Source organism: Acinetobacter sp. V91_7 (assembly GCF_031799075.1).
Lineage (GTDB): Bacteria > Pseudomonadota > Gammaproteobacteria > Pseudomonadales > Moraxellaceae > Acinetobacter > Acinetobacter calcoaceticus.
In genome coordinates this window covers 1-57,671 of sequence record NZ_JAVQNT010000043.1, presented here as the reverse complement: position 1 = coordinate 57,671, position 57,671 = coordinate 1, and the positions used below count along the sequence as shown (strand labels likewise).

Sequence of the window (57,671 nt, the reverse complement as noted above, 5' to 3'; positions counted from 1 at the left end):
AAACATAATTTAAGAGGATTTAATCATGTCAACTTCATCCAACACTGTTGTTATTACTGATGATACTGGGCTATTAACCAATATCACATATATTGATGGTTCTGTTGTATATACAGACGGCGAAACCTGTGAACCACCACCCTCTATTACTAAAAAAGGAAATGTTTGGACTATCACTTTAGACTGTGACCGTAGCGGCTCTTCGCAGGTTGCTAATAGTTATGTTGAACTATTACAAAAAGGTAGTCACATGTTTGCTGATAGTCAAAGTAGTGGGGACACCCCTAGCAAGCTTAACTTCTACTTTGGCGTTAATTTGCAAACTTCGTCTGCTTCCATTCCCGTATATCTCGCTCAAGGTCACTATGTTGGACATAACAATTGGTGGTTTGGTAGCCTAGCCGTAACCAATATTGGTGGAAATAAACCTGTTCTATTAATCAATGGTACGAACGTCGCTTTAACTGGCGGTAATAGCTCATTCACTTTATCAAATATTTAAAGCTTATGAATTCACTTAAAAATGAGCAGTCTCATTTCGAGGCTGCTTTTTATATATGCCTAATTTGAGTGTTCAGTATAAACTTGTACTTAAGCGACCAAACTCACAAATTAGGCCGCGTCATATACTTTAAGTGATAAGAGCAAAAAATGACTCAAAATAAAGTTGAATTAGCAGAGAAATTGTCAAAAGAATCGCATCAAGGTCAAAAGTATAGACCTCATGATTACTTTGATTACCATATTAAAGGTGTGGTCAACTCATTAATTGAGCACCGATTTTCGGAAGTCTATATTATTACAGCCCTTCTCCACGATAGCGTTGAAGACACTCCTCTTACGCTAGACAAAATCGAAAGTTTATTCGGAAAAGAAGTCCGTGATGCCGTTGATGCATTAACTAAACGGGAAAGTGAAACACGCGAAGAATATTTAATTCGTTGTAGTTCAAATCCGATCGCTCGAGTCGTGAAACTTCACGATGCAGCCTTTAATGCGCATAACTCACATAAAGAAAATAATCAATCACGTGTAGATTATTATCTTCAAACCATGTTAATTGTTTCAACGGCGCAAGATAGGTTGGAATGAAAAGACAACGAAATGAATCCGTTGCCTTTTTATTTTTAAGATTGTGCAAATGCCCAAATGTCTTTTGATGCAACCGTGTCAGATACAAGTCTAAAACTCATAGGCTCTAAGTCTTCATCCACCACAACATAACCTTTCGAGTTATTTTTTAGCGCATCACACTTGTTATCGGTAAGTTGATAGCTTGCCGTATTCGCTAGTGCACTTTCAGTAATAACACCTGTAAACACACAATTTGGGTCTTTCGAGACAATCTTACCTTGTGCATTCACCTCGGCATTGACCGTTGTTCCATCTGGAAAAGATAAATCGTATGTGCCGGCTAATTGATTCAGCGTAATTTTCTGATCATCAATTTTTTCATAATGCGCTAATTCAACGGTCATCGCTTGATTAGACTGATTGCTCTGCCAAGCTTTGGTTTTTGCGTCATAGCTCATCACAATTTTGGCACGGTTTTCGTCATCATCTAAAACCAATAATTTAGAACCATCTGTACCAGAATAGTATTTACCCGCCATTGGTAACTCTTGATCAGTTTCGGTACTAATAATATAAGTACCGACATCTAAGCTCGGAGCTAAGGCAGGTTTTTCAGTCGAGACTTGGTCATCATGATCATTGTCATTACAAGCCGCCAAGCCCATTCCAAGAAGTAAAACCAACAAACAACGTTTCATGGTCTTTCTCCTTACTTGTTAAATAGGCTTTTTAAACGAATTTTGAGCCATTCTTGACCTGCTGGTCGCTGATCGTAAGCAACTTGCATTGCAGTCACAGCAATTTTGCTTTGCATGACGGCGCTTTCATCCGACATTTGAGCTGCGGTTGGCGCCGATGGTGCCGCATCAATCCCTAGACCAAATTGGTTGTTGCCTTTATTGTCTTTGGTTACTTGGAACTTCAATTTATATAAGTCATACGTCCCAATTTTTGAAAAAGCAAAAGGTGTGCTGGTTGTTAAATTTTTTGGGAAATTAACATTAAGCGTGATGCCTTTTGGCAACAATTGCCCCTTGCCTGCCTTAGCTTGTAATTCTTTTAATAACACTACGGTTTGTTTTGCCACAATCGCAGAGTTAGGGTTGTTTAACGTTTTGTCATCTACCGTATTTGTATCGGCGCTTAATGCAATAGACGGAATGCCACGTCCTGCCGAAAACTGAACATTACCAATCGTGCCAGAGTGTACAACGACTTTTCCAACATTTTGACCTTCATTCGGGCCAGATAAAACTAAGTCTGGCGCTTTACCCCAGCGTTTTGGCGCAACCACATCTAGTCCATAAATTGTTGCCATGACTGGTGTACCATGCGTGTAATTCCAGTCGCCATTTGTATAACCCGCTTTGGTAAAGGTTCCAGCCGCAGGTGCGCCAATTGGTGCTGCACCATTGTGACAACCATTTTCAGCCGCAATTTGCTTATCGTTATCCGCGGTAATCGTCGTTGAGCTGTACATCACGATTGCGCCACCACGGCCACTTTGTGGTGAACAAGGCACAGACACAAGCACGTTATGACCATTTGCTTTTAATTCATCATAGAGTGCTTTGACATTGCTGGTTAGACCGTCATCATTAACCAATAAAATATTTAACGCAAAAGCTTGAGTTGTACACAAAGACAGAATAAGGCCGCCCAATAAACTTTTTTTCATCACTTAACTACCATGTTCTTAAATTTCGATTTGTATAGTAGTTGCGCTATATGTACGTTTAGTGACTATGCATCAATAAAAATTAAAATACTTTTCCATTAAAAATTAAATAATTATATTATAAATTATTGCTATATTTTCTTTTATAAACTGATCATCTACCTCATCGCTCATATTCAAAATAACAAAACCCACTTTCGTGGGCTTAATTCAAAGTATCACTTCAAGCTTTAAATTAAATACGTCCAACTTCTAAATATGGAATCAGGTTTTTATCAAAATGTGGTCGTGGGTCACCTTCATAACTAATAAAACCATGCATTCCAGTTAAGCGTTCACCTTTATAAAACTGGTTTAATTGATAACGCGGGTCTTTATGTGAAAGCGTAAAACTCACCACACCAACGCCCTGCTGTTTTGACTTGTTATAGGCATCTTCGAGCATTTTATGATGCAAAGCCAAATCTTGTGGATGGCACATTAAGGTGTGTAACACGTGATACTTGATAGAATCACCCAATTTAGGCAAACGCATGCCCTTAGTAATTGGAGTCAATAAATTATAAACGGGTCTAAAAATTCCAATGACTGAGCTGTAATGCAAAATTTTGGTTTGCTTAATGCTGTGCTGATCCCACAAGCCAAACATGCCCACCAGTTTTTCACCTTTAAAATAAAGTGAAAAATCTGAGAGTTTCATTCCTGAAAAATACTGATGCCCTTGGGCAAGTTCTTCAAAGTTATAAGCTGGAATAAAGTTATAAAACTCGGCCATGTCGCTAATAAACTGATTCATTGCAGCCACATGTTTAGCTTCGGCTACACATGTACGAATCTCTTGAAGATCACTCTGATTAGCTTGCTTTAAGAAAGCCGTGATTTTTCTTTTTGCGCCCGTGTCGGTCAGACTTAATGTCTCAATGAGCCCTTCATCATAATAATCAGGCATTCCCGTTTTGCCCGTTTGAATGGCAGCGCGCGCGGCGTGGTTATCATCAAAAATAATCATTTGGCTATAATTCGGTTCATGCATAGTTTGTTTTACATGCTTTGCTAAAACCTTAACCAGTGATTTCCCACGATAGTTGTGGTCTACGCGTAAATCACCCGCGTATCGTAAGTTTTGTACGTTCCGATCGACATAACACGGACGGTAACCATTGCTATAACAAGCGACATGCTTCTGACTCTCAGTGTCTTCAATCACCACATGCAATTTATGTCGATAGACAATATCGGAAGCTTGAAAATAACTGGGTTCACGTTGAAAGCTAATTTGTATCCCTTTGGTGGTCATAGGTACTGCAATCAAGTCTCTTAAAGCCTGATCGTCTGCCAAAGTTGCTTCTCGGGTAATCAGGGTATTGTCAGCAAGTGGTGGATTTGTTTTCATTCATTATTCACCTGTTGTGCGGTCTGTGTAGGAACCAAGTTATTTAAACGCCCCATTTGATCGAGTATCTGATAGACAAACACGACTTCGTCTTGGTCATTCACAGTTTTTTGAGTTTGGACATCAAGTAACTTTTGCTCGGTATTGAGTAAATCAAACGTCGTTTTGGTGCCGACATCAAACTCTTTACGTGTGTAGACAAAGGCAATCGACGCAGCCTCTATGGCATTTGCCAATGCTTCTTTATTTTGTCGAATGGTTTGAAGCTGCGCATAGCTCGTGCGTGTACGCTTATTCAAATCCAGTTCAAGACTTCGCGTTTTTTGGTTCGCCAAATCTATATCGGCCTGTGCTTTTTTGACGTTGGCCCGATTTAAACCATCGTCATAGAGCGGTACATTAAGCTGTACCCCAACCATATAGTTATTACTTTCGGAGCCAATATAGCTTGCCTCATCTTGCTTTCCGGCACGGCTGGTGAGCATAACCGTAGGCCAAAGTTCACGTTTGGTTAAAGCGTATTGTTTCTCTGCAGCCTGTTTTTCGTATTTGCTACGCATTAAAGCTGGATGATTTTTGGTTTGAGCCAAAATTTCATCTAAGTTAGCGGGAATAGCGGGTAGTTGTTTAATCGCAACAAGGTTTTCAGGCGTTACCCCCGTAACTTGATAAAACTGTGCTTCGCTTACGGTCAGATTAGATTGAGCCTGTGTAATATCGGCTTGACCTTGCGCGACTTGTGCCAAAACCTGAGCCAAGTCTGCACGGGTAATCATCCCTACATCAAAACGGCGCTTCGATTCATATAAAGACCGTTGCAGATTTGCCATGGTCTTTTGTCTGAGTTCTAAAATCGCTTTCTTCTTTAATACGTCGGTATAAACCATCACAGTATTTAAAATGGTTTCCGATCTTTGGTCAGATAGCCCTTGGTTTTGTGCAGAGAGCTGGCTTTCAGCAACATCAATTCCTAAACGATGTCGTCCAGAGGTATAAATCGGATAATCCGCCTGCAATTGTAAACTTCGACCTTTACGGTTTCCTTCGGTTGGAAACAGGACTTGTGAAGGCGTATCTATTCTTTCATAGTCAAGTTGCCCGACTAAATTGACTTTAAGTCCATCACGCTGTTTAGCCTGTTCAAGCATAGCGGTTGACTGGTTCACACTTAAACGGCTGACTTCAAGCTGACTTTCATGTCTTAAGCTGGCAGACAAAGCCTCGTCTAAAGTCATGGCTTGTACATTCGACACAACCAACACGCCAAGATACAAGGCGTGTCGAAGTGTTAAAAACCGAGTATTAAATTGCTTCATCCCTTTCATAGTTGTTCCAAACTATTCAGGGTGACTTTTTTGAGTGGTTCAGGCTTGATATTGCCTTCGATAATGCCGTCAAACATGACCAGTTTTTTATAGGCATTCCAACCATTATTGGCTTGACGAATTTGAGGCTGGTCGAGCTGTCCTAAGTTTCGAGCAAGTTCATAATGGAAGTTTTGACGCAAAATACTGTCGATATATTCGTTGTTAATGCTGTGATGAATTTCGCCTTCAAAAAGCACGCAATAAAACGGCTTAACGTGTTGCTCGGTATCAATCGCCAGTAAAGAAATTGCTTTAGATTCCGTTTCATTTAACTGCGACAATAATTGCTGGGCAGTTTCAGGTGCGAGTTTTTCACCGACCAGATCGACCCCAAAACGGCGGCCTTGGAACTCAAAACACGGGATTTGCTCGATAAAGCCAGTCACGCGTAAGCAATCATCCATACAGTAACGAAGCAAGCCATTGCCTGAGGTAATGAGTGGGCTCACCACATCACCTTGTTTAAGCTGCCACGACGGAATGATTTGTCCTTGTTTTTCACCCTCTAAATATTCAAATTCATAGAAGTGACTTTGATACGCCAGCGGGTATTGATCGTTATAGGGAATGGTCACTACACCTTCAGTCGCCCATAGACCTTTTCCTTCAAACTGAACACTGGGTAATTTCTCTTGTAATTTTTCGGCCCAAGCTTTTGAACCTGCTGTATCCCAACTCGACACTAAACTTAACTTTGGCCATAGCTGTTTGAAGTCAATCTGTTCGCCGTTTGAACTGTCAATTAAGGCTTGAGCGCTTTCAGGACCATGCGGTGCAGTCACTTCTTTTAATGAAGCTTGACGATTGCCCCATGAACCACTTTGTAAAACTTCAATCACGTCTTGTTGTAGAAACTCCAAACGCTCAAGCAATTGCAGCGCAAAAGTTGGACTCCACACCGAGATCATGGCTAAGTTACGGTTTGCCACCAAATAGCAAATCGTGGCAAAGAGTGCATCGTCGGCATTGGCTGCAAAGGCAACATTACTTGGAACCGCTTGGGTAAACTTAGATAAAATTCGCTTACCTACACCCAGTAGCGCACTATCATCATTTAGGTTTTTATCTTTTAAAACTTCACGCTGGCTTTCAGGTAACCATGACACCGACCAGTAATGCGTTCCCGAACTAAGCGCCGGACATTTACGGTATAGACTTGCCATCCACGGTGCAATCGCATGATCTAGCTCATCTAAAAACAGTTTGGTATATGGAATAAACTTAATCTGTTCACTCGAGCCACTGGTTGGCTGGAAACGAACCAGCTTACTGCTAGATAGTGAAAGCTTTTGTTCACGGTAGCGTTGAATGTCTTCTCGCCACGCGCCGTAACGTGTCGCAGGAAATGATTTTACAAACTGCTCATAGTTTTGAACTTTTTTATCTTTAGCAAACGTAGAGGTCTGTAAAATCGAATGCAGGATTTGACGTTGTGTTGCTTCTAACGCATTAAACCGTTTTTGAAAATTACGATCGGATGCATCACACCATTTTTTTAAAATAAGATGCGAACCCAAAGTCAGCCATTCATTAGATTTCATTGGATGGCCTCTCTACGGTTTGTTTTCGACGTTTTACGTGCTTCGCATCTTCCCTTACTTGCAGGTTTAGTCATGAGCTTCACAGGGAAGCGGGCAATATCTTTCCAGCCTAATCGACCAATACACGGTAATTCCGTACCCGCACTCCATGTTGGATTCATCTGCTCAAAGAAATGAATATTTGGGTTCTTTTGTCTCATTTCGGCAGTAATCGGTGCGACTTCACCTTTTAATGGTTGATAGTCATCACCAAAATTTAATAAGCCAGCTTCACGGTCGTAGTATTCCCCAAAGAATTTCTCACAGTAGTGCTCAACCACTTCCGAGAGATGCTGGTTTTCATCTTTAATGTTTGGGTAGTACACATAATAGTTATTGGCAAGTAAGAGATAGGTTTTGTAGCCCTTAGAAATCAGCAGCCAATAGAGCTCGTTAAATGGATATTTGATTCGAAGCTTGATCATGAGTTTGAGCATGGTACTTTGCAGACTACGCGTACCCCAAAACTTCTTCAAAATGACCGTATCACCGCTAAATAACACGGTGTAGTCTTTACCGTTTAAATAAAAGTGCTGCACAACAACGGTTGAGAACCCCACAATCTCATCTGTCTCCGAGTCAAAAATTAAGATCGCACCACTTTTATTTTTAAAATCATCTACGAAAATAGAAAATCTCGTATTTTCATAATACTGTTCGTAAATGGAATACATCACTTTTAATCGCTCTGTATCAATTTGCTCTTTTTCAAAATATTGACCATAAGTCGTGTTTTTCAGGTTCAATTTTGAAATCAATTTATACGTTGTATTAATCATAATCCTTTAACCTTCCACCTCTAATTTGCGAGTTCCCCGATCTCATCTACCGATATTAGAAAACTCATAAAAATGTTCTTTTTCTATGAAGGGATACGTTTTGATATGCCCTATTGTTTTTCATTCTTTGAAAGCTGCCTTTTATTTCTAAATAGCTACATATTCATTTTCTTCCCCCGATCCATAAAGATGGTTAAAAAGGCCGTCACAAACATGATGATTGCGAGCATGCGTAATAAATCATTAAAACTAGATGTAAGCGCCTGAAAATGAATGTCACGATAGATCACGCTGAGCGCAATTTGCTGTGCATTTGAGCCGACTTCCTGATATTGCGCCGTGAGCTGATCGAGTCTTTCTGTAAAAATCCAGTTTTGCGGTGTCATCCCCTGATTAATCTGCGTGACATGTAGGGCAGTCAGCCAATCCAAGGATGAGTTAATCAGTGCAAGACCAACCGCTCCGCCAATATTGCGCATCAGGTTATAAATACCGCTGGCATCGGCCACTTTACTCAGTGGCAAGGTGCTCATGGCTAAATGTGAAACCACAATCAAGCAGATCATGAGGCCAATACCACGGTAGATTTGCGGCCAGAACATAAAGTCATAATCGCTTTGAATGCTGAGGTGAGAATTGAGCCATACACCAAAACCAGCCAGAATCATTCCGACAAATACAGTTTTGCGGGTATCAAAATTGGGAATGAGCCACGCAAGAAACGGCGCAAAGCAGAACATGACAATACCTGTCACCATCATGACGTGACCAATTTGGCTACTGTTCATTTCACGGACTTGCCCCAAAAACACTGGAATCATGTAACCCAAGCCATAAAGCGCCATACCAATCACAAAAGTCGTGATGGCACTTAAGGTAAAGTTTTTATTTTTAAATACGGATAAATCGAGCAAAGGCTTGGGCTGGGTAAAACTTCTAGAGAAGAAGATCATGCCGCCCACAACACAGACCATGAAAGCAATCCGAACGCCTGTGTCTGCAAGCCAGTCGTGCCGTGCACCTTCATCAAGGAAATATTCTAGCCCACCCAAAAACATCGCCATGCCAATGAGGCTAAACCAGTCCATACTTTTGATAAGTGAATGATTTGCACGATCAATATTTGGACCCGAGTAGATGACCGTAGCGATAATAATGCCCGGAATGATATTAATCAGGAACATCCAGTGCCATGAGAAGTTATTGGTTAACCAGCCGCCAATGGTTGGGCCGATGGCTGGGCCTAAGGTACTGATCATTCCAAACATAACCAAAGGCAATGAGCGTTTTGCTTCAGGGAAAAGTAAGTACAAGGCCGTCATGGAAGTCGGAATCATTCCGCCGCCCATAAAGCCTTGAATGCCACGGAAAACCAGTAAACTCTCTAAGTTCCATGCCAACGCACAAAGTAAAGAGCTGATGGTGAAGCCAATTGCACAGATGGTGTAATACACCCGTGTTGAAAGCACTCGCGAGACAATACTCGACATTGGAATCGCAATAATTTCGGCAATTAAGTAAACCGTTTGCACCCAAGTCACTTCATAACGACTTGCACTCATGCCGGCTTGAACTTCGTTTAAAGAACTCGCCACAATCTGAATATCAAGAATCGCCATAAAGTTGCCAAAAATCATGGCAGCAAAAATTGCCCAAGCCGTCTTTGCGGGAAACTTCCACTCAGCGTCAATATGCTTATTCATTTCTTATTACCTAAAAATTTTATTATTAAGTTCTTAGGTCAACCGTAGCGCTAACCGACATTCCGGGTTTTATAAGATCAATATGCGGGCTTGAATCTATGGCAATGCGTACAGGAATACGTTGAACAACCTTGTTAAAGTTGCCTGTGGCATTGTCTGGTGGCATAAGTGAGAAAGTTGCACCTGAAGCTGGAGAAAAGCTTTCAATTGTTCCGCTGTAAGTCAGGTTTGGGTAAGCATCAAGTTTTAATTTAACTTTCTGACCTATATGCATTTTTTCAATTTGGGTTTCTTTGAAGTTCGCTTGTACATACAAACTATTTTCAGGAATGATCGCCATTAAGCGGGTTTGCGGAGAAACACGCGAACCTTTCTGGATCGCAAGGCTTCCTATTTTTCCTGCGACTGGGCTCACCACTTTTGATGAAGCCAAATCAATTTGATAAAGATTTAAGTTTGCATTGGCACTTTGAATATCTGCCAAAAGTTGCGCTCTACTCGCTTGTAAGCTACCCAACTGAGCTTCTGCTGCATTTACGGCGGCTTGTGCCTTACTTAGCTGTGCTTGAGCCGTTAAATATTGAGATTGAACCCCTTCAAAGTTTTGACGCGTAATTACCCCATCTTTTAATAAATCTTGATAACGTTCAAAATCTTTTCTTAAGCGAGATAAGTCTGCTTGTGCCGCAACAACGCCACTATTTGCTTCTGTAATGGAAGACTTGGCAGACTTTTCATTTTGTTGTTGTACGCCTAGCGCTGCTTCTTTTAAGCTCACGACAGAGCTAGCTTGATCATAACGAGCTTGGTAATCACGATGATCTAAGACGGCTAAAGTTTCCCCTTTCTTTACAAACTGATTATCGTTAATTAATAACTCCATCACTTCGCCTGAAATCTTTGGCATTACCCAAGTAACATCTGCTTGCACATAAGCATTATCAGTAGATTGATAAAATCGGTATACAAAAAAATAATATATAATGCCCGCGACTAAAAATAACAGCAGGACACTAAAAACACCCCAAGTTATCTTTTTTCGACTTTGGAAATTAGTATCAGTTTCTAGCTGAGCTACGTTATCCATATTCATTCCGTTTATTTGTAATATTCGATTTTTTATTTACACCAATAAACTATTAGCGTCTTTTTTACGTAACTTTTCACTTGGTTTATTCAATGAATCGTGACAGCGTAAAATTTGGTGCAAATTATGATTCTTAAATCGATTAAATATCATTGACCGTTTTGACATATATTTTTTCTATTTACGCCAATCCACTGCATGCTATAAAAAATATGTTTAAAAATTATGTAATTTTATATTTTTTGAAATTTCTATTTATAACCCATTTTCTAAAAATTTAATTTATTAATTTAAATCAATAACTTAATTTAGTTATTTTTCTTATTAAAGTGATTAATTGACAGGAAAATTCATTGTACCAATATTAAAAATCAGTCTTCAATTTGTAGTACTTGTGTAGAATTAATTAAGGTAATGTGTAATTTTAAAAAGAGTTATAGATAAGTTTTATAATATTTATAGAAACATAAAATATAAATGTTCTTATTTATCAAAATAGTTAAACAAAACTTATTAAAGATGTATTTTAATAAATTTATGATTAACTATTTTAAGTGGAATAGCAGAGAAATTCTGAACCCAAGCCAACATATTTTTAAGAAACTAAGTATTATTAACAAATAAAATTAATCATAAAAAGAGTTACTTTTAACTCTTTTTTATTTAAAAAATAGAGAATTATCAGTTTATTTTTTTACTTATTTAAAACCTTAAAAATTTCTTCTAAAGTCTCTCCAATCGCAAGTATTTCACTATCCTGATGAGGTAAACCATCAATCTCCAACCCAATTGGTAGTTTCGATTTCGCTCCCTTTCCAATGGGTAAACTCAGTCCAGGTAATCCGATATTACTGCCAGGATCTGTATTTCGAATCAGTGTCTGGAAATTTTCAATTGAACTGACTTGCTCGTTTACTAGTGGTGCAACGATGGCTGATGTTGGGAACAATAAAGCATGTAAATTATGCGCTTTAAATGTGTTTTGATAGAGTTCTAGCAATTGTGGACGAGCTTCACTGATGGCTTTTTCATAGAAAGGTAAAGCAGGAACAAATTGACCAGTCTGATCTTGAATTAATTGGGGAAGGATATTCTGTTTAAAAAGTGCCTGTACATCTGGGCTTGAAATCTGATCGATCACCGACTCTAAGGTCAGGTCTATACAGTGATGTTTTAAATATTGAATAAGGTCATATTTGCCTTCATAGACAACCACTGGAAATGAAATAGCGTGATTAAGTTGTTCTAAATTCGTCATATCGACATTAATAATTTCGACTCCTGCCTCTTTTAAAAGCTCAAGTGCAATCTGGGCTTGTTGATGAACGTCTTCATCTAAATGATTCCAAAAATATGAATTGATACCGAGTCTAATTTGATGAGGTTGTAATGGTTTTTTTCTTGGCTCTTGAGTAATGAGCTGATCAATTAAGATAATGTCAGATACTGTATGTGCTATAGGGCCGGCAGTATCCCGCGTATGTGAAATTGGGGTAATACTCTCTTGTGAATATCTTCCTACCGTTGGGCGAAAGCCGACACAACCATTTAAAGCACTCGGTAATCTAACCGAAGCACCAGTATCTGTACCAATCGCAATCGGAACCATTCCCGCGGCAACAGCCACAGCACTACCAGAAGAAGACCCGCCAGCAATATGTAATGGGTTTACCGCATTTCGTGTACCCACAACACCTTCAATGTGCATGGCGGTATTATAGCCTGTTACGCCAAAGGCCAATTCGTGCATATTGGTTTTACCAACAATGATTGCGCTGTGGTCAATAAGTTTTTGAATAATCGGTGCGGAGCTTTGAGGCTTAAAATCAGCTAAAGCTGGTGTGCCTGCACTATTTGAGAAACCAGCAACATGAATATTATCTTTAACCGCAATTAAAATGCCCATTAAAGCTGGACATGGTTTTCCACTCAGTAGATATTTATCCCAATATTGAGCTTGTTGAATTGCTGAAGCTTTATCTATGCTAATAAATGCATTTAAAGACTCTTGTTTTTCAATTGTTTCGAAGTAATGATGCACGAGTTCTTCGCAAGACACTTTTCTGTCATGGATCAATTGAGTGATTACATCTACTGAAGCATTGGCTAAATCGAGTGTTTCACTCCAATTATTTTTTTCAACTGCATTTGACATGGTGACTTAAAATCCATTTAAGTTGTGATCTTAAGAACTTAGTACAAATTGCTCATTCATTCGTATCCTCAAAATTGAGGATTGCTTTGCTTTAATGTTGAATGAGTAAAGCCATTTCAGTGCGATTATTGCAGCCTATTTTTCTCATGGCATTATTTAGATGGGTTCTTAAAGTAGTAAAGCTAATACCAAGTAAATTCGCCACATGTTTATCACTTAAACCTTTAGAGACCAAACGAACCACTTCTTGTTCACGTGGAGTCAGGCCATATTGTGTTGATAAATCTGCTGGTAAGGCTTGAGTAAAATAAGGTTCAAGTAAATTTAATATTCTTTTTTCACGCTCACCAAACATGTCAGCGTCTTGTGCACGCCAAATGCGTAAATCGCCAATATCTATACCATTTCGGACAAAATAAATATTTATGCCGTGATACAAACCATACGCTTGTAAAAACTCATTGTAATAGCTGGTTTTTTTAAGATCAGCAAGAGGCATAACTTCATTGACGAAGGTCGATTTCTGAAGTTTACGAAGTTGTGAAGTAATGGGGTCATCAAATTGCCAAATATACTCATAGTCCTCTATGGCTTTTGGGTCGATTTTCCATATTACGCCTTCTCTCGATAAGTTATGCGTTGAATCCCAAATGTAAGATGCGGCGAAATCAGCCCGTAATAAGGTAGCAATATCTGCAATGATATTTTCACGTAAAGTGCATTGCCCTTTCCCTGAGCCAAGTTTCCATAATATTTCAGAAAACAATGTAAACTCAGATGGGCTGAAATCCTTTTCTAAAAGTGCGGTCATCGTCTACCTATTTAACGAAATCCATCGAATTTTAAGAAAAATGGAGCTTATGCTCTTCTATAACACACCTATAGAAAATTTAAAGAGTTTGTACAACAACAAATTTGAAAATATAGAAATAAAATCACTTGATGAAGAAAAACAGAACTTTTAATAAGATATGTAAATATAAAAAAGCACCCTAGGGTGCTTTTAAAAATTCTTTTTATTATCAATAAAATTGAGGATTTAAAAGTTTAGCTTTTACTAAATTTTATTTCTTACAGACAAAATGAGCTAGGTCACTTTTACTTGAGCCTTCTACTAAATCAAACCACTTAGTAGGATTAATTTTTATAGCTTTTATTGATCCCTCACCAGTTCCAATTTCACGCATTTTCATAGTCTTACAGTTTGTCTCCAATCGAGTGTAATCTATAGTTTCTACACCAATGCGTTTGTGAAGTGTAATAATAATATCGCCTTGTTTTTTCTTCTCTATTAAATAATATTTTCCTTTATCACCTTGAACACTTCTTGGAATAAGAGTATCTGCATTTGCAAAATTAGAAATTATCAAACCCAACACTGTAGTAAAAATAATCTTTTTCATAAATTAACTCATTATTAATAATTAGCTGTTTCAATCTGCCATAACAATCAATAAAACAAATACCATCCAAATAAAGCTTATCCACCGAGCTGAACTGGAATAGCCAGATCTTAAAGTAAACCATGCAAAGATGTACGGCATCCAAAAGATTCCAAAACCGAGCAGAAATGAAACACTTCTGTTTGGTGGCATTTGAGAAGTCGAAGTATCAATAAATGGTTGCTGTTGGTAGCTATTTAATTGAGGTGGTGCTTTTTTCTTATGGGAACTAAAACTACTATATGACAAGCCTGTTCTAGGAATCCCCACTGTAGTTCGTGTTCCTTTCTTACTAAGATTTACACGAGCACCCTTACCACCTATAGAAACGCTAGAGATTCCTTTTTTGCCAATATTGAGTCGTACACCAGGTGCGATTTTAAAACTCTTTCTAAAGTTAAAGCCCATAGCCAAACCTATCTAGTGCAAATTTTCTTGGAACCACTTATTGAGCCATCTTTACAGACGAATTTACTACCATCACAGTGACTAATCCCACCTTTACTACCAGAACAAGGTTGGCGGCCTTTACCAGCTTCTGTAATACTGATAGAACCTAGAACTAATAAAATACTCATAATAATTTTTTTCATATTCTTGCCCTTTATTTTATTATTTAACTATTAATATCTAATAATGAAAGCACCTAGAGGGTGCTTTTATTCACTTTACCAATCTGCATTAACTTTTTGCTGAGTTTTTATTTTTTCAGCCATGCTATCTGCTGATTGATTTAATTCATTCAAAATAATTTTTGCTGAAGGTGCTGTTTCTATAATAGGACGATTACTTTCCTGAATTCTTACTGTGCCACTCATGTGGGATGGTTGATAATGAGTTAAGTTATCGTAACTAACTCTCATTTTTCCATCTTTAGTATCTACACGTACTGTAAAATCAACCCGATCATTTGGAGTTGCAGTCATACAATCAGCAAATCCACCACAACGATAGGCCATATTACCCTTACCAATAATAGAGCCTGTTGATTTATCTTCATATTGGATTACTGCATTTGCTGAACGAAAAGCTGTTGCAAACCATTGACGCGCACCATCATATACTTGAGTTTGCTTCAAATTATCCATTGTATAAACTTTTTCAAATTTAATAGGTTCTGAAGGCTGTTGAGGCGTAGTTGCACAACCCGACATACCCAAAACTAAAAATGAGCTTATTAAAAGTTTTTTCATGTACTTTCCAACATTATTATTAAGTACACCTACTGTAACAAACTGGTTACTAATTGTCACATAGGAAAATAAGTAGTAACCTTAAGAAATATTTAATTTAAAAACTTGTTTATGGAATCAAAATTTCATGCTTACTACCTCTTTTAATAAAAAAATTTTAATAACAATTTGCAGTTTTTCAATTGTAGGGTGCGCTGCAAATTCAGGTATTGTTCCTATGGGAAATAATACTTATATGGTCTCACGACAAGCTGCTACTGGGTTTAGTGGAATGGGAACACTTAAAGCAGAAGCAATGAAGGAAGCATATCAAGAATGCCAAAAAACAAATAAATTCGTTAATGTCTTAGAAACTATTGATGCAAAACCACCCTATATTTTGGGTAACTTTCCTAAAACTGAAATCAGATTTAAATGTATAAATGAAGAATAAATTGAGCCATTAGGAAACAGTTTACTTTTTTGGACCTCAATTGTTTCACGGGAAGGTAAAGAGATTGCCAGAACCAAATTTGCAGCTTGTGGATGTAGAGCTTTAACTAAGATATACCACAGTAATTTCAGATACAGTGGATAGTCGGGCTTTTTAAACACTAAAACCCACTCATTGAGTGGGCTTTTTTATTACTAACCGTTTTGCCTGAGGTGGTCTTGGAACTCTTGGTCGTGTATTTTGTCGTAATTAACAGGGTCGTAAACGCATCCAGTTAAAACAACAATTACAGTAAGTACAGCAACCAACTTTTTCATTGAGACAGCCTTTCCTTTTAACGCAAAAGATTTGCTTTAAGTATACTCCTAGGTAATCATTTTGATTGGACATAATTAAGGCAAGTAATTGTTATTTTTAAATTATCGCAATCGTTTAGCATATCATTTGTTTTGCAACAAATTCAAACCAAGGGGTAATATAAAACTTAAACCTCAGTCGCTAAATACCAATTTTTCCAAGAACTGGTTCCTCTAGTTTCAAGAGGCACGGTTGGAATGAGTTTCTCTTTTAATACCTCAGTTTGTTCAACCGCTTTGGCAAGCCTTGCTTTAACAGAATGAATACACTCACGGTCACCAAATTCACAGCGGTCTAAAGTTGTTCCGCCACAAGGACCATTAGCTAAACCTTTTGGACACGTTTCAGGGCAAATATATAAAGTATCGCTTAAGCGACACTGACCACAGCTTTCACAGCCCACTAGGCTATGTTTACTCAGTACTTCGGTTTTAAGTAATGCTTTGGCAACCAAAGAGTTTTCCCAAAAAGATGCTTTAAAAATAAAGCGTCCAAGCCCTTTAGCAATTTTTGATTCAAACAGCGCCTCATGCATCACATGCAGTTGGCGATATTTAAGCATTTGTTTGGAAGTGGGCTGACGTGAAAAACGAGTAATTTCAGGCGAAAACTCTTTGCCTGTCGTGACTTGCCAAAGTGAATTCCAAAGCTCTTCTAAGGCTTCAAGTGTAAGATGGCGATATTGCTCGATGTAGCTTTCAAGCAGCATTTGCTCTTCAGGCTTATGGCAAGCAGATAAGTGAATTCCTGCAAACCCTAAATGTTTACATATCAAAATCTGTAAAGCACAGCGTAAATAAACACGGTCTGTATGCCCTGCCTGTTTTTCGTCTGCCAAAACTTTTAGCATGTGTGCAGTAATCACAATACCTGCCACTTTATGCTTCACCATAAAATTGGCACGACCTAAAGTCAGTGGCATGACGCAAGCCAGTATTTGCTGTGAATAAGCATGCTTCATTAAAAATGATTTGGCTTGCTTTAAGGCTTCAATGTCATAGCCCAATTGCGTAATGATAAAGTCAGCACCTGCTTTAATTTTCTTATGTAGTTTTAAGTACTGTGCATCCCGTTCAGCTTCGACATATTTAAATGGGTTAAAAGCAACCCCAATGCGAAACCCGCCGTATTGCTTGGCAGCCATTACGGCGTTTACCGACTCTAGGTATCGACTACGAGGCTGTCCATTTCGACCATTATGATGCTCTTTAAGTTTATCGCCTGTAAGCAATAACAAGTTTTGAATATTGGCTGCTTGGGCTTCTTCTAAAAAATGCTCAAAGTCTTGTATGTCTCGGGCCTTGCCCGAAAAGTGTAAGACTTTATCGATTGTGTCAGGATAACTTTTGCTGGCCTCAAGCGGCGCGATATCATGATCTGAATGTACGCGATCTGCCAATGTCATTGCAGCCGGATATCCCGCAAACTCATGTTTAACAGGATAAATTTCATGCAGTGAAGTGAGATATTCCACCAACACAAAAAACTGGTTTTGTTGGAAGCAGGGAGAAACGTGTGACATAGGCAAAGTGCTGATCAAAACATGACATTAATCATAAGCGCGGCATTATAAATCAAAGTGAATCAAGATGCGCTACTCAGAAAGCTCATTGTTTTGCTTATCTTCACCCTCTTTATTTCTGGGTAATTCGAGTGAGCGAGGAAATATAAAATCGAAAGAATCGAGTGCATAACGGTAAAGCTGAGCTGGTCGTTTACCCACAATTTTACTGTGATTAGTTTCTTCAACTGCACCTGCTTCTATCATACGGCGTCTAAATGCTTTTTTATCTAAAGATTGCCCAAGAATAATTTCATAAATGGTTTGTAGCTCAGTTAGCGTAAATAACTCAGGCATGAGACTGGCTGGCAATGCGGTATAGCGAGTTTTATTGGTTAAACGCTCTAATGCCAAGGTGAGTAATTCGTTGTGATCAAAAGCCAATGCTAAATCTTGTGCTTTTGCTACAGTTACCCATTCGCTATATTCAGCCAATGTTTGATGTTGATAGGCATTAAAATCGATTAAAGCAAAATACAAAATGGTTACGGCCCAACCACGCGGGTCACGTTTGGCATTGCCGACAGAGGCGACTTGTTCCAAGTAAGGTGAAGCAATTCCTGTTTTTTCGACCAGCTTACGATAGGCCGTTGCCATTAAGTCTTGATCATGGGTTAAATCGGCAAAACCGCCGGGTAAAGCCCACTGATCTTTGGCTGGAAAGTTTGGTCGCTTAATGAGTAATACCTGCAACTGACCATTAAAGACCGAGAAAATAGCCATATCGACAGTGAGTAAAGGTGCGTCATAATCTCGGCGATCATAACTGGCAAGGAATTCTTGTTCAGTTTGAATAGTCACGTTCAGTCTCTCAATGAAAACGATGAGCCGCCCACTATGTAACGACTCATCTAAGCTCAGTTATGCGATGGATAAACGCTCACGAATTTGATCCAAAGTACACTCATATTGAAGTTTACCATTTTCAAAGGCTGTTTTTAGTGCTCCGCCTTGTTCTTGTTCCGCTGTTTGCTCATCAAACAAGGTAAAACCAGTTTCACTTTCTTCGATGCGTAATAGACCTTTAGCAGATTTTTTTACACCTGAGTCTGTTATTGGGTCTTTAAACAACTCACGGCCTATACCATTGACTTGTCCCCAAGTTGCTTTCACAGCAAACCCAAAAGTATCGCGAGTTAAGTAATTATAGGTAAAGCTGCCTATACCAAACACCAAGTTGTTTGAAGCAAAACCTTTAGCTTCAAGCCCTTCTAAAATACGCTGTGCACGGTCTAGGGTAATCGAGTCACCGTAAATTAAGCCAACACGCTCATTCAGTACTTTATAGCCTTGGTCAGTCGTTGTACCGCCAAACACTTCCCATAAACATTCAACCGCGCCTTTGTACGCTGGGCTGCCGACTTCGGCATCTGGGTCACCACAAATAATTTTAACTGGGTTGCCAGAGTCTGGACGGAAAACCAATTTAGCCAAGCCCAAAGCATTGGGTTGTCTTGCTAGAATTTCAGGTTTTAAAGCCACTGTAAACTCTGTAATCACTCGCCAAAAGTCCCAAGTATCAGACACAATACTGACAACACCAGATGGATAAAGCTCACAGATTAAACGCTTAAATGTTTCTAGCTCACTGTCTTCTGTGCCCATACACATCACACTGTGTTCGGTCGCTGGTACCGATACCCCAATCACACCTGTTGCATTGTAATACTCTTCTGCATAGTCAATTGAAGCAACCGAGTCTGTTCCAATAAAACTGGTTAAGTGCCCAACACCAGATTGAGCAGCATCATAAATTCCACTCATGCCACGACTACTAAAATCGTGTCCTTGCACAGGTACAAAATCGAGTGGTGCGCCAGTTTTTACGGCATATTGTGTTAATAAGCGTTTGTACTCATAAGCAATCGTTGCGGTAGTACAACTTTTCCAAAGCTCAGCACTTAATACAGTTTCAATATAGTTGGTTAACCAAAAAAATCGCGGGTCGGTATTAATTACAGTGAGCACAGGTACACGCATATTGACGCGGCTACCTTCTGGCAATGCTTTAATGCGTAATGGTAAATAACCCAAGTCGTGTAATGCTTCAATATGATCAACCGGTACTGCGCCTTCACCTAATGAACTATCCATACGGCGTTTATAAGCAGCTACCACTTTGTCTTTAGGTTGTTTAAAAAATCCTTCATTCCATGTATCTATCAAAAAGTGTTTGATAAAACCCTGAAGACCAAAGAACACAACTTTATCGTCGAAGTCAGGTAACATTTTAGCGAGTCGAGATGAACGCGGCGTAAAGTTTGCGTACACGTACTCTGTGCCTACTGGATACTGGCGTCTGTGATCAGCTTTATAAAAATCGATAGCGTTTAATGGATTAAGTTTAATAGTCATCTTTATTCTCTTTATTTTGCTGCAAAAGCAATTACTGAAATTTTGTCTGATGGTTGTTGCGGAAAGCTGTCCGAGGTAAACAGTTGGTCAAGCAGTCCATCAAAAACCTCTAATCCTTTACTAAAAATACCGTGGGTCACATATAGAACGACCTTATGGCAATTGAGGTGACGGAGTTCTTTGGCAATACCAATAAAGGTTGCACCGCCGTCACAAATGTCATCAGTAATGACCGCTGTTAGCTCAGATAAATCAGTCGCATGTACATGTGTACCTAAAATTTTGCCAGTTACTGGATCACGTTTTTTATCACACTGAACAATAGTGATTGGTTGTTTACGCTCAAGATTAAAAGCGTCTGCAACCATTTGTGTGCGTGCTTTTGCGCCTTTGTCTGGGCAAATCAGTACTGTTTTTTCATCTTTTAACAATGTGCTCAGCGCTTCACTCTTAGCAATGATGTCGACTGAACTCACATTTACAACTTCGCTAAAAGAAGTATTGGCAGCAAGTAATGCTGTTGTTACTTCACTATGACAATCCCAAACAGTCACCTTGCCTTGTTTGCCGGCTTTTTTGTCTGCATTGATGTTGAGTAATTTAGTCATCACATCGAGTGAGAACGCTTGCCCCACTGCACAAATACGGTCCTGACGTGCATATGGAAAATACGGAACTTCTAGATCAACGGTTAAACCCTGATTCAGCAATATATTTTCAAGTAGTAAATAGTCCATCACATCGTGGCTTATGGTCATTTGTGCACGAACCAATACCGTGCCAGATAGTAAACCTAAGGTTGCCTCATCAATTTGAACATGACGCTCTCCACCAGAAAACTGCGTGAATTTCACTGGAATTTCATTTCTTGCCGCATCTAAAAGCTGGATAGCCATATCATCCTCTTTTTGTCTGATGACCTTCGATGAATATATAGTGGCATAAAGCCACTATATATTTCAAGTCTAATTTTCAAACTTTTTTCAAGACAATTTAAGACATAAAATTTGCAGTTTTAGAGCGATCATATATTCAGTTTTTAATGAAATCTATTATTTAAGTTATTGAAATAAACATTTAATTTACAAAAAACATGACTAGTAGAACCATGATTAAAAGTAGCGGATACAACTTTGCCCGCCATAAATCCGGTAGTTTTGAAATAAATTTTTCTGAAAAATATAGTCCGATCCATGTTCCCACAACCAAGAATAATGCGGCTTCAAACCAGATCAGACCAATGAATCCGTTGGGGGCCCATTCAGATTGCCAAAGTGACAATAAACAATAGGTCAGCGTTGCTGTTAAAGACAAAGGTAAGGTGAGAATATTTGCTATAGCCGCAGCCTCTGCCATAGAACGCCCCCGTCGCCGTAATAAAGGAACCGTCATTACGCTTCCTCCAACACCTAAAAGTGCTGCAACCCAGCCAATAATTCCACCTTTAATGAGTTCACTGTTTTGAGCATAGTTTTGCTTTTGCGCTGATGCCACCATAAATCCTGGTCGGTAATAACAATCAAGAATCGTTACAAACACATAACCCATAAATATCCAACGAAGCCAGTTTCCATTAAACAATGAGGCCATTACCGCACCAACAACTCCACCTAGTGCAATACCACTCCATAAAAAATGGATCTTTTGCCAATCTATATGTCCAGACCGATAGTGCCGAAAGGTTGCAAAACTTGCTGAACACAACATGACAAATGCCGAGGTGGCAACTGCAATTTGCATGGCATGTATGCCGACATTACTTTCGTTGCTCCACTTTTGAAGAATGACGCTATAAAGCAAAGGCACAGCAACAAAACCACCGCCAAAGCCAAATAACCAAGTGGTTACGCCCGAAAGTAATCCAAATAAAAATAGCTCATATAGCATCGTTATCTTCCTCACGTTTATAGAGGCATGATATAAAATAGCCATGTGGCAAACTAACGTAGAAAAGTCATATTTTTATTTATTTCAGCCAAAAATATATGCGTAATATTCCAATTAACGAGGTAGACCATCTACCACAAGCAGTTCTAGCATTAGGATCAGACTATCCAGCTGATACCTTATTAGATACGCATAGCCATCGCCGTGCTCAGTTCTTATATGCACCCGAAGGCCTCATGAAAGTTGAAACTGAAGATGGCCAATGGCTCGTATTACCGTACAGTGGTGTATGGATACCCGCAGGCAAACCACATCGGGTATGGTTATCTAAAGTCAGCACATATAGTTTGTATATAGAAGTGAGTAATGCCCCAAGACAGGCAAACTACTGCGAAGTCGTACAAGTATCACCGTTACTTCATCAACTGCTCATTCAGGCTAATCAGCTACCTGTTAACTACCAGCATTCAGGCCGTGACGGTGCGCTTATCGATTTATTGTTATATGAAGTAGAAGCTGCACCAGCCCTGCCTCTGTTTATTCCATTGCCTCACAACACATTACTATCTAAACAGTGTACTGAGTTTATGGAACACCCTGATATTCATAGCAGCCCTAAAGATTGGGCACATCATCACAATAAAAGTGAACGAACTTTTCATCGCTGGTTTAAGTCAGAAACGGGCATGTCATTTCAGGCTTGGCGTAATCGAGTCTGTGTAATTTATGCGTTAAATGCCTTGAAAAATAATATCTCAATTACGGAAATTGCTTTTAGTTTGGGCTATGAACACTCGGCAGCTTTTACAGCAATGTTCAGTAAAATTATGGGTTATCCACCTACCCATTTTCTAAAAAGATTTCATACTCAGAATGAAACGCTATAAAGATTTACTCATGTGAATGGTGTCATACGTCTCGATCCATTCTCGCTTAATAACCTCAAAGCCTTGTAGAGTCCAAAACTCTTCAGCAGCAGGTAAAAATGGATGAGTATGCAAATACAATGTAGTAATTCCATTCTTTTTTGCATGACTAAATAACATGTTGCATAGCTGAGTTGCGATGCCATTACGGCGGTATTCAGGCAATACAAATAACTTAACGACTTCAGCCGTATTGGACGGCAAATTTAGATCAAAACGATGGTCATACGCCCGATATGCAATGGTGCCAATAATACGGTTTTTATCTTTTACGGTAATGAAGCAACCTAATGGATCATTGACATAATATTGCCCAAAATTTTTTAAATCTTTAGGAACTTGCCCATGATAGATTTCTGGGAATAAAAGCTGTCTAGTATAAAGTGCAAACTCTACCGCAGATGCATAGTCTGATTTGTCGGCTAGCTGATAGTGAAGTGTCATATTTATAGCCAAGAATGATCAGGGATAACAATGGTTTTGTCTTGAATCATGGCCTCATGGAACTCGACATCGTAAACACTTTTTAAAAACTTCGGATCGGTTATTCGAGTTTTTGACTCAGGCTTAACTACCTCATGTTCGCGCATGAAAAATAGATGATCTGCAAATAAAAAAGCCAAGTTTGGATCATGCATAATCGCAATCACCGTAAAATTTTGCCGCGACAACTGACGCAATTTTTTCATTAAATAAGACTGATAATAAACATCAAGATGATTAGTCGGCTCATCAAGCAAAATGACTTTCGGCGCTTGCACTAAAATACGTGCAATCATAACCAATTGCCTTTCACCTCCCGATAGCTCTGTATAAGGACGGTCACGTAAATGCTCAATGTCTAAATCAAGCAAAGCTTGGTCAACACGTTCCCAGTCTGATTTTGAAGGACGATATCGGCTAAAAGCCGAGCGGCCAGTAATCACGACATCTTTAACCAAAAATGGAAATACGGTTTTGTGAAATTGCGGTAAAAACCCAAGTAATGCAGCCCGATCTTTACCTTTAAAGTCCGATAATGGCTTTCCTGAATAACGGATTAATCCATCTTTTACGGGTTCTAAGCCAGCCATCAACTTAAAAAGTGTCGATTTCCCACAGCCATTGCGCCCTAAAATGACGGAAAACTGATTTTCGGGAAATTCCAGATGAATATTTTTGAGGACCTGTTTGTGCCCATAGGCATAATTTAACTGATCAATTTGAATCATGCCCAATGAGTCCTCTGTGTTTTCATTAATAATAAGAAAAATGGCGCACCAAGTAACATGGTAAAAATACCAATCGGTATTTCAAAAGTAAGTAAAACCCGAGAAAAGTTATCAATCATCAGTAGAAAACTACCACCCAACACCATATTGGCAGGAATACTGTAGCGGTGATCTGGCCCAACCAACATTCTCACAATATGCGGCATAAAAAGCCCATATAGACTAATAATACCTGCCGCAGCGACAGAAGTTGATGTACAAACGGTCACCAGAGCAATTAAAAGAAGCTGTTCCCACCGAGGGTTAACACCCACAGCCTGCGCCTCTTCAGCACCAAGTGCCATTAAATTTAAACGCCAACGCATCGCAAATAATCCGGCAAGTCCAATGCAAATCGGTAGCACAGCATATTGAACCTTTTGCCAAGAAGCCTGATGTAAGTTGCCCATAGTCCATTGCACAATCGCTTGCAGCTTAAATGGATCACTTAAGTATTGAATAACTGTAAGTCCTGCCAAAAATAGCCCAGAAACAATCATGCCTGATAAAATAACCATCACTAAAGACGTCTGGCTTTCATGCTTTTGATGAGCAAATAAATACGTTAAGGCAACGGCGCAAACACCAAAAATAAAGGCGGATAGATTAGGTGAAAGCCAACTTAAAGAAAGTGCCAAGGCTGCACCAAACGCCGCGCCAGATGAAATACCGAGTACATACGAGTCAACTAAAGGATTACGAAACAAGGCCTGCAAGCCATTACCGGCTGTTGCTAATGCAGCCCCCACCATAAAGGTCAGTAAAATTCTAGGAAGTCTGACATTCACAAGAATGTTTTGCATCAGTCTAAATTGTTCAGCATCAAAATATGGTGTACCAAAGACTGCTTGCACACCCCACCGCAAATAGTCCCATGCACTCAATGTTTGAGTTGGCCCTATGAGCAACGAGATCAAAATCATTACGACGGGTAACGGGTAAAACCAATAATATTTCAGATTTTGCATATTCATTGCACCAACGCTTTGGCAAGGTGCTCACCATACAACTTAGTTAAAATACGCTGTTGTAAAGCACTTACAGGTAGATCGGACTGTTCAGGATAAATACTGTGATTCAAATAAATCGCCGTAATAATGATTTTGATGGTGTGTGGGTTATATATAAATGCGGGACTCAAATTAAAAACCTTTCGGTTTTGTACAGCGCTTAAGCCTTGTAATTCTTTTCGTTCATAAATCAGTTTTGGGTTGGTATTCCAAAGCACGATATTGTCTGGGTTCCATTCAATTAAAGTCTCGGGGTTCACATTAGGTTGATTTGCATCGGTCTGAACAATATTGAAAGCACCCGCCAGCTCAATAAAGTCATTAGTAATAGACGTACGTCCCGAGGTAGAAAAAATTCGTCCACCTGACCATGCATAATAAATCGATTGCTTATTTGGCTGACGTGCTGTTTTGGCTGCGACTTCCGACACAATTTCATCCGAAAAATTTAAAATTTCTTGAGCACGTTTTTGAGCACCACTCAGTACAGCAATTTCAGAAAGTTCTTCTTTCACTTGTTGGTAGGTACTGGACTCCATCACATATACAGCAATGCCAAACTGCCGCAACAGTTCAATCGTTTGGGTTTGCCCACTCCCTAAAATTACCAGATCTGGTTTTAACAAAACGAGACTTTCAATATTGGTTGCATTTGCGCCTTGTGAAGGTGTCGCAAGCTGTTTATTGGCGATACGCTTATCTATTTTTGAATAGGCATGAAACAATAAAGGTTGAATGTACACTTCAGCTGGTATACCAATCACTTTATGGCCTTGCCCTAACATGTAGAGGCCATCTAAACCCGACTCAAACAAAGACACAATTCTTTGTGCTGGTTTATCTACACAGACTTTTGTATTTGTACTATCGAACACACATATAGAATGGGCTGCTAACTTTTCTTGTGTTTTTGCTTTTTGTTCAGATGAAGAACATCCACATAGAATAAGTAAAGTGAGTATTGAAACCAAAAATTTCATTACAGCACCCAATGCACAAATACAGGGCAAAATAAAAAGACGTGTCTATTTGGTGCATTTTTCATGTGAAAAAAACACCATAAGAGAGCAAGACGGTTTGAATCATAAGCTGTAAAGTTATCAAATAAAGTTTGGTAGACAAGATCTTAAATACTAAGCAAAAAAAGCGCCAAATTTACCAAGTAATAAAAACTATCTAATTATTAGTCTAAACACTCTGCCTAAGCGCCATTCAAATAATTTAATAGCGGTTACAGCTCGATCAACATTAAGAGAAATAAGTCGTTATAATCCGCCCAACACCTGATAGACATTATCTTCTGATGCTGACCCATTCATCCTTCTGGCGTAGTCTTTACCGTTTAATTCATATTTATGCTGGTATTTTCATTGCACCATTTATATTGGTCGCTGCATTCACCGGCTTACTCTATGCAATTACACCTCAACTTGAACAAGCGATTTATAAAGATGTTCTATACGTTGAGCCATTGAACCAAGCGCAATATAAGCTGAGTCAGCAAATTGAAGCCGCAAAGCAAGTAATGCCCAAGTCTGCACAGGTAATTGAAGTTAGACCAGCCCCAAGTTCTGACCAGACAACTCGTGTTATTTTCTCAGACCCGATACATCATTTTACCAGTGAAGCCGTTTTTGTTGATCCCTTTACGCTTAAAGCCAAAGGCCACCTTGCTGTCTATGGGACCAGTGGAGTTCTACCGTTTCGAACTACACTCGACCAATTACATAGCAATTTATTACTAGGGAAATGGGGCCGCTTTTATAGTGAACTGGCAGCAAGTTGGTTAGCCATTTTGACTTTGACTGGACTGTATAATTGGTGGAAACGTCGTCAAAATCTTAAAATCAGGCAAACACAAAAAAATAAATTATTAAGATGGCATAGCACGCTTGGTTTATTTTTATTTCCACTCTTATTAATAATCGCCATTACGGGTCTTACATGGTCCCAGTGGGCTGGAGATAATATTCGGGTTGCTCGTCAGTGGCTCAACTGGCAAACCCCAACATTAGCAACTTCTCTTCAGACAGATAATTTACCTACAGTGATGCACCATGAACATCACGACATGCTACACAGTGAAAATCTTAATTTAAATATTGTGTCAGGTGAGTTTGATACCGCTCTTTCAATAGCCAGAGCACATGGCATTGAGGCGACACAAATACAAATCAAACCACCCACCAGTGGAAATCAAGCTTGGACTGTAGCCGAAATTCAGCGTAAATGGCCAACTCAAGCAGATAGCATCGCAATTGATATGGAACAACACAAAGTCATCGATCAACTTGCTTTTAAAGACTATTCACTGGTGGCAAAACTAACTCGTTGGGGAGTTGATGCTCATATTGGTATTTTATTTGGCTGGATAAATCAGTTGGTTCTCGCACTTTATGCGCTTGCACTTTGTATCATGATTATTTATGCATATAAGGCTGCATTTAAAAACTCAAATTTAAAACTCATGACAACCCACTTTGTTGGTCAAAGCTTATTTATTTGGAAGCGTGCAACTAGCCAACAAAAAGTATTGTTAATGCTAGCTGGCATTGTGTTAGGGCTAAGCTTACCTGTTTTTGGTCTTAGTATTTTGCTTACGATACTCATCCTTGTAATACGTAAATATATCCCTTCTAAATCATAAATCTTTATTTGATTAAGGCGTTAGACTTAAATTTTGCCTAACTCCTTTTTTAATCAAAAGTTCCAAGTCAAAGAAAGAATTACGCAATCTGCGCCAAAAAATAATCTAGCAACCTTTCCCTGTCATCCACACTATTTGAATCTAAAAGTTGAACCATCGCCCCATCAATCACAAATAAAAACATGTGGGCATCTTGTTGTGAAGCATTTACATGAGTTATTAAAAGTAAAGTGTAGATTTCTTTAAGTAAAAGTAGTTATAGAATATAGTTTTAGCTACTTTTGCAGATTCAATAATTTGATCAATACCAGCACTGTGAAAAACCATATTTATCAATTCAATTATTTAGATTACGCATGCGTTTTATATCTCTGAGCGGTGGTTCCCCAAACATTCGAGCATACTCTCTATTAAACTGAGTAACACTTTCATAACCAACACGTATAGCAGCATTACCCGCATCTATACCTTCATAGAGCATCCAATGCCGCGCATCTTGCAAACGCAAATTTTTTAAATATTGCAAAGGGCTTAACCCTGTAATGGTTCGGAAATGTTGCCGAAAAGTAGATGAACTCATGTGTGCTTTTTCTGCTAATTCATTAACTGAAATATTATTTGTATAGTTTAATTTAATCCAAGCAATGACTTTGGAAATTTGTTGGCTAGGTGATCCTTCAGCAGCAAGACTCTGGAGCATTGGTCCATGCTCTCCGTCCAGTAACCTGATAATAATTTCCCGTTGAATTAATGGTGCAATAAACGGAATTTTTGTTGGTTCATTTAATAATCTAACTAACCGTGTTAAAGCATCAAGTAATCCCTCATCTAATTCTATAATCGACATCGCTCTTGAAGGAGTGTATTTCCAAATCATTGATGGATTCATTTCTGTAGCAATTTGCACGATTAAATTTGCATCCAGATCTAAACGTAATCCTAAATATGGCTCTGTCATTGTGGCCTGAGTTACGTAAGATACAACTGGTAAGTCAATTGTATTAATGAGTGCTTGCCCAGAGCCATACTCGAAAGCCTTTTCTCCAAGTGTTACGCACTTTCCGCCTTGGATTACTACTCCTAAACCTAGGCCAAAGATACAAGGCATTGGATCAGTCGGTGTACTACGACGATAAATAGATAATACTGGAAGTTCTGTAGTGTAATCTCCATCGTTTTGAGCAATATCTTGAATTGAAGATAAGAGATGACTATATACAATGGACTTATTCATTTTTACTCCATGACCAAAAAATCAGGATTTCAATATACGATTTAAGATTAACAGATTAAAAATGAATTATTTATGTTTTTGCCACCTCTCATCATATTAGGCAAGAATTAAAGCAGATTTGGCAACCTAAATTAACGTTCTTCCGTGCAAACTAATACCTTAATTTATGCAGATAAAATTAGGCTAAGTCTGATGAAAAAAGTATTGATTATTAATACACATCAATTCTATGAAGGGATGTCTACTGGCACCTTAAATAATTCAGTAGTTGAAATCATGAAAGAAACGATGACCAATCTGGGTTGTGAAGTTCAGCTTACTCATATTGAAAAAGGCTATGATATCAACGAAGAAGTAAATAAACACTTATGGGCTGATTTGATTATTACTCAGTCTCCCGTGTATTGGTTTGGTTCTCCATGGATCTATAAGAAATATGTTGATGAAGTCTTTACTGAAGGTTTAAAACAGGGAACCTTCTTAGCCGACGACGGACGTACTCGAAATGATCCATCTAAGCAATATGGTACAGGTGGAAAGCTTTTTGGTAAAAAGTACATGTTATCGCTAACTTGGAATGCTCCACGAGAAGCATTTAATAATTTTGAGCAAAAGTTATTTGACGGTAGATCGGTTGATGATGTCTTTATCCACAATACATCAAATTATAAATTTTGTGGTGTTGAAGTATTACCGACATTTTCTTTCTTTGATGTATTTAAAGAACCTCAAATTAGCAAAGATATCGAGAATCTAAAACAGAAACTCATCCAAATTTTTGATTGATTTTCCTCTGAGACTAATAACATGAAAACTAGCAAATCTAATGTCTTTAACAAAAGACGGGTAACAGATAAATTAAAGTTGAACAATTTAGTTAGAAAAGGATTTTTAATTTCAGCTCTAGCTTTTGGCACCGTTATTTTTACGGCTCAAGCCACTTTTGCAGTAGAAGTAAAAACCAAGATAAGCTCAGAAATGAATCAAAAAAATATCCGTCACGTAACTTTCAAAAATGGCCAAATCATAATGGCTGGTGATTTGTATTTACCGGATAACTTTAATGAGAAAAAACAATATCCAACAATTATTGTGGCTCACCCCGGAGGCGGTGTAAAAGAGCAAACAGCTAGTTTATATGCACAAAAGCTGTCAAAAAAAGGGTTTATCACCCTAGCATTTGATGCCTCGCATCAAGGTGAAAGTGGTGGTGAACCCAGATTTTTAGAAAACCCAGCTGAACGTGTAGAAGATTTTCGAAGTAGTGTAGATTATCTCACCACATTAAATTTCGTTGATAAAGATCGTATTGCTGTACTTGGAATATGTGCAGGTGGTGGATATGGCATTAATGCAGCAATGACAGAACATCGCATTAAAGCTATAGGTACTGTAAGTGCTTTTGATATTGGTCTAGGGTTCCGTAAAGGTTGGTATGGTGATGGGACTTTATCAGATCAATTAAAACTACTTGATGAAGTTGCTAAGCAACGTACTCTTGAAGCAAATGGTGCTAAGCCTTTATATATCAATTACGTTCCAGAAAAAATAGATGCAAATACACCTCGTGATTTAAGGCAAGCTTATGAATATTATAGAACCCCACGTGGACAACATAAAAATTCTGGAAATCAGTTATTATTTTCAAGTGTAGATAAAATTATTGCATTTGATGCCACAGATAATATTCAAGAATTACTTACACAGCCTCTACTGTTGATAGCAGGTAGTGATGCCGAATCATTATGGCACAGTAAACATTTCTACGATTTAGCCAAATCTAAAAAAGAGCTATTTCTAGTTGACCATGCAACCCATATGACAATGTATGATCAACCTGATCATGTTAATAAAGCAGTTGAGAAACTTGCTTCTTTTTACAATGCAAATCTTTAATTTTTACCTTAATACGTTGAACTATGTAAAAGCGCTTTTACATAGTTTTATATATTTACCATCTTCTTATCAATAAGTGAGCTGGCTTAAAACCAATACTTCACTTTACCCAACCCCCACTAAAAAATAATCTAGCAACCTTTCCCTGTCATCCACGCTATTTGAATCTAAAAGCTGAACCATCGCCCCATCAATCACAAATAAAAACATGTGTGCATCTTGTTTTGAAGCATTCGTGTTGGTTGTTAAAAGCAGCTTATAAATTTCATTGATTAACCAGTTTCGATAGTTAACTACAACCTGATAAGCCTTTGGATGCGTTTTTGCAATTTCAAAAATGGCCTTAAATGGCAAATGATAAAGCCCTTCTAAATCTGCATGTAAAAAGTAAATTTTGCGAAGTTTTTCAATTACGGTTAAATCTTTCTGAACGTAGATGATTGAAAGCACCTCTTCTTTTAATCCATCTTTTTGAAAGGTTAAGCTCATTTCAATGAGGCGTTCTTTTGAGTGAAAGTAGTTATAGAACGTGGCTTTCGGCATCTTTGCTGCTTCAATAATTCGGTCTACTCCGACCTTATGAAAGCCATAATTATTAAAAAGGTTCCGAGAGGTATGTAGCGCGCTTAAAGCACGAGATGGGAGATCTGAATGTGGCATAGTTTTACCGTTATAAAATAAATTCTTGTTGTATATAAATGAGATATAGCATCGCTACTTTTCTAATAACTGAAAAAAAAGGCATAGCAAAGCCATAAAGACTGTGCTTGGCACATCTCAAGTTTTATTGTTGATTAAGTTTTGATTGATAATAATTTAAAGCCTGAAAAACCTAACGGCCATCAAACCGTTTTAAAAGTTTAAGTTGTGTCGATATAGCTTTTGGCAAAGACTGCCAAGAAATGATGAATGTGCATAGCCAACTCCTTTTTTATTGGGAGTTCTGCCAAAACATTATAAATTATGGTGGCAGAACGAAAGGGGGTTCGCAGACTGGCCGAAAAAACCCAGCACACCCGAAGGTGTCCCCCTCCCGTTCCACCGTAGAGGGGGCACGAGGGTTCGTCACTAAAAGAATTAACTTTTAATGCTTTTTCGGAACGGTCTGCGACAACCGACTGGCAATGTGGCCAGCCTGCAAATGGTAATCTTCAATATTTAAGGTGTCAATGTGATATTGGCTAGAAAATATTTAAATAATTATTGTTTTTCATTAAATTACATAATTAAGGAAATTCTTAAATATCAGCTTAATAATATTGTCTTGTTTAGAGAGTTTTTTGAACTGTGCACCCTAAAGCGAAATGCACAGCCCAGATCAAACCAAATTAATGATCAGATAAAGTTTTCATATCAATCACAAAACGATATTTCACATCACTCTTTAACATACGCTCAAAAGCTTCATTGATATTTTGCATATCAATCATCTCGACCTCAGAAACGATGTTATGTTCTCCACAGAAATCGAGTAGCTCTTGTGTTTCTTTAATCCCGCCAATCACCGAGCCAGCAATTGATTTTCTACCCAAAATCATAGGTACTGAATTTGCGCTAATTTCACCCAAATATCCAACCAGCACAATTGTTCCATTTAAAGCTAGCGTTGGAATATAAGGCTTCAAGTCATGGTTATAAGGAACAGTATCAATAATTAAATCAAACTGATTTGTGACTGACTGCATTTGGGTTTCATCGGTTGATAGCACAACATAATGCGCACCGAGTTGTTTTGCATCTTGTTCTTTGTTGGCTGAGCGAGTGAATAATGTCACTTCCGCACCTAGAGCATTTGCAAGTTTAATTGCCATATGTCCTAAGCCACCTAAACCAACGACTGCTACTTTACTGCCCTTCCCAATATTCCAATGGCGAAGTGGTGACCATGTGGTAATCCCGGCACAAAGTAACGGCGGTACAGCTTGAGCATCCAAATTTTCAGGTACTTTTAATACAAAATCTTCACTACAAGTAATGGTTTGAGAATATCCGCCGTAGGTCGGTCGTTGGTCATGACGATCTACAGCGCCATAAGTCTGAGTGTTACCTTCTTCACAATATTGCTCTAGCCCTGAATGGCAAGCAGAACAAGTACGGCATGAATCGACCATACAGCCAATACCCACTAAATCACCGACCTTATATTTTGTGACTTTGGCACCGATTGAGGTGACACGACCTACAATTTCATGACCCGGTACTAACGGATAAGCACTGAATCCCCAATCGTTTTTAGCTTGATGTAAATCGGAATGGCAAACACCACAATATTCGATTTGAATGACAACATCATCTTCACGTGGAGTTCTACGTTCAAACTTAAACGGAACTAAAGGAGTTTCTGATGACAGCGCGGCATAACCTAAAACTTCAATTGTCATATTTTTTCTCTCATGTTTAATGTTTAAATAAAGACGATTTGTTCGTTGAACATTCATTGATGGCTATAGATTTTGAAAAGCCGTGAATACGTTGTGGAAACGGTGAATCAACAGGCTTTAATCAATCGACTTTTTTGCCATGTTCATCAGTATAAAAATGAAAGCTATAAGGTGTTGTTCTATTCCTCTCACAGATTTGCCTAATCCTCCGAATTGTTGCAATTCTCTCTATTTTTCTTATTTGAAATGCCTACAATAAAAACACAGATGACAATAGGTGAAATCTGAATGGCGAATATGTCACTAGGCAATAATGAAACACTGGCTCAACTTGTCGATCAATGGACCCGAGAAAAAGGTACATTTGAAACGCCTATTATGGGACTGACTTTATTTCGTGCGGAAACACTGACCCAACCCAATAGCAGTATGATGGATGCTAGTCTCTGTATGGTTGCTCAAGGGAAAAAACAGGTGATTCTTAGCGAAGAAGCCTATACCTATGATTCAAATCATTTCCTTTTTACTGCAATTGACCTGCCTGTAATTGCTCAAGTTCTTGAGGCTTCAGTTGAACAACCCTATCTTTCAATAGTTCTACGACTAGACCCTTATGTGCTTGCCCAAATCATGCTTGAAGCCCATATTCCTTTTAAAGATACCAATACTGAAAAAAAAGGAATGGCTGTTGGGGTCGTAAATTCGGAACTGAATGATGCTTTTATACGGTTATTAAAACTATTGGACACACCTCAAGATATCCCAATATTGTCTCCCCTTATTATTAAGGAAATTTTTTATCGTTTATTGATGAGTCCGCAAGGTGATCGACTTAAACGCATTGTAGCGGCAGGAACTACGGGTCATCGAATTGTGAAAGCGATTGAATGGTTGAAAACAAATTTTGCAAAATCATTTAGCATTGAAGAGCTTGCAAGCACAATGGGTATGAGCACTTCAAGTTTTCACCAGCATTTTCGTGATATTACTTCAATGAGCCCCTTACAATATCAAAAAAGAATGAGGCTGACCGAAGCACGGCGTTTATTAATCACTGAGGAATATGATATTTCATCTACAAGCATGCAAGTAGGCTATGAAAGTTTGTCGCAATTTTCTAGAGAATATAAACGCTTTTTTGGGGTTTCGCCGTCAGTGGATATAAAGAGCGTATAAAAATAGACAAGCATTTAGCAGATTAATTTTTTATAACCTGAATTATCCTAAAAATAATTCAGGTTTGTTATGTCGGTATTTCTACACCAAACACCACTGGAAGAATAATAGTTAGTTATTTAGATATTATTTCAATCATCTCTTTTGTTGGTCGTAAGTGGCCTAATTGCCACTGTTCAGGTGGATACTCATCAATTCGTATCCAGACATGTTCCCGAAAAGCAGCATTTCCCTTTCCTTCGATCTCTACAAATAAATCTGCTATTCGCTTAAAAAGCTCAGCCTTACTTTCTTTATCTAGTAAGCCTTCTATTGTTTGTATATTTATAAATGGCATAATGCTACCTGAATTAACCCTAGGTCTAAATTATAGACTCATGCTAATTGGAGCCCCACTGAATGTCAAATCAAATTATTCCAAATAATAAATTCTCGGCAGATGTGTGTGGAATTTTTCAAATTGCTGAAATATTGAATGACACGTGGACCATCCTCTTATTAAGAGAAGCTTTTTATGGGGTAACTAAATTTAATGAATTTTTAGAAAATACAGGCATATCAAAGCAAATTTTATCTAATCGACTAAAACATCTTATTCAATTAGAAATATTTGAATTATCTATTTATAAGGAAATCGGCGTTAGAGAGCGCAAAGAGTATTTACTCACACCAAAAGGTAGAAGCTTAAATATTGTATTACTTGCAATGCTTGAATCTGGCAGCAACTTTATTGAAGCTGATCAAGATGTGGTTAAAGTTTTCCACAAAAATACAAATGATTTACTTAAATTAAAGCTGGTTGATTCAAATGATCAGGTCGTTAGCTTGGAAAATTTAGAATTAAGATTAATTCATCGTCAGGTAAAAGTTGATTCACAATAAATAAAAAAAGCCCTGAATAATCAGGGCTTTTTTTTGTCGCTTATTACTGTGGAATAATATTCACAGCACTTGGACCTTTTTGGCCTTGAGCGATATTAAAAGTTACTTGCTGACCTTCATATAAAGTTTTGAAGCCAGAAGAAGCAATTTCTTTAAAATGGGCAAACACATCTGGACCAGATTCTTGTTGAATAAAACCAAAACCTTTAGTTTCGTTAAACCACTTTACTGTACCATTACTTGTATTAGACATAATATATCCTTTGATTTTAATAATTTGAGTCATTTTAAATGACAAATATAACTTTGAAAAAATAATAACGAATTGAGCTTAAGATCTGAAAAAAACGAAGGATTATGACTAAAACTGCGATACTTAAAGAAGATTTACTACAAGTCTTTTTTCTAGTTAAGTTAAGCATACAGGAAATCAATATTTATTCAAGATATTTATATCCAATATTTATTTTTTTTATATTAAAGAGATATACATCACCTACCTAACAAAGATAAATGCCTATTTTCTTTAGACATTTATCACTCATAGGCCTATCTGACTTTTTAACTATATTTTTATAAGCCAATGTAAAAAAATTACATTGGACTCGCACCTTTAGGCTGAGCATTCGGATGTAAGATATGAAATTTATAGCCTTCCACAATGTTCTTTAATTGATTTTTTATGGCTGCATTTTTATCTTTATAAAAATGATTATTACGATTGTCACGAGGTTCTATATTGCTAAAAGTAAGCTTAGCTTGATGATCTTTAACTTCTATTTTCAAAATATAATTAAAGGAATCATCTGCGACCTTAATCATATTTCTGCTTAGACAGTCCATACAATTATCAAATTTTAGTCCTGCATGTCCTTTAATTGTCAGTACTTTATTATTGTCATCTGCCTGAATAATCTTTCGACTTGAAACATAATCCACAACATTGTTTCGCCAGTTTTTAGAAGCATCATAAATTTGTGTTTGGCTTAAACCTTTGAACTTAATAATTTCTGAAAAATAATCGTTTTTCTTTTCAGCGGGTTTTTCATCAACTTTATGAGGCAAAGAAAGACAACCTTGCATACCTAGTACGGCAAAACTTAATGTAGCAGCTAAAATTACTCTTCTCACGTAACGCTCACTTTTTAAAGAGACTAGAAGTTAGAACCTCCAAATTTACACCAGCGCATCGAATAATTTGGTTTATATAAAGTTAAAAATACAGCACTTGATTGTCAGGTTCTATCAAGTGCTGCTAGGTTGAAATCATTGCTAAAGGATACTTTAGCTTGAATTTCCTATGGGTCTCTATCTTGGATATTTTCAATTTTCTGGACGAGTCACAATGGGAAAACCATTGCTAGACTTTTTAAATAAAGAAAAGAACTTGCCAATTTTGCGACCAGAAGTACTGATAAAATTATTTTAACTTCTCATTGTAATTGATATTTTTCAGAAAAAAACCAACTGCATATTCAACCCAAGAACTAATTTCACTATCCGATATAATGTAATTAGGATGTGTAAGACACTTAAGATGCGCATCACTTCGTAGTAATGCTAAAAATATATTCGCAGCGATATCAGCAGAAGAATTTAACTCAATTTCACCATTTTTGGCAGATTTTTCAAGATAACCCGCAATAATATTAGCAAGACGTTCTGGGCCAACTTGAAAGAATTTTTCAGATAACTCTGGAAACCTGACTGCTTCTGCAATACATACTCTAAAAAAAGCCAAACCTGAATGCGATAATATAAAACACAGATAGGTTTTCCCCATTTCAGTTAAAGCAGAACGTAGGTTTTCGGCTTTTGTCTCGACTAATATAATTTGCTCTTGCATGTTCGTGCATTGTCGTTCAATCACGGCAGCAAACATCACTTCTTTATTTTTATAACAGCCATACATGGTTGCTTTTGAAACACCCGCCTCTTTTTGAATCATATCTGTTGTGGTGCCACTAAAACCATGAGTCAGAAAAAATTTTGTTGCTGCATCCAGAATTTTTTGATCTTTTTCATTAGCTTTAGTTGAACCAGACATATTGACCTTATAACAATTTTAGCGACTTCGTTTGTAGTGTAACTCATCGAAAAGTTCAAAATCGAGAATTGACGTAAATTTAATTAAAGAGTAGAGTACCGATCGGTACAGTTAATTGCAATATCTGCTACCTGCATAAATTTGTGTTTAAGATTTAAGGTAAAAGATGAATATACGCCCCCTCATCGGTTTGGCAGGTGCAATATTTGCTGCAATGACTGTCGAATTTAATAACCGCATTACCAGCATTACCCTAGCCGACATACGTGGAGCTATGGGAATTAGTGTTGACTCGGGTTATTGGGTCAACAGTATTTATGCCAGTGCCATGATTATTGGAATGATACTTTCCACCAGTTGGGCGGTCATTTTTTCTATGCGGAGAGTTCTTCTTTTTGCCATAGGGCTTTGCCTCTTCTCTAGTGTTTTAATTCCTTTTAGTCCAAATATCGAAATATTTTATTTATTACGCGCCTTACAAGGTCTTGCTAATGGTTTAACCATTCCTTTGCTCATGGCATGTGCGCTTAGATTTTTGGGGCCAGATATTCGACTATGGGGTCTAGCCTGCTACGCATTAACTGCGACTTTCTTTCCCAACTTAAGTGCTGCGCTTTCTGCCTTTTATTTAGATGTAATTGGATGGAAGATGATTTTCTTTCAAACCATCCCGTTTTGTGCTTTAAGTGCAGCGTTGGTTTATTTTGGTATTCCCCAAGACCCTTTAAATTATTCAAGAATAAAGACTTACGATTGGACAGGCGCTATTTTAGCCATCATTAGTTTGGCAAGCCTGAGCACCATGTTATTGCATGGCAATCATCTAGATTGGTTCCACTCTAAATTAATTTGTGTATTGGCTTTAATCAGTTCCATTACATTACCTTTATTTTTCATACATGAATGGCGTTCTCCGTCCCCATTAATTAAACCGCAAATGCTCGAAATACGAAATTTTGCTTATGCCATTTTTGCGCTGTTTTGCTTTGTGATTATTGGGATGTCGACAAGTACATTACCACTCAATTACCTAAGTGCTGTACACGGCTATAAACCTACCCAAACCATGTGGATTGGTTTACAAATTGCGGCATTGCAATTTATCTATATTCCTATTGTCGTTAAGCTTTTAAATCAAGCTTGGGTTGATAGTCGATATGTGCATGGCTTTGGTTTGCTTCTAGTCATCGCAGGCTGTTTAGGTGCAAGTCAGCTCGACACCACATGGAATCAAGATCAATTTTATTTTTGGCACGCGATTTCATGTTTAGGGCAAACCTGTGTAGTGCTCTCGTTGCTCATGATGGGTACAAACAGCGTACATCCAACCATGGCGATTTACGCTTCACCAATGATTAATACTCCGCGTGCCATTAGTGGCGTACTTGGTGTTTGTATTTTGGATTGGGTGAACCGTGTACGCGGTGAATATCATTCAACACGACTGATTGAAAATACAGCCCAACATGTTTTCCAAAATATTCAAGGCCCTGTTATTAACCCTCTGACCCCACCTGTACTGACTGAAAATGGCGCAGAACGTGTTTCAGGTGGTTTATCAGCTCTAAATTCTGCGATTCAAGCGCAGCAATCTGTTTTAGTCATTAGCGATCAATATCTACTTTTAGCGGGATTGGCTGCGTTTTTATTGATCGTTATGCTGATTTTGCCCGTTAGAACTTATCCACCACGTATTGCTCTCATTAAGTTAATGAATAGTCATAACTCAGGAAAATCTTTATGAGTACTCTCGAAGCCCAAGATACCACCAACACCGAACCACCCAAGTTAACAAAGGTGCAATATCTCAAAAAGCATTGGGTTATGGTTATCACATTTATTATTGTTTTAGCATCCATTTTATGGGTTTTAAAACTTATATTTTTACCGTCTTCAATTGTTGAAACAGACGATGCACGTGTGGATGTAGAGTACTCAACCATTGCCCCTAAAGTGTCTGGCAATATTGAAGAAATTTATATTAAAGATCATCAGACTGTAAAAAAAGGACAACTTTTAGCACGGATTGACGCACGTGATTATCAAGCTGCTTTAGCTGAAGCTGAATCTAATTATGCAAAAGCACAAGCCGACTTAAGCGAAGCAATGCTCGCAGTTGATAGACAACCGACTGTTATTCGAGAAACAGAGGCCCAGCTTAGAAAAGTAGAAGCAGGAATTACACTTACTAAAGACAACACGGCGCGTTATGAGCAGCTACAAGCTCTTGGGGCGGAATCTAGATTAATTACGCAACAGTCAAAAACCACATTGACTGAGCAATATGCCGACTTAGACAGCAGCAAAGAAAAAGTAATCGATGCGCAATATCAATTAAACCAATACAAGATTCAGGTACAAGCCAAACAAGCTGCCCTTAAACAGGCACAGGCTGCCCTTGATAAAGCAAAACTGAATCTGAGCTATACAGAAGTTCGAGCACCTATTGATGGCATGATTGGTCAGAAGTCTGCCAACGTCGGTAACTTTGTTGGCGCTGGTAATCCATTAATGGTTGTCGTACCTTTAAATCAAGTCTACGTAGAAGCAAACTTTCGCGAAATTGAGTTAAAACAAATCAAAATCGGACAACCTGTTAATGTCTATGTCGATGCTTATAACGTTGAATTAAAAGGTGTGGTAGACAGCTTCTCTCCATCTACTGGCGCATTTTTCTCTCCGATCACTGCGACCAATGCGACTGGTAACTTTACCAAAATTGTTCAACGTCTACCTTTACGAATCAAGCTTGTTGAAAATCAAAAAGACGTTAAATTATTACGTCCTGGTTTATCGGTTTTAGTATCAATAGATACGAATAAATAGATAGTCTAGATTTTGAAATATGAGAGAAAAAGAGACCTGTTAATGGGTCTCTTTTTTAATTATGAGTTTTAAAACTTTTTGGTGTAATTTACAAACAGACGATCTTCACCAAAGTCATTGCCATGTTTAACGTTGTAATCAATGCGAATGTATTGCAGGGCAACGCCTTTTAAGAATGGCTGTTGAAACGCATAATTTAAAATCACATTCGACTCAGTTTCATGGTTCTTTTCACCATTTGCTGCTTTAAAGTCATGGCCATACACATATTTCACCATTGCGTTTAAGCCCGGAAGGTAATCTTTAAAGTCGTAGCCATACATCACATGATAAGACTTTTCGTCTTCTTTAAAGAAACCAGTAGCATTCCAGTTAATGAAATAGGTTTCTGGTAAGAAACCATCCGGTAATGGGTAAGCTGACTCACCCATGATTTGTTGGTAGCCCAAGCCGAAAGTATGGTTTTTTACTTTAACAGTTTCCAGCACTCCAATGTTTTGTGCATCGATATCAAAAGTATTGCCATCATCTTTTGCATTGAAGTACTTAAACTTAGAAGTGAGGGCGAAATTAGGTTGTTTCCAATTATGCTCAAGCCCAACATAGTGCTTGTTGTAGAGGTCTTCTAAATTACCAAAGTAGTATTCACCCTTTAAAGACGGCGTAAATTGATAACGTAGATCAACGTAGTTTAAGCCATCAGATTCTTTGGTAATTCCATTTGCCGTAAAAGAAAACTTTTTAAAATCTTCTTCATTTCGTGGCGAGACTTTTTCAACCCGACCAATTTCGGCATAAAGCTGATCTGAAAGTTGAGACTTAAGATTAGTTCCCCAATAAGAGGCAAGTAATTGTCGGCTCGCATCGACAGCCGTTACAGGCAGGTCTAACCAGAGTTCACCGACACTTAAAAGGGTTTTGTCATAGCCCAGTTTTAAAGTGGCGCCGTATTTTAAATAGTCAGATGCCTGAGATTGCGTTTCCTTATTAAAAGGTAAAACGGTGTCGGCGACATGTTTATCTGAACTCAAACGAACAGCGTATTGAACAGAAGCATCGGCACCAATCGTAATAGGTTTGTCTGCAATGACTAGTGGGGTGTCATGCATTTTCGATTTATAAAATAATGACGCTGCCTGAGACCAGCTGCCTGTGTCTTTGAGTGCATCATTATCAAAATTACGATTGATATAAGCATTCTTTAGCGTGAACTTCCATTCATCTTCGCTTTGTTGAGTGGTATCTGCTGCCCACAGTAATGAATGACCACTACAGATAAATAAAAGAGTAGAAAACTTTAAATATTCGTTTTTTAAATATTTCATGAAACAAATCATCCTTTAACTATTGTCTGCGCCATCCTTTGGCACAGATATATATTTGTTCGGTGGAATCGTATTATCTCAATTTGAAGCGACTAAAACTTGAGACTGATTTTTCTTTAAACGTTTAATGAGTAACAACGAAACCGCGGCACAAAATGCAGGTATCGCTAAAATACTTAAAATTTCAAAACTGGAGAGATTTAATGACATTAACCAACCACCCATAATTGATCCCACAATCGACCCTGAGCGTCCTACCGCATTAGCCCAACTTACCCCTGTTGCACGGCAATGTGTTGGATAAAAACTAGATGCAAAAGCGTTTGCTCCTACTTGCGAACCACTAATTCCTGCACCTACCCCAAACATGGCAAACATTAATAAAACCGTATTTGCCTGTTCAATTCCAAACCCTAAACAAATCAGGAAAAAACCACCAAAAACATAAGCCGTACTTAAAATTTTGGTTGCATCCATCTTATCCATTAACAAGCCTAAGACAATCGCACCAATGGTTCCACCTATTTGGAAAATTGAAGTCAGCCATGACGCGTTGGATAAATTAAAGCCTTCATTGGTCAGTAAAGTAGGCATCCAACTTGAAATCATATAAATAATGAGAAGGCTCATAAAAAAGGTAAACCAAATCAAAAAAGTGCCCAAAGCAAAGCCTTTATTAAACAAATCTTTCAAACTTGATTTTTCGACTTCATTAACTGTTGGCACCAAAGTCGGTGTGCTATTTAAATGCGGTGCAATACGGTGAATAATCTTTTCAATTTTTTCAGTGCTCTTCTTTTTAAGCACTAAAAATCGAATAGATTCAGGTAATAAAAAATATAAGAAAGGTACAGTCGCTAAAGGCAACACTCCCCCAATGAGCAAAATGCCGTGCCAACCAATATGAGGAAGTAGCTGAGCCGAAAAAATACCACCAAGAGCAGAACCCACTGTAAAGCCACAGAACATCATGGTTACAAGATTAGACCGACGAGATGTAGGCGCATATTCAGAGGTTAAAGTAATTGCATTGGGTAAAGCCCCACCTAGACCTAAACCAGTGAGAAATCTCCAAATAATTAGGGTTTGTAAATCTGCTGAAAAAGAGGCAAACACACTAGCAATCCCAAACATAATGACCGACCCAATCAAAATCGGTTTACGGCCTAGCTTATCGGATAACGGTCCGAAAATGAGTGCGCCTGCCATGAGTCCAAATAAACCAGCGCCAAATAAAGGTGCCAAATCGGTTGCTTGCAACCCCCATTCTGCCTTTAAAGCAGGTGCAATAAACCCAACTGCTGCGGTATCGAAACCATCAATCGCAACAATCAAAAAACACAACCACATGATTAATTTTTGCAAAGACGATAGCGGTATTTCATCAATGAAACTTTGTACGTCTATAGAATTTTGAGACATGAGAGCTCCTTTCGCCAATACATTGGCGTATATGCAATCCTTAGCAAAGGTGCCCAACTGTATTTTTTATTTAGGTTGAGCACCTATTTCCATAAATCAGTTCAATTTGATTTATTTCACATTCACCGTAATTCCAGTCAGTCCGGTAATGTCTGCACGCATAACATCACCTTTCACTACAGCACCCACGCCTTCTGGAGTTCCTGTAAAAATCAAATCACCTGCTTTTAGTTCAAATAGCGTAGACAAATTTGCAATCGTTTCAGCCACAGACCAAATCAGGTGACTGACATCGCTGTGCTGTTCGGTTTTACCATTTACCGTTAAATGAATATCGGCATTATTGATTTCACCCGTTTGAGTAATCGGATGAATTGGGCCAACTGGTGCAGAAAAATCAAAAGCTTTACCGATTTCCCATGGGCGGCCTTTTTCACGCATTGCCATCTGTAAGTCACGGCGTGTCATATCTAAACCAACGGCATAGCCATAGATATAATTCACTGCATCCTCAACCGAGACATTTTTGGCATCTTTACCAATTGCAACGACCAACTCAATTTCATAATGAAAATTTGAAGTTTCAGATGGGTATGGAATATCAACCGCATCTGTATTTACCGGAACAACCGACTCAAGATCATTTGGCTTACAAAAGAAAAATGGTGGTTCACGGTCTGGGTCAAAACCCATTTCACGTGCATGAGCAGCATAGTTACGGCCCACACAATACACACGGCGTACCGGAAATTTATGCTCTGAGCCGTGAATAAATAGACCAGCCGTGGTCATTGGTTCAAAAATAAATGACATATATAAATTCCTTCTATTAATTAATCACAACTCAAAATGCATCAGCCTGCTGTTCAGGTGCGGCTCTTTGAAATGCTTCTAAGGTCATGCAATGTTGGTAAATTTCATTAATGTTTGGATAAGCCGATAAATTGACTTTAAAACGCTCAGCAGAAACTACTTGTGGAACTAAATAGGCATCTGCAATGGTCGGTTGCTTGCCATAGCAGAACTTTTCGCGATTCTGGTCTTGTTCCAAAATATGCTCTAAAGCTGCAAATCCATCCTGAATCCACTTGGCACACCATGCGTTGATTTGTGCATCATCCAGCCCTAAGTTCTGGCGTAAATATTCAAGAACACGCTTGTTGTTTAAGGGGTGAACATCGCATCCAACTAAAGCAGCAATGGCACGGACTTTTTCACGACCTAATGCATCTGTAGGCAATAAAGCGGGTTCGGGATATTGTTCTTCTAGCCATTCGATAATGGCTGGACTTTGCAACAAGTTCCCCGATTCAGTTTCAATTACTGGTACAAATCCTTGCGGATTTAAAGCTTTAAAAGCAGCTTGATGGTGTTCGTTTTTAGCGAGCGATATATAAGCCGCTTCATAAGCCAAACCCTTTAGATTCAACACAATGCGAGTTCGATGCGATGTACCGCTACGGAAAAAGCTATAAAGTTTCATGCCACATTCCCTTGATAGTTTTTTACTGCATCAAGGCAGTTATTGACATTCCAGCCATACAACCACTCCATTGCATCATAAAAACGTTCAGTAGGACGTCCACGCCACAAATCATTGCGAACCAAGCGTTGCACACCTTTGGCATGGTAAATTTTGCCCATTTCACGTGAAGACAAAACAATACGCGCTGTACGTGCCACACGTGCTTTTTGGTAAATATCAAAAGCTTTTAAAATGTCATGGTCGGTAACACGTAACGCTTCACCTAAAGTTACGGCGTCTTCCATCGCCATACATGCACCTTGCGCCATATATTGCGTGGTTGGATGTGCTGCATCACCAAGTAATGTCACACAGCCAAAAGTCCATGTTTGAATCGGTTCACGGTCTGCGGTTGCCCAGCGGCGCCAGCTTTTAGGTAACTCAATCAATTGACGAGCTTTCGAACAAATTCCTTGAAAATAAGACAGCACTTCTTCTTTAGAACCATCGGTTACGCCCCACTGTTCTTGCTCACGGCTATGGAACGTCACTACAACGTTATATTCCTTTCCACCGCGCAGTGGATAATGCACAAGGTGACAATTTGGCCCTACCCAAATACTAGCTGCATTCCATTTCAAGTCTTCAGGAAACTCGCTTTCAGGTACAACAGCACGGTAAACCACATGACCTGTAACCAATGCAGGGTCACCAACGTAGGTATCACGCACAACAGATTTAACACCGTCAGCACCGATAAGTGCCTGACCATGATATTGCTTCCCGTTTTGATCGGTAATCGTTACGCCCGCATCATCTTGGTCAACTTTTTGAATATGACAATTAGTGATAATTTCTAAGTTGCCGTATTGTTTAGCACCTTCGACCAATGAACCATGAATATCGGCACGGTGAATCACCGCATATGGGTTACCAAAACGTTCACGAAACTTTTCATCGGTTGGAATTTTGCCGACCTGATATTCATCAATCGCATCATGCATAACCATATAATCGGTATAGACTGCTTTACTGCGAGCAATCTCACCAATTCCTAGCGCATCAAAGGCATGGAAAGCATTTGGGCCTAGTTGAATACCTGCACCGATCTCACCAATTTCAGGGGCTTGTTCAAAAACCTGTACCTTAAAGCCTTGTTTTGCCAAAGCGAGTGCAGCTGCAAACCCGCCAATGCCACCACCAGCAATTAATATCGGTTGTTGAGTATTTGACATGATTTATATCCTTATAAAATATTCTATTTACTGGCGCTCACGCACAGAGTACAAACCCAGTTTCCGTTGTAAGGGCGCTTCATCTGCAATAAACAAATAACATGGTTGATCTGAGGTATTGATTAAATCAATATGAGCAAAACATGGCGCACATGTTGTATCAGCTTTATTTAAATTGAAATCTTTCTGATCAATTTTGACTTGGAGCTGACCGTCAATCACATGAAAAATTTGGGCAGTAGAGCGCGGTTGGAGCTGTAATATTTCATTTGGTCTGAGCATTAAAGCTGAGTAACCAATAATATTTTGGCAGTCATCACCAGTTTCAGGATTGATGTAAGTCACCTGAATTGGTGCTTGATGGTTTTTATCATCTGCAAGCGCATGCAAAACTTTTTTGGTTTCTTTCCAAGAGTAACGCATGATTGGATACGAAGCATTTTCACGGGTAAAATGTGCAGTTGGTACAATGCCCGTTCCATAATGATGGGCATTTCCGGCACTAGTCACTTTTTGGATTTCGCCCGGTTGTACATAAGAAGCCTCCATGTAATAAACCAAAGGTAAATCCAATACATCTAACCAGATAACAGGTTCATCGCCATCATGTCCATGTTCATGCCACAGCCCTGATGGTGTAAGGATTAAATCTCCATGCTCCATCATGCATTTTTGGCCCTCAACAGTCGTATAAGCACCTTCACCTTCAACAATCAGGCGCACTGCATTTGGGGTGTGTCGATGTGATGGCGCCCACTCTTTTGGCAACAAAAGCTGCATGCCAAGATACATGACCGAACTGGCTTTCATATTTTCCAGACCATGTCCGGGATTTGCTAAAACCAATACACGGCGTTCAGCTTTTTCAATCGGTGTTAACTCACCTGCTTCGAGCAATAAAGGTTTAATATTCTGAAAATACCATGCCGTTGCTAACGTCTGTGGCATCGGTTTATGCGGAGGCAATACGTTACGTAAACTTGGCCATAAAGGGACTAAATTTGATTCTTCAAGTTGACCAAGATAACGTTTCGGCAAGTCATCTAGCGTTGCTAACTGTTCCATTTCAGATCCTCTATTTAAGGCCAATTGGTACAATAAGGTTTGTACTTTTACGGCCTATTCTTCCTTGATCATCAATGTAACAATCGAAAATTGTTGAATCCATGCACAAAAAACAATAGTCTGTATTGATAAAATCAATACAAGGAAATTAAAGTGTTTGATCTTGATACTCGGCTTTTACAAATTTTCTTTGAAATTTATAAACATAGCAGTGTATCTAAAGCTGCCGAACAGCTTGAAATTGGACAACCGACTTTAAGTATTGCGTTAAATAAATTACGTGAGCATTTTCAGGACCCACTTTTTGTCCGTATTGAAAATAAAATGCAACCTACTGAGTTATCTAAACAAATATATCCACTGGTTGTAGAAATTCTGAACCGACTGAAACTGGTTCAAAACTACAATATTGAATTTGATCCACAGACTTCAAATTATCAATTTAAAATCAGCATGACTGATATTAGCCATCTGGTTTTATTACCTAAACTGATCAATTATTTACGTGCCCATGCCCCCAATACTCGCCTAGAAATTGTCCCAATTGATGCCAATACGCCAGTAATGATGTCAAATGGAGACATTGATTTAGCCATTGGTTTTTTGCCTCAACTTGAAGCAGGTTTTTATCAGCAAACACTTTTCCAGCAACGTTATATTTGTATTGCCAGTAAAGAACACCCAAGGCTTACAGGCACAACGCTTTCAGAACAAGAATTTCGCCAAGAGCTACATGTCGATATTTTTGCAACGGGTGGACACTACGTGCTGGAGCATGAGTTACAAAAACTAGGAGTAAACCGAAATATTCTGGTTCGTTTGCCAAGCTATTTAGGGGTTGGCTTGGTTGTTCAAGACACCGACGCGATTGCAACTATTCCTCATTATTTAAGTCAGGTGCTTTTAGTCAGAGGTGGCTTAAAAGTTTTAGAACCTCCTTATCATTTTCCGACTTATAGCGTAAAGCAGCATTGGCATGCACGAGTTCATCAAACACCAAGCAACCAATGGTTAAGAAGAGTATGTTTTGAACTTTTTTCTGAATAGAAAATTTAACAGGCACCATTAAAAATCTAATAAAAATAAAAAGACTTTGCATAGATAGATAAAATTTCACTACACAAAGTCTTTATAAACTCTTTTTTTAATTAATCTAAATTCATAGCAACCGCTCTGGTTGCTTTACGCTTTCGCGTGACAAACAGCCCACAAACGACCACCACTAAAGTTACGCCCAAAGATAAAGTGGTTTCATAACTATAGGCAGGTGATAAGAACATATAACCTAAAACGGTCATAATAACTAAAATCACAAACCAAGTTAACCATGGGAACAACCACATTTTAAAAGATACAGCTGTACCCTCTTTTTCCCATTTATGTCTTAAACGCAATTGTGAAAATGCAATCACCAAATACACCAGTAATGCAATTGAGCCTGTGGTTGAGAGTAAGAACCCAAAGACTTGTCCCGGGAACATATAGTTTACAGCGCAGCACACTACACCAATCAACGTAGATAAAAACACAGCCGAAGTCGGTACGCCCACCCCATTAATTTTTGTCACAACTCTCGGTGCTTCCTGACGTGTACCTAAAGCAAATAACATGCGAGATGAAGTGTAAACTGCGGCATTCATACAGCTTGCAACCGCAATAAATACCACGGCATCCATAATCAGTTTAGTTTCAGGAACATTCAGGCTCATTAAGACAAACTGAAAGGTGCCAAATTTTTGCAAGTCTGGCGAACGCCAATCGACCAAAGCAACTGCAAGAAAAATAGAAACAACAAAGAATAAAATAATTCGGTAGAGCACCAAATTGGTCGCACGTTTAATTTTTTCTTCCGGATTTTTAGATTCTGCCGCAGCAATTGAAAGAATTTCGATTCCAAAAAATGAAAAAGCCGAGATTAAAATTGCTGATAAAACCCCGCCCATACCATGTGGCATAAAACCACCATTTGAAAATAGATTGCCGACACCACTCACATTTGTTGCTAAAGGCCACATTCCAAATACAGCCATTGCCCCAATGATAATGAACACTACAATCGCAACGACTTTAATGAGGGCAAACCAAAACTCAAACTCACCAAAACTTTTGGTACTAAAAAAATTGGCTAAGCTGAGTAAAATAATAAAGGCGAACGCATAAACTGCACTGGAAATTTGCGGGAACCAAGCATGCAAAATTTCAGCTCCAGCAATCGCTTCAATTGGAATAACCAGTACCCAAAACCACCAATATAACCATCCGATGGTAAACCCAGCCCAAGGGCCGATTGCTTTACGGGCATATGTAGAAAATGAACCTGTATCTGGTTGTGCTACGGCCATTTCGCCCAGCATGCGCATGACCAGAAAAACTAAAATACTTGTAATTATATAAGCGAGTACGGCGGCTGGGCCTGCTTTTGCAATTGCCGCAGAAGAGCCTACAAATAAACCCGCACCAATAACGCCACCAATACTGATCATGGTGACATGTCGATTAGAAAGTCCTTCACCTAATTTTGTTGTTTTATCATTGTTCATATTCGATTCCTTCAAATTGACAAACTGATTTTAAAACCGTCTTAAAATGTACTTCTCCAACTTGTACGAAACAAAAAGGGAAAATCAGAGTTTTCCCTTTTATTCATCAATTTAATGTAGGCATAGCGAATTGTTTGGATTCACGGACCTGTGTTGAAGGCCAACGCTGGGTAATGGTTTTACGGCGTGTATAAAAACGCACACCATCTGGACCATACGCATATAAATCACCGAATAATGAGCGTTTCCAGCCACCAAAACTATGATATGCAACTGGCACAGGTAATGGCACATTGACCCCAACCATACCGACTTGAATATTGCTCGTAAAATAACGCGCTGCTTCGCCATCACGAGTATAAATACACGTTCCATTACCATATTCATGGTCATTAATCAGTTGCATTGCATCTTGCATCGTTTGTACACGAATGACCTGTAAAACAGGACCAAATATTTCTTGCTGGTAACTTGTCATGTCTGGTGAAATTTGGTCAATTAAAGTTGGTCCAACAAAAAAACCTTTCTCATAACCTGCTGGTTTTGCATCACGACCGTCTACAACAATTTTAGCACCTTGTTGCTCTGCGCTTTGAATAAAAGCTTGTACTTTATCTTTATGTGCTTGCGTAATGAGCGGTCCGAAGTCATTACGCTCATCTGCATAGTGACCAAACTTCAACTGCTTCATTTCTTGTTTTAATTTTTCAATCACAACATCTGCAACTTCATCACCAATGGCAACAGCAACGGACAGTGCCATACAACGTTCGCCAGATGAACCAAATGCCGCACCTAACAAAGAAGTTACGACGTTATCAATATCTGCATCTGGCATAATAATGGCGTGATTTTTGGCCCCACCTAACGCTTGGCAACGCTTACCACTCGCGGTTGCTGTACGGTAAATGTACTCTGCAATCGGAGTTGATCCGACAAAACTAACCGCTTGAATTTTTGAATGATGCAACAATGCATCAACAGCGTCTTTATCACCATTTACAACATTGAAAACACCATCAGGCAATCCAGCTTGTTTTAATAGTTCAGCTAGAAATAACGCAGCCGACGGCGCTTTTTCTGAAGGCTTTAAAATAAAACAGTTACCGCAAACAATCGCCATTGGGAACATCCACAACGGAACCATTGCTGGGAAATTAAAAGGAGTAATCCCAGCAACCACACCTAATGGTTGAAACTCGCTCCATGAATCAATATCTGGACCCACATTTTTCGAATATTCACCTTTTAAAAACTCAGGCGCGCCACATGCATATTCGACATTTTCGATGCCACGTTGTAATTCACCTTTGGCATCATGGCAAATTTTTCCGTGTTCTTCACCAATCAACTGACAAAGCTTGTCAGCATTTTCTTCAAGTAATTGCTTAAATTTGAACATCACACGTGCGCGTTTAATCACTGGTGTATCACGCCATGCTGGAAAAGCTTGCTCTGCAATTTGAACCACTTGATTTACTAAGTCTGCATCTGCAAGCGCAACTTCTTTGGTGATTTCACCAGTCGCTGGATTATAAACCGGCTGTTTCTTGGTAGTTTTGGTTACGAGCCCACCATCAATAAAATGCCCTACTACTTTAACGGTTTGCTGACTTGAATCTGTGTCTGTGTTGGCAATCGCGTTGCTGTCAAAATTCTCTAAAGTGTTCATCTTCTTTCCTTGTATCTATTCATCTTTTCTAATGGAGCGTTGATATAAACAAACGTTATTTCACTTGATAAATTGCCTCACCCACGGCATTCATGAGTCGTTGTAACTCTACCTCTGTGCTATTAAACATTGGGCCAAACTGAAGCGTATCTCCGCCAAAACGGACATAGAAACCCGCTTTCCAAAGTTGCATTCCAATTTCAAAACCACGAATCGTCGCATCGCCATCACGCGGTGCTAATTGCACAGCACCAATCAGCCCACAGTTGCGTATATCAAGAATGTTTGGAGCGCCTTTTAACTCATGTAAAAGTTTTTCAAAACTTGGAGCCAATGCAGCCGATTGATGAATTAAATTTTTCTTCTCTAAAACATTGAGTGTTGCTAAAGCAGCCGCACAAGCCACCGGATGCGCCGAATAGGTATAACCATGGGTAAACTCAACCGCATGTTCAGGTAAATCTTGCTGCATAAAGGCGTCATAAATTTCATGGCTTGCCACCACACCACCGAGTGGAATAGCACCGTTGGTAATTTGTTTGGCAAAATTTAAAATATCTGGCGTGACATCAAAATATTCTGAAGCCGTCCATTTCCCCATTCGCCCAAAACCAGTAATGACTTCATCAAAAATCAGCAAGATATCGTGTTGATCACAGATTTCTCTTAAGCGTTTTAAATAACCAGTCGGTGGTACAATGCAGCCTGCCGAACCAGAAACTGGCTCTACAATGACTGCGGCAATATTCGATGCATCATGTAGCTCAATTAACTTAAGCATTTCATTGGCAAGCTCTACACCACCTGTTTCAGCACAGCCTTTGGTAAAACTTAAATCTGGCTGTAAGGTATGCGGTAAATGGTCTACATCCATGAGCTGACCAAACATTTTACGGTTACCGCCAATACCGCCAAGACTCGTTCCCGCAACGTTTACACCATGGTAGCCACGTGCGCGCCCAATCAGCTTGGTTTTGCTTGGTTTGCCTTTAATTCGCCAATAGGCACGAGCCATTTTAATTGCGGTGTCGGCTGACTCTGAACCTGAGTCAGTAAAGAACACATGCTGCAATTTTTCAGGCATATGTTGAATAATTCGTTCAGCCAATTGAAACGACAAAGGATGACCAAACTGAAATGCTGGAGAGTAATCCAGCTTTGCCAATTGAGTACTTACGGCTTGCTGAATTTCTGGAAGCGTATGTCCTGCACCACAAGTCCAAAGGCCCGACAAAGAGTCGTAGACTTCGCGACCTGCACTATCAATTAAATAAGATCCTTTAGCACCAACAATCATTCGTGGATCTTTATGAAAATTACGATTTGCAGAAAATGGCATCCAATGCGCTTGATAATTTAAGCTCATCTGAGCATTTGATTGAACGGTTTCCGATGCAGAATCACCATCAGTTAATTTGTCGATATCAAACATAATCACTCTTCTTGTTTTGAGGCTATTTTTGAGTGTACATAGCGATATAGTTTTGATAAATTCAAATTATCTTGAGTTTAGATTTAAAAAAACGAAACTAAATGAAACCCAAAAAATTAAATCAAGTGACTGATTTTGATATTAAATTACTTAAAATATTTAAAACAGTTTGTGACTGTCATAGCTTTACGTCTGCCGAAAGTATTCTTGGCATTAGCCGTTCTGCCATTAGTCTGCATATGAGTGATTTAGAAAATCGTCTGGGCATTCGGCTATGCCAGCGTGGCCGTGCCGGGTTTGCATTGACTAATGAAGGACGGGAAATTTTAGAATATATAGAAGTGCTCACCGCATCTATCGAAGACTTTCGCTCTAAAGTTAATCAAATGCATAACCGTCTAAAGGGTGAATTTAATATAGGTATTATTAACAACCTTGTGACCATGCCAAGTGGCTACATTACCAATACGCTGGCACAACTCGCCGAAGAACATTCCGAAGTCATTATTAACATTAGTATGAGCACACTTTCAGATATTGAATGCCGTGTGCTAGACAACCGTTTACATGCTGGAGCAATTCCCCTTGTGACTCCGCTGTCTGGCCTAGACTATTTTGATTTATATAGCGAAAGTTCATTTTTATATTGCGGTAAAAACCATCCCTTGTTTGGCAAATGTAGCAAGATGGATTTAGATGAATTAAAAAAATGGCAAGCTGTACTTCCCAATTACGCCATCACACCAGAAGCGGCAAAGTTGCACCAACTTTTAGACTGTAAAGCGACTGCAAGTGACCGTGAAGGAATCGCGTTTCTGATTTTAACCGGAAAGTTTTTGGGTTTTTTACCCGACCACTACGCAAAGAAATGGGTTGAAGATGGTTTCATGCAAGCTATTTCAAAGGAAAAAATGCATTACAGTACCCCAATTTGCTTAATTACTCACAAAGGCAAAAACCACAATATTATTTTAAAAACTTTTATGGATATGCTTGAGAAGCGAGTCCTTGGGAATTAATAAACTATTTAACAGGTCATGTCTTCAGATAAAAAAGAGCACCTAAGTGCTCTCTTGATCTTATTGATTTTTGGATAAGGCAAAATTTATTGCCCTGTCATATGCATGTTCTTGTAGCTCAGTATATACATAGAAATCCTGTTCTGCCTTGGTAACAGGATTAATGAGTTTCATTGCTTCATAACTATGAGTATTTAAATCATTGGGATCAACATCAAAAGCTTCTAATTGCTGCTCTCTCCACTCACCACTTAGAACACCACCCACACAAAGCCATTTTGTTGAATTGTCTGACATATTTAATCCTTATTATTGGAGGTGCTCTTATACCATATCACGACCACCTTTAAGTCAGTTTAATTTTTCACCCCATCAAAAGAAAAAGCCCCGTGTTTAGGAGCTTTATAGCTAAGTTTTTAGTTCATCTTGACGACCAATACGACTGGTAACTTTACTAAAATTGTTCAGCGCCTTCCGTTACGCATCTAACTCTTTGATAACCAATCGGATATAAGTTAAAAGTAGTCTAAAACCCTAGAACCACCCTGCGATTTTCCCATCATATAAATGAGAACAATAAGGTTATTCCCCTGTTCTTTCACTAATGTCTATTTATTACTTTGGCCTAATTTATCACTTATTTGGTCAAAATAGACATTATAAAGTTCCTTTTTAGAACTTAGCATATCAAAGTAATAAATTCAGATGGTCTAGATCTGTTTAAATACACGAAAGGGAAAACAACAAGATGAAATCAACTCAAAGTACAAGCGGTGTTGAATCTATTTTGGGAAAGCTTTCGGGTGGAATCTTTCTATCTATCATCATTATTAGCATGATGATAGCGGGCTGGATTGCTCTAGAAGAAGGCAAAGGTCGGTTTTTAGATGGGTTTATGGGTAAACTGACTACAGAACAAATTGAGCAAGCAATTAAGACTGTACGTACAGATCCAACTCCAGAAAATATGCGCCATATCAGTACTGAGATATGGGGATTATCAAAATTACATAATGTTTCACACTATGCTGATTCTAAACTGCTGGAACAAGGCCTGTATTTCACAACAATGTCGAGCTACAACAAAGGACTCATGGTCGTTCATGTTTTTTTTGGCAGTGTCTGCATGCTATTCGGTGGTTTACAGTTCTGGCCTTATTTCCGAAAAAAATACTTAAAAGTACATCGACTCATTGGTGTTTTATATATTGCTACTGTACCCATAGCAGTTATTGCATCCCTACTTTATCTTGCCAATACTGCGCCACATCATATATATGATCATTTGGTTGCATGGATTGGACTATGGATATTTGGTGTACTCTCTTTAATTGCAATCACGATGGCTGTTTTTGCAATTAAAAAGCGTAAGATCTATGAGCATCAAGCTTGGATGGCGTTGTCTTTTTCCAGCTTAATGGTTGCACCTATGCTACGCTGGGATTGGGCAATACTCGCGGCAATTTTCCCACACATAGACCAGCAAACCTTAAATCTGGTCACTATGGGGTTAATGCTGCCAGAGAGTTTGCTTATTGGCTATGGTTTAATTCTAATTAATCGCCAATATGTGAGACCAATGGCTCAACGTAAACCTAATCCTATCGCTATTCGTGGTAGTGAGATTTATGTTCGTGCGTTACCAATACTTTATGCTTTAGCTATTGTTTCAGGCATTATAAGTTTTACTTACTATATAATTGGTCAAGGTTTCTCTAGCTTTGATTTTGCTAGACACCTTGTCCCTGCCGCTTTCATTGCACAAGAATCAAATGTTTTATCATCTCATCCAATAGCCAAAACAACTTTTATTATTTCTACCATTGTAGCTTTGCCTTTGGCTCTATACCTATTCAGAAATTTACTAATCCGTCCATCTACAACCACTCCTTTTCAGCAACATCATTTAGCAAACTTAATCGCGATTTTAACAATCATAGCGGGGAGCTCTGCATTTTACCTCGGCTGGAACATTGGTCTTATGCCACAGAATGTTCTGTTTTCTGGTGGAACGATGTATGTCGTAAATGGTGCTTTACTCATCTTTTTCGGCATTTTCTTTTTAACTGCAAATCGTCGTAAGCATTGGGCATATATGAAAGAAAGTTTGGTTTTTCTTATGTGTTTATTACCGTTTCCGACGCTTTATTGTCTAACTATAGGCATCATCAGTTTTCTTCCTCTTCCTATTGAATATATTTTGGCGGGCCAAGGCTTTGTCATCCCTATTGGGTTTAGTACTGCTTTACTATTTCTCGCTTTTTTTCATGTCATCTATGGTCAAACCACCCGCGAACATAACTAAATATTTAATCGGAGAATAAACATGCAGCAACCAGCTTTCTTTGTTTCATCCTCAACCGATATTCAAATTGCTGTTTATACTTGGGGGGACGAACCAACCCATGAGCATCCACGCGAAATACTAATATTTGCTCATGGATTTCCAGATCGGGCACTCTTTTGGGAAAAAGTGGCAAAACAACTTGAAAATGACTTTTATGTTGTTGCTTTTGACATGCGCGGATGTGCAGAATCGACACATATTAAAGGATATAAACATTACCGGTTCGAGCATTTAGTCAACGATCTCTATGCAGTAATTGATGCTGTAAGCCCAAATCAGAAAATACATTTAGTTGGACATGACTGGGGAGGCATTTATGGGTGGGATGCTATTCGCGATAGTGAAGGAAAAAAACGAATTGCTTCATTTACAACCATGTCGCCAAGTTTAGAACAAGTTGGGCTATATCTACGAAGACGCTTGCTCAAACCTACACCAAAAAACTTATGGCAACTCATTGTTCAACTCTGGCGTAATAGCCTTATGACCTTCTTTACGCTACCAATTCTTCCAGAATTATTATGGTACAGTGGCTTAGGAACATTGATGATGAAATGGATGATTACTTATTATGAGTCCGACGTTCATTATCAAAAGAATATAGGCGTTGAAGGAGATGCAATTCGGTATTTAGGCATTTATCGCGCAAACCTACTACAACGTGTTCTATTCGCAAAAGAGATTATGACAGATGTTCCCGTACATACATTAATGGCTTTGCGAGACCCATTTTTACCCCCCTATCTTTTTGATGACAGTAAAAACTGGGCGAGTAACTTAAGTGAGTCGACAGTAAATGCAGCTCATTGGGCACCGTTGAGTCAACCAAAAGTATTAGCCCATAATATTAGAAAATTTCTTCTATCAATAAATAATAACTAATCATTATGGAACTAGTGTAAAAGCTCTTCTAGAGGGCTTTTACACTAGTTCCTACATTCACATTGCTAGACATTTTACAGTTAGGATCGAACCTATCTTTCTAAAATATTCACTCTCACCTATCTAGCCTTTTTAACTATAATTTTTTTCATCTGTAACGACATTAGCTTTAAGCCATATCCACTTATCCACGCAATCAATGGTAATGTAAAACTCACTTTCCCCTTCATTTCAATCGTTGACTCCCATGTCATTTGTGTACCACCTGTTACCGATTTAAATGACATGCGACCACCAATATGGGTCAAGGAAAGCGGCCATTTGATAAATTTATAATCCCAATAATGTGGATAATTTACATCCATGACTTGCTCATGAAAGACACCAAACCTCAAATCCAATTCTCGGATAGTGCCAAGTGAATAGCTTTGGTCTGATTGTCCCACTTGTAGCACTCGTGTGCTTTTTACACCAGATAACAAACGGTAAGTTTTATAATCAGTAAAAACATCAAAGACTTGTTCTATAGGTGCAGGTATAAAAGTTGAAGCTCTACAAGTTTTTATCATTTAAACACTACCTATATAAAAATTAATAAAATAATTAGTAACTTAAATACTTCTACAACTTCCATAATAGCTATTATTGACTTTTAAGTTAGTGGAAATTATTTAAGTTCCAAAATAGAACTAGTCAAATAGAATTAACTCTGTAATGTTGTCTTGTCAACTAAAACTTGAAATTCTAAATTAAACGTGTGTTAGAAATTATTATTGGTTATGTAAGCTTATTATTTATCCATATATCAATTTCCCTACAATCTTAAATTTAAGGGAAATGATCAGCACGAATCATATCAATCAATGCTCGCAACGCATTAGAAACATGTCTACGGCCCGGATAATACAAACATAACCCATCATAACTTGGACTATACTCATCTAAAAT

55 protein-coding genes and 3 pseudogenes are annotated in these 57,671 nt (G+C 38.5%); 16 read left to right on the top strand and 42 right to left on the bottom strand.

The genetic code is table 11. The features are described from left to right. Positions 1–25: 25 nt before the first annotated feature. Both RMB03_RS15215 and RMB03_RS15210 read left to right on the top strand, forming a co-directional pair. Positions 26–502 carry a hypothetical protein gene (locus tag RMB03_RS15215; protein WP_045125480.1) on the top strand — a complete coding sequence of 159 codons (477 nt, stop codon included), beginning with the start codon at positions 26–28 and terminating at the stop codon, positions 500–502. Positions 503–651: 149 nt separating this feature from the next. Beyond that, positions 652–1,092: an HD domain-containing protein gene (locus RMB03_RS15210; protein ID WP_311076798.1), complete on the top strand. Its 441-nt coding sequence runs from the start codon at positions 652–654 to the stop codon at positions 1,090–1,092. A 35-nt stretch (positions 1,093–1,127) separates the two neighbouring features. On the opposite strand, the gene RMB03_RS15205 is transcribed toward RMB03_RS15210, so the two are convergent. The 14 genes and pseudogenes from RMB03_RS15205 to RMB03_RS15140 form a co-directional block, all read right to left on the bottom strand. Then, positions 1,128–1,772 carry a hypothetical protein gene (locus RMB03_RS15205; RefSeq protein WP_311076797.1) on the bottom strand — a complete coding sequence of 215 codons (645 nt, stop codon included), beginning with the start codon at positions 1,770–1,772 and terminating at the stop codon, positions 1,128–1,130. Positions 1,773–1,783: 11 nt separating this feature from the next. Continuing rightward, the gene (gene surE, locus RMB03_RS15200) at positions 1,784–2,755 is read right to left on the bottom strand and encodes a 5'/3'-nucleotidase SurE (RefSeq protein ID WP_311076796.1); all 972 of its coding nucleotides are present in this window, start codon (positions 2,753–2,755) and stop codon (positions 1,784–1,786) included. A 232-nt stretch (positions 2,756–2,987) separates the two neighbouring features. Next, a complete protein-coding gene (locus RMB03_RS15195) occupies positions 2,988–4,145 on the bottom strand; it encodes a hypothetical protein (RefSeq protein WP_311076795.1) in 1,158 nt (385 codons plus the stop codon). Continuing rightward, complete coding sequence (locus RMB03_RS15190; RefSeq protein WP_311076794.1) at positions 4,142–5,470, bottom strand: TolC family protein; 1,329 nt, start codon at positions 5,468–5,470, stop codon at positions 4,142–4,144. The genes RMB03_RS15195 and RMB03_RS15190 overlap by 4 nt, the downstream gene beginning before the upstream one ends. Continuing rightward, a complete protein-coding gene (locus RMB03_RS15185) occupies positions 5,467–7,053 on the bottom strand; it encodes a GH3 auxin-responsive promoter family protein (RefSeq protein ID WP_311076793.1) in 1,587 nt (528 codons plus the stop codon). The genes RMB03_RS15190 and RMB03_RS15185 overlap by 4 nt, the downstream gene beginning before the upstream one ends. After that, positions 7,050–7,838 carry a hypothetical protein gene (locus RMB03_RS15180; protein WP_171252338.1) on the bottom strand — a complete coding sequence of 263 codons (789 nt, stop codon included), beginning with the start codon at positions 7,836–7,838 and terminating at the stop codon, positions 7,050–7,052. The genes RMB03_RS15185 and RMB03_RS15180 overlap by 4 nt, the downstream gene beginning before the upstream one ends. Positions 7,839–8,026: 188 nt before the next feature. Beyond that, positions 8,027–9,574 carry a DHA2 family efflux MFS transporter permease subunit gene (locus RMB03_RS15175; RefSeq protein ID WP_311076792.1) on the bottom strand — a complete coding sequence of 516 codons (1,548 nt, stop codon included), beginning with the start codon at positions 9,572–9,574 and terminating at the stop codon, positions 8,027–8,029. 25 nt (positions 9,575–9,599) lie between these two features. Then, positions 9,600–10,661 carry an HlyD family secretion protein gene (locus RMB03_RS15170; protein ID WP_311076791.1) on the bottom strand — a complete coding sequence of 354 codons (1,062 nt, stop codon included), beginning with the start codon at positions 10,659–10,661 and terminating at the stop codon, positions 9,600–9,602. A 694-nt stretch (positions 10,662–11,355) separates the two neighbouring features. Further along, entirely contained in the window at positions 11,356–12,816 is a 1,461-nt protein-coding gene (gene iaaH / locus RMB03_RS15165; RefSeq protein ID WP_311076790.1) for an indoleacetamide hydrolase, read from the bottom strand. Between the two features lie 91 nt (positions 12,817–12,907). After that, positions 12,908–13,627 carry a helix-turn-helix transcriptional regulator gene (locus RMB03_RS15160; RefSeq protein WP_311076789.1) on the bottom strand — a complete coding sequence of 240 codons (720 nt, stop codon included), beginning with the start codon at positions 13,625–13,627 and terminating at the stop codon, positions 12,908–12,910. A 253-nt stretch (positions 13,628–13,880) separates the two neighbouring features. Next, complete coding sequence (locus RMB03_RS15155) at positions 13,881–14,219, bottom strand: hypothetical protein (protein ID WP_311076788.1); 339 nt, start codon at positions 14,217–14,219, stop codon at positions 13,881–13,883. Between the two features lie 243 nt (positions 14,220–14,462). Next, positions 14,463–14,666 (bottom strand): annotated as a pseudogene (locus RMB03_RS15150) (DUF4236 domain-containing protein); the annotation flags it as partial. 8 nt (positions 14,667–14,674) lie between these two features. After that, complete coding sequence (locus RMB03_RS15145; RefSeq protein WP_311076787.1) at positions 14,675–14,851, bottom strand: hypothetical protein; 177 nt, start codon at positions 14,849–14,851, stop codon at positions 14,675–14,677. 75 nt (positions 14,852–14,926) lie between these two features. Beyond that, positions 14,927–15,451 carry a DUF4468 domain-containing protein gene (locus tag RMB03_RS15140; protein WP_311076786.1) on the bottom strand — a complete coding sequence of 175 codons (525 nt, stop codon included), beginning with the start codon at positions 15,449–15,451 and terminating at the stop codon, positions 14,927–14,929. A 127-nt stretch (positions 15,452–15,578) separates the two neighbouring features. On the opposite strand from RMB03_RS15140, the gene RMB03_RS15135 reads away from it, so the two are divergent. Further along, the gene (locus RMB03_RS15135; RefSeq protein ID WP_311076785.1) at positions 15,579–15,884 is read left to right on the top strand and encodes a hypothetical protein; all 306 of its coding nucleotides are present in this window, start codon (positions 15,579–15,581) and stop codon (positions 15,882–15,884) included. A 484-nt stretch (positions 15,885–16,368) separates the two neighbouring features. Here RMB03_RS15135 and RMB03_RS15130 read toward each other — a convergent pair whose 3' ends face one another. From RMB03_RS15130 to RMB03_RS15110, 5 genes are all read right to left on the bottom strand, one after another. Next, positions 16,369–17,763 carry a methylenetetrahydrofolate reductase C-terminal domain-containing protein gene (locus tag RMB03_RS15130; protein ID WP_311076784.1) on the bottom strand — a complete coding sequence of 465 codons (1,395 nt, stop codon included), beginning with the start codon at positions 17,761–17,763 and terminating at the stop codon, positions 16,369–16,371. 72 nt (positions 17,764–17,835) lie between these two features. Next, positions 17,836–18,603 (bottom strand): NrtR DNA-binding winged helix domain-containing protein, encoded by a 768-nt coding sequence (locus tag RMB03_RS15125; protein WP_311076782.1) that lies wholly within the window; start codon positions 18,601–18,603, stop codon positions 17,836–17,838. 60 nt (positions 18,604–18,663) lie between these two features. Beyond that, the gene (locus RMB03_RS15120) at positions 18,664–20,157 is read right to left on the bottom strand and encodes a nicotinate phosphoribosyltransferase (protein WP_311076781.1); all 1,494 of its coding nucleotides are present in this window, start codon (positions 20,155–20,157) and stop codon (positions 18,664–18,666) included. Between the two features lie 11 nt (positions 20,158–20,168). Next, positions 20,169–21,053 carry a phosphoribosyltransferase family protein gene (locus tag RMB03_RS15115; protein WP_311076780.1) on the bottom strand — a complete coding sequence of 295 codons (885 nt, stop codon included), beginning with the start codon at positions 21,051–21,053 and terminating at the stop codon, positions 20,169–20,171. 181 nt (positions 21,054–21,234) lie between these two features. After that, a complete protein-coding gene (locus RMB03_RS15110; protein ID WP_311076779.1) occupies positions 21,235–22,044 on the bottom strand; it encodes a sulfite exporter TauE/SafE family protein in 810 nt (269 codons plus the stop codon). 98 nt (positions 22,045–22,142) lie between these two features. On the opposite strand from RMB03_RS15110, the gene RMB03_RS15105 reads away from it, so the two are divergent. Then, a complete protein-coding gene (locus tag RMB03_RS15105) occupies positions 22,143–22,931 on the top strand; it encodes a helix-turn-helix transcriptional regulator (protein WP_311076778.1) in 789 nt (262 codons plus the stop codon). On the opposite strand, the gene RMB03_RS15100 is transcribed toward RMB03_RS15105, so the two are convergent. From RMB03_RS15100 to RMB03_RS15085, 4 genes are read right to left on the bottom strand one after another with little or no spacing between them, the layout of a single operon-like run. Then, a complete protein-coding gene (locus tag RMB03_RS15100; RefSeq protein WP_311077159.1) occupies positions 22,926–23,420 on the bottom strand; it encodes a GNAT family N-acetyltransferase in 495 nt (164 codons plus the stop codon). The genes RMB03_RS15105 and RMB03_RS15100 overlap by 6 nt on opposite strands. Then, positions 23,417–24,181 (bottom strand): ABC transporter ATP-binding protein, encoded by a 765-nt coding sequence (locus tag RMB03_RS15095; RefSeq protein WP_132069735.1) that lies wholly within the window; start codon positions 24,179–24,181, stop codon positions 23,417–23,419. Before RMB03_RS15095 ends, RMB03_RS15100 begins: the two co-directional genes overlap by 4 nt. Beyond that, entirely contained in the window at positions 24,178–25,188 is a 1,011-nt protein-coding gene (locus RMB03_RS15090; protein ID WP_311076777.1) for an iron ABC transporter permease, read from the bottom strand. The genes RMB03_RS15095 and RMB03_RS15090 overlap by 4 nt, the downstream gene beginning before the upstream one ends. A 2-nt stretch (positions 25,189–25,190) precedes the next feature. Then, positions 25,191–26,210: an ABC transporter substrate-binding protein gene (locus RMB03_RS15085; protein WP_311076776.1), complete on the bottom strand. Its 1,020-nt coding sequence runs from the start codon at positions 26,208–26,210 to the stop codon at positions 25,191–25,193. A gap of 323 nt (positions 26,211–26,533) precedes the next feature. Between RMB03_RS15085 and RMB03_RS15080 the strand changes: the two genes are divergently transcribed. Then, positions 26,534–27,877: a PepSY-associated TM helix domain-containing protein gene (locus tag RMB03_RS15080; RefSeq protein WP_311076775.1), complete on the top strand. Its 1,344-nt coding sequence runs from the start codon at positions 26,534–26,536 to the stop codon at positions 27,875–27,877. Positions 27,878–27,956: 79 nt separating this feature from the next. Here RMB03_RS15080 and RMB03_RS15075 read toward each other — a convergent pair. Together RMB03_RS15075 and RMB03_RS15070 are read right to left on the bottom strand one after the other, a co-directional pair. After that, positions 27,957–28,127 (bottom strand): annotated as a pseudogene (locus tag RMB03_RS15075) (TetR family transcriptional regulator); the annotation flags it as partial. Between the two features lie 87 nt (positions 28,128–28,214). Continuing rightward, positions 28,215–29,111, bottom strand: coding sequence for an AraC family transcriptional regulator (locus tag RMB03_RS15070; protein ID WP_311076774.1), 897 nt, complete (start codon positions 29,109–29,111; stop codon positions 28,215–28,217). Positions 29,112–29,303: 192 nt separating this feature from the next. On the opposite strand from RMB03_RS15070, the gene RMB03_RS15065 reads away from it, so the two are divergent. Next, entirely contained in the window at positions 29,304–29,897 is a 594-nt protein-coding gene (locus RMB03_RS15065) for an NAD(P)H-dependent oxidoreductase (RefSeq protein ID WP_017390805.1), read from the top strand. Positions 29,898–29,918: 21 nt separating this feature from the next. Beyond that, the gene (locus RMB03_RS15060) at positions 29,919–31,007 is read left to right on the top strand and encodes an alpha/beta hydrolase (RefSeq protein ID WP_311076773.1); all 1,089 of its coding nucleotides are present in this window, start codon (positions 29,919–29,921) and stop codon (positions 31,005–31,007) included. A 105-nt stretch (positions 31,008–31,112) separates the two neighbouring features. Here RMB03_RS15060 and RMB03_RS15055 read toward each other — a convergent pair whose 3' ends face one another. Both RMB03_RS15055 and RMB03_RS15050 read right to left on the bottom strand, forming a co-directional pair. Continuing rightward, entirely contained in the window at positions 31,113–31,667 is a 555-nt protein-coding gene (locus RMB03_RS15055) for a TetR/AcrR family transcriptional regulator (RefSeq protein WP_311076772.1), read from the bottom strand. A gap of 668 nt (positions 31,668–32,335) precedes the next feature. Then, on the bottom strand, positions 32,336–33,388 hold the full coding sequence (locus tag RMB03_RS15050) for an NAD(P)-dependent alcohol dehydrogenase (RefSeq protein WP_311076771.1): 1,053 nt from the start codon (positions 33,386–33,388) through the stop codon (positions 32,336–32,338). A 288-nt stretch (positions 33,389–33,676) separates the two neighbouring features. Here RMB03_RS15050 and RMB03_RS15045 point away from each other — a divergent pair, with 288 nt between their 5' ends. Further along, a complete protein-coding gene (locus RMB03_RS15045; protein WP_311076770.1) occupies positions 33,677–34,564 on the top strand; it encodes an AraC family transcriptional regulator in 888 nt (295 codons plus the stop codon). Between the two features lie 115 nt (positions 34,565–34,679). On the opposite strand, the gene RMB03_RS15040 is transcribed toward RMB03_RS15045, so the two are convergent. Then, a complete protein-coding gene (locus tag RMB03_RS15040; RefSeq protein ID WP_311076769.1) occupies positions 34,680–34,901 on the bottom strand; it encodes a tautomerase family protein in 222 nt (73 codons plus the stop codon). Positions 34,902–34,963: 62 nt separating this feature from the next. On the opposite strand from RMB03_RS15040, the gene RMB03_RS15035 reads away from it, so the two are divergent. Next, the gene (locus tag RMB03_RS15035; RefSeq protein WP_311076768.1) at positions 34,964–35,446 is read left to right on the top strand and encodes a helix-turn-helix domain-containing protein; all 483 of its coding nucleotides are present in this window, start codon (positions 34,964–34,966) and stop codon (positions 35,444–35,446) included. A 43-nt stretch (positions 35,447–35,489) separates the two neighbouring features. Here the strand turns inward: RMB03_RS15035 and RMB03_RS15030 are convergent, their stop codons facing one another. The 3 genes from RMB03_RS15030 to RMB03_RS15020 form a co-directional block, all read right to left on the bottom strand. Further along, a complete protein-coding gene (locus RMB03_RS15030; RefSeq protein ID WP_005040451.1) occupies positions 35,490–35,699 on the bottom strand; it encodes a cold-shock protein in 210 nt (69 codons plus the stop codon). Between the two features lie 341 nt (positions 35,700–36,040). Continuing rightward, entirely contained in the window at positions 36,041–36,577 is a 537-nt protein-coding gene (locus tag RMB03_RS15025; RefSeq protein ID WP_311076767.1) for a DUF4468 domain-containing protein, read from the bottom strand. Between the two features lie 289 nt (positions 36,578–36,866). Then, positions 36,867–37,493: a TetR/AcrR family transcriptional regulator gene (locus RMB03_RS15020; RefSeq protein WP_311076766.1), complete on the bottom strand. Its 627-nt coding sequence runs from the start codon at positions 37,491–37,493 to the stop codon at positions 36,867–36,869. Between the two features lie 166 nt (positions 37,494–37,659). Here RMB03_RS15020 and RMB03_RS15015 point away from each other — a divergent pair, with 166 nt between their 5' ends. Together RMB03_RS15015 and RMB03_RS15010 are read left to right on the top strand one after the other, a co-directional pair. After that, positions 37,660–39,237: an MFS transporter gene (locus RMB03_RS15015; RefSeq protein ID WP_311076765.1), complete on the top strand. Its 1,578-nt coding sequence runs from the start codon at positions 37,660–37,662 to the stop codon at positions 39,235–39,237. Beyond that, complete coding sequence (locus tag RMB03_RS15010; RefSeq protein WP_311076764.1) at positions 39,234–40,319, top strand: HlyD family secretion protein; 1,086 nt, start codon at positions 39,234–39,236, stop codon at positions 40,317–40,319. The genes RMB03_RS15015 and RMB03_RS15010 overlap by 4 nt, the downstream gene beginning before the upstream one ends. Positions 40,320–40,387: 68 nt before the next feature. Here the strand turns inward: RMB03_RS15010 and RMB03_RS15005 are convergent, their stop codons facing one another. The 6 genes from RMB03_RS15005 to RMB03_RS14980 all read right to left on the bottom strand — a co-directional run bounded on the left by RMB03_RS15005 (position 40,388) and on the right by RMB03_RS14980 (position 46,831). Then, a complete protein-coding gene (locus RMB03_RS15005) occupies positions 40,388–41,644 on the bottom strand; it encodes an OprD family outer membrane porin (protein WP_311076763.1) in 1,257 nt (418 codons plus the stop codon). A gap of 78 nt (positions 41,645–41,722) precedes the next feature. Continuing rightward, positions 41,723–43,066 carry an aromatic acid/H+ symport family MFS transporter gene (locus RMB03_RS15000; protein ID WP_281834112.1) on the bottom strand — a complete coding sequence of 448 codons (1,344 nt, stop codon included), beginning with the start codon at positions 43,064–43,066 and terminating at the stop codon, positions 41,723–41,725. A 111-nt stretch (positions 43,067–43,177) separates the two neighbouring features. Further along, positions 43,178–43,879 (bottom strand): fumarylacetoacetate hydrolase family protein, encoded by a 702-nt coding sequence (locus RMB03_RS14995; RefSeq protein ID WP_167563540.1) that lies wholly within the window; start codon positions 43,877–43,879, stop codon positions 43,178–43,180. A gap of 31 nt (positions 43,880–43,910) precedes the next feature. Beyond that, entirely contained in the window at positions 43,911–44,549 is a 639-nt protein-coding gene (maiA, locus tag RMB03_RS14990; RefSeq protein ID WP_281834115.1) for a maleylacetoacetate isomerase, read from the bottom strand. Then, positions 44,546–45,766 carry a 3-hydroxybenzoate 6-monooxygenase gene (locus RMB03_RS14985; RefSeq protein WP_311076762.1) on the bottom strand — a complete coding sequence of 407 codons (1,221 nt, stop codon included), beginning with the start codon at positions 45,764–45,766 and terminating at the stop codon, positions 44,546–44,548. Before RMB03_RS14985 ends, maiA begins: the two co-directional genes overlap by 4 nt. Before the next feature lie 27 nt (positions 45,767–45,793). After that, positions 45,794–46,831: a cupin domain-containing protein gene (locus RMB03_RS14980; protein ID WP_281834119.1), complete on the bottom strand. Its 1,038-nt coding sequence runs from the start codon at positions 46,829–46,831 to the stop codon at positions 45,794–45,796. Positions 46,832–46,984: 153 nt separating this feature from the next. Here RMB03_RS14980 and RMB03_RS14975 point away from each other — a divergent pair, with 153 nt between their 5' ends. After that, entirely contained in the window at positions 46,985–47,878 is an 894-nt protein-coding gene (locus RMB03_RS14975; RefSeq protein WP_311076761.1) for a LysR family transcriptional regulator, read from the top strand. 101 nt (positions 47,879–47,979) lie between these two features. Here the strand turns inward: RMB03_RS14975 and RMB03_RS14970 are convergent, their stop codons facing one another. The 3 genes from RMB03_RS14970 to RMB03_RS14960 form a co-directional block, all read right to left on the bottom strand. Continuing rightward, positions 47,980–49,371 (bottom strand): amino acid permease, encoded by a 1,392-nt coding sequence (locus tag RMB03_RS14970; protein WP_311076760.1) that lies wholly within the window; start codon positions 49,369–49,371, stop codon positions 47,980–47,982. Between the two features lie 106 nt (positions 49,372–49,477). Beyond that, positions 49,478–51,043, bottom strand: a complete 1,566-nt coding sequence (locus tag RMB03_RS14965; protein WP_311076759.1) for a CoA-acylating methylmalonate-semialdehyde dehydrogenase — start codon at positions 51,041–51,043, stop codon at positions 49,478–49,480. 55 nt (positions 51,044–51,098) lie between these two features. Further along, on the bottom strand, positions 51,099–52,481 hold the full coding sequence (locus tag RMB03_RS14960; protein ID WP_311076758.1) for an aspartate aminotransferase family protein: 1,383 nt from the start codon (positions 52,479–52,481) through the stop codon (positions 51,099–51,101). A gap of 95 nt (positions 52,482–52,576) precedes the next feature. Here RMB03_RS14960 and RMB03_RS14955 point away from each other — a divergent pair, with 95 nt between their 5' ends. Further along, entirely contained in the window at positions 52,577–53,494 is a 918-nt protein-coding gene (locus RMB03_RS14955) for a LysR family transcriptional regulator (protein ID WP_311076757.1), read from the top strand. 60 nt (positions 53,495–53,554) lie between these two features. Here RMB03_RS14955 and RMB03_RS14950 read toward each other — a convergent pair whose 3' ends face one another. Beyond that, on the bottom strand, positions 53,555–53,791 hold the full coding sequence (locus RMB03_RS14950; protein WP_004642900.1) for a hypothetical protein: 237 nt from the start codon (positions 53,789–53,791) through the stop codon (positions 53,555–53,557). Positions 53,792–53,917: 126 nt separating this feature from the next. On the opposite strand from RMB03_RS14950, the pseudogene RMB03_RS21095 reads away from it, so the two are divergent. The 3 genes and pseudogenes from RMB03_RS21095 to RMB03_RS14940 form a co-directional block, all read left to right on the top strand. Continuing rightward, positions 53,918–53,980: pseudogene (locus RMB03_RS21095) on the top strand (hypothetical protein); the annotation flags it as partial. A 262-nt stretch (positions 53,981–54,242) separates the two neighbouring features. Next, positions 54,243–55,799, top strand: coding sequence for a DUF2306 domain-containing protein (locus tag RMB03_RS14945; protein WP_311076756.1), 1,557 nt, complete (start codon positions 54,243–54,245; stop codon positions 55,797–55,799). 21 nt (positions 55,800–55,820) lie between these two features. Next, the gene (locus tag RMB03_RS14940; RefSeq protein ID WP_311076755.1) at positions 55,821–56,723 is read left to right on the top strand and encodes an alpha/beta fold hydrolase; all 903 of its coding nucleotides are present in this window, start codon (positions 55,821–55,823) and stop codon (positions 56,721–56,723) included. Positions 56,724–56,842: 119 nt separating this feature from the next. Here RMB03_RS14940 and RMB03_RS14935 read toward each other — a convergent pair whose 3' ends face one another. Beyond that, on the bottom strand, positions 56,843–57,292 hold the full coding sequence (locus tag RMB03_RS14935) for an SRPBCC family protein (RefSeq protein ID WP_311076754.1): 450 nt from the start codon (positions 57,290–57,292) through the stop codon (positions 56,843–56,845). Positions 57,293–57,671 lie beyond the last annotated feature (379 nt).

Excerpts from the sequence above, each read along its gene's own strand:
- RMB03_RS15215 (WP_045125480.1), top strand. The coding sequence starts at position 26 with ATGTCAACTTCATCCAACACTGTTGTTATTACTGATGATACTGGGCTA.
- RMB03_RS15210 (WP_311076798.1), top strand. The coding sequence starts at position 652 with ATGACTCAAAATAAAGTTGAATTAGCAGAGAAATTGTCAAAAGAATCG.
- RMB03_RS15205 (WP_311076797.1), bottom strand. The coding sequence starts at position 1,772 with ATGAAACGTTGTTTGTTGGTTTTACTTCTTGGAATGGGCTTGGCGGCT.
- RMB03_RS15195 (WP_311076795.1), bottom strand. The coding sequence starts at position 4,145 with ATGAAAACAAATCCACCACTTGCTGACAATACCCTGATTACCCGAGAA.
- RMB03_RS15190 (WP_311076794.1), bottom strand. The coding sequence starts at position 5,470 with ATGAAAGGGATGAAGCAATTTAATACTCGGTTTTTAACACTTCGACAC.
- RMB03_RS15185 (WP_311076793.1), bottom strand. The coding sequence starts at position 7,053 with ATGAAATCTAATGAATGGCTGACTTTGGGTTCGCATCTTATTTTAAAA.
- RMB03_RS15175 (WP_311076792.1), bottom strand. The coding sequence starts at position 9,574 with ATGAATAAGCATATTGACGCTGAGTGGAAGTTTCCCGCAAAGACGGCT.
- RMB03_RS15170 (WP_311076791.1), bottom strand. The coding sequence starts at position 10,661 with ATGGATAACGTAGCTCAGCTAGAAACTGATACTAATTTCCAAAGTCGA.
- iaaH (WP_311076790.1), bottom strand. The coding sequence starts at position 12,816 with ATGTCAAATGCAGTTGAAAAAAATAATTGGAGTGAAACACTCGATTTA.
- RMB03_RS15160 (WP_311076789.1), bottom strand. The coding sequence starts at position 13,627 with ATGACCGCACTTTTAGAAAAGGATTTCAGCCCATCTGAGTTTACATTG.
- RMB03_RS15155 (WP_311076788.1), bottom strand. The coding sequence starts at position 14,219 with ATGAAAAAGATTATTTTTACTACAGTGTTGGGTTTGATAATTTCTAAT.
- RMB03_RS15145 (WP_311076787.1), bottom strand. The coding sequence starts at position 14,851 with ATGAAAAAAATTATTATGAGTATTTTATTAGTTCTAGGTTCTATCAGT.
- RMB03_RS15140 (WP_311076786.1), bottom strand. The coding sequence starts at position 15,451 with ATGAAAAAACTTTTAATAAGCTCATTTTTAGTTTTGGGTATGTCGGGT.
- RMB03_RS15135 (WP_311076785.1), top strand. The coding sequence starts at position 15,579 with ATGCTTACTACCTCTTTTAATAAAAAAATTTTAATAACAATTTGCAGT.
- RMB03_RS15130 (WP_311076784.1), bottom strand. The coding sequence starts at position 17,763 with ATGTCACACGTTTCTCCCTGCTTCCAACAAAACCAGTTTTTTGTGTTG.
- RMB03_RS15120 (WP_311076781.1), bottom strand. The coding sequence starts at position 20,157 with ATGACTATTAAACTTAATCCATTAAACGCTATCGATTTTTATAAAGCT.
- RMB03_RS15115 (WP_311076780.1), bottom strand. The coding sequence starts at position 21,053 with ATGGCTATCCAGCTTTTAGATGCGGCAAGAAATGAAATTCCAGTGAAA.
- RMB03_RS15110 (WP_311076779.1), bottom strand. The coding sequence starts at position 22,044 with ATGCTATATGAGCTATTTTTATTTGGATTACTTTCGGGCGTAACCACT.
- RMB03_RS15105 (WP_311076778.1), top strand. The coding sequence starts at position 22,143 with ATGCGTAATATTCCAATTAACGAGGTAGACCATCTACCACAAGCAGTT.
- RMB03_RS15095 (WP_132069735.1), bottom strand. The coding sequence starts at position 24,181 with ATGATTCAAATTGATCAGTTAAATTATGCCTATGGGCACAAACAGGTC.
- RMB03_RS15090 (WP_311076777.1), bottom strand. The coding sequence starts at position 25,188 with ATGCAAAATCTGAAATATTATTGGTTTTACCCGTTACCCGTCGTAATG.
- RMB03_RS15085 (WP_311076776.1), bottom strand. The coding sequence starts at position 26,210 with ATGAAATTTTTGGTTTCAATACTCACTTTACTTATTCTATGTGGATGT.
- RMB03_RS15080 (WP_311076775.1), top strand. The coding sequence starts at position 26,534 with ATGCTGACCCATTCATCCTTCTGGCGTAGTCTTTACCGTTTAATTCAT.
- RMB03_RS15070 (WP_311076774.1), bottom strand. The coding sequence starts at position 29,111 with ATGAATAAGTCCATTGTATATAGTCATCTCTTATCTTCAATTCAAGAT.
- RMB03_RS15065 (WP_017390805.1), top strand. The coding sequence starts at position 29,304 with ATGAAAAAAGTATTGATTATTAATACACATCAATTCTATGAAGGGATG.
- RMB03_RS15060 (WP_311076773.1), top strand. The coding sequence starts at position 29,919 with ATGAAAACTAGCAAATCTAATGTCTTTAACAAAAGACGGGTAACAGAT.
- RMB03_RS15055 (WP_311076772.1), bottom strand. The coding sequence starts at position 31,667 with ATGCCACATTCAGATCTCCCATCTCGTGCTTTAAGCGCGCTACATACC.
- RMB03_RS15050 (WP_311076771.1), bottom strand. The coding sequence starts at position 33,388 with ATGACAATTGAAGTTTTAGGTTATGCCGCGCTGTCATCAGAAACTCCT.
- RMB03_RS15045 (WP_311076770.1), top strand. The coding sequence starts at position 33,677 with ATGGCGAATATGTCACTAGGCAATAATGAAACACTGGCTCAACTTGTC.
- RMB03_RS15040 (WP_311076769.1), bottom strand. The coding sequence starts at position 34,901 with ATGCCATTTATAAATATACAAACAATAGAAGGCTTACTAGATAAAGAA.
- RMB03_RS15035 (WP_311076768.1), top strand. The coding sequence starts at position 34,964 with ATGTCAAATCAAATTATTCCAAATAATAAATTCTCGGCAGATGTGTGT.
- RMB03_RS15030 (WP_005040451.1), bottom strand. The coding sequence starts at position 35,699 with ATGTCTAATACAAGTAATGGTACAGTAAAGTGGTTTAACGAAACTAAA.
- RMB03_RS15020 (WP_311076766.1), bottom strand. The coding sequence starts at position 37,493 with ATGTCTGGTTCAACTAAAGCTAATGAAAAAGATCAAAAAATTCTGGAT.
- RMB03_RS15015 (WP_311076765.1), top strand. The coding sequence starts at position 37,660 with ATGAATATACGCCCCCTCATCGGTTTGGCAGGTGCAATATTTGCTGCA.
- RMB03_RS15010 (WP_311076764.1), top strand. The coding sequence starts at position 39,234 with ATGAGTACTCTCGAAGCCCAAGATACCACCAACACCGAACCACCCAAG.
- RMB03_RS15005 (WP_311076763.1), bottom strand. The coding sequence starts at position 41,644 with ATGAAATATTTAAAAAACGAATATTTAAAGTTTTCTACTCTTTTATTT.
- RMB03_RS15000 (WP_281834112.1), bottom strand. The coding sequence starts at position 43,066 with ATGTCTCAAAATTCTATAGACGTACAAAGTTTCATTGATGAAATACCG.
- RMB03_RS14995 (WP_167563540.1), bottom strand. The coding sequence starts at position 43,879 with ATGTCATTTATTTTTGAACCAATGACCACGGCTGGTCTATTTATTCAC.
- maiA (WP_281834115.1), bottom strand. The coding sequence starts at position 44,549 with ATGAAACTTTATAGCTTTTTCCGTAGCGGTACATCGCATCGAACTCGC.
- RMB03_RS14985 (WP_311076762.1), bottom strand. The coding sequence starts at position 45,766 with ATGTCAAATACTCAACAACCGATATTAATTGCTGGTGGTGGCATTGGC.
- RMB03_RS14980 (WP_281834119.1), bottom strand. The coding sequence starts at position 46,831 with ATGGAACAGTTAGCAACGCTAGATGACTTGCCGAAACGTTATCTTGGT.
- RMB03_RS14970 (WP_311076760.1), bottom strand. The coding sequence starts at position 49,371 with ATGAACAATGATAAAACAACAAAATTAGGTGAAGGACTTTCTAATCGA.
- RMB03_RS14965 (WP_311076759.1), bottom strand. The coding sequence starts at position 51,043 with ATGAACACTTTAGAGAATTTTGACAGCAACGCGATTGCCAACACAGAC.
- RMB03_RS14955 (WP_311076757.1), top strand. The coding sequence starts at position 52,577 with ATGAAACCCAAAAAATTAAATCAAGTGACTGATTTTGATATTAAATTA.
- RMB03_RS14950 (WP_004642900.1), bottom strand. The coding sequence starts at position 53,791 with ATGTCAGACAATTCAACAAAATGGCTTTGTGTGGGTGGTGTTCTAAGT.
- RMB03_RS14945 (WP_311076756.1), top strand. The coding sequence starts at position 54,243 with ATGAAATCAACTCAAAGTACAAGCGGTGTTGAATCTATTTTGGGAAAG.
- RMB03_RS14940 (WP_311076755.1), top strand. The coding sequence starts at position 55,821 with ATGCAGCAACCAGCTTTCTTTGTTTCATCCTCAACCGATATTCAAATT.
- RMB03_RS14935 (WP_311076754.1), bottom strand. The coding sequence starts at position 57,292 with ATGATAAAAACTTGTAGAGCTTCAACTTTTATACCTGCACCTATAGAA.